We start from the raw sequence: 57,671 nt of genomic DNA on the forward strand, positions 1-57,671 counted from the left end.
GAATTCTTAAGAAATCCCTTTGAATTTTAAAAAATCAGTCATTCCTTGACCAAGAACAAACAAGAAATACAATATAGGCGACAAAGCGGAGACGCTTACGGTTATGATACTTGTAATGGTACTTATGTTTTACTTTTTGGCGAAGTGCCATAATGTATTGTATTGAAATTCAGCTTGATAGGTATGTTATGATACTTATGATGGTTTTTTAGGCAAAAATCTTCTGTACATAAAAATGCGAGGCTGTATGCCTCGAAGCTTATATGGCAGAAAGCTCCGAGGCTTACAGCCTCGCATTCCATGCGGTGTCCCTCATCGTAGGCCGTTGACCTACGCTAGAGGCTATTAGGCCGTTGGCCTATTTTGAACTACGAGAGTTTTCTTATGCATCGAAATAAAAACTCCGCGTAACTCAGCGTTTCAATTATTTTTTTACTGAATTCTAAACGATACTGGAACAATACACCATGTTCGTACCGGAACCCCATTGTTATAACCAGGTTTCCATTTTGGCATAGAGGAAACAACCCTTATAGCTTCGCGATCCAAAAATGGATCCAGCGATCGTATAACTGAAAGATTGGTAATGCTCCCATCTTCTTCAATGATAAATTTTACGATAACTCGTGTATGGACTGCATCTACTGTTTGTTTGTATCTGGTGTTTTCGTTCAGGTATTCCATTAACTTTTTTTGTCCACCAGGGAATTCTGGTTTTACATCAATAGAATCGAAAGCGAAGACTGTATTGGAAATGATTAATGTGTCATTTCTATTAATCAAACTAATTACAGGTTCCTCTTCTTGTGCAAAGACTAACGATGATAAAGAAACGAATATCCCTGTTAGAATAATCCTGATGGATTTTTCTTTAATCATATCAACTTTCTAAAAATTATACGTCAGCCCTACCCCCAGAATCTCTTTGAACTGTACTTTCGGTCCACCAAGTGTACCATCATCGTTAACAGACTTTACATCATCATCGTATTTGAGGGTTGTATTCAGGGTTGCCGATAAGAATTTATTTATCTTCATGCTTATCATTACATCCCAGTTTACATCGATGTTTCCGAATGATTTATCGTAGGCGGTAAAAAGGTCCAGGGTAGAAATCAGTTTTACATTTTCCATAATAGTTTGTTCCATTCTGCCTTTCAGGTAAGCACCCATTTCCATTTTAAATTTGTCTCCCGGGTCAACACCGAATGCTCCCAGATCAGACAGATAGTCGTCGGTAACAAAAGTCATTTTACCAGAAATTGGAGAGAGGTAAATTGAATAGTTAGCTTGTGGACGATATTCCATACCTGTAGATATGTTTGAGTACGCCGGAGCAAAGAATTTGGAAATATAATTGGTTTTATCGGGATAGTTATACCCTTTGTAGAACTGTGTTTTAAAGTCTCCCATAATGGTATAAAACCATTTATTATTTGTGGTATACCCTAATTGGGTTGAGAAGTTAATGTTATCGTTAATTTTTCTCACACCGTTACTTTCGGTTTTTGATAAACCATATTCCAGTATCAGGTTGTTTTGCCACAACCAGTTTCCACTTTTTCTTAATAATGTTCCATTGAGGTAAGCATTTCCGGCTAATGAGTTTTCGCCACCAGCTGCCCAGTTTTTCACAGCAGTTTGCGATAGGTTGATTCCTGCTACTCCCTTCAGTACCCATGCTCCTTCCTCGTATTCGTTTTCGGTTTGTGCATAAGTAGTTATCGCGCAAAAGCAAAGTAATAATGGTATAAATACACGTCTCATATTTCTATATAAATTAATAATTAGTAATTTTTTTGTAAGTTGTATGAACCAAATGCCTAAAGTGTTGTTTTTAAATTAGTTTATTTGGTTAATAAATAGTTTTAGAATTTGCAAAAAAGAAAAATTATGAAAAATCTATTGATTGGGGCTGCCCTAGGTGCAGCTGCATTTTACTTGTTTAAAAGAAGCCAGGACGAAGGCGGACTGGACAAAATGTGTGACGAGATGAAAGACTATGCCGGTAAGGTAAAAAGAAACGTAAAAGACACTTGGGATAAAGGTGTAAACCAGGCAGAGTATGTTAAAGAACGTGCGGAAGATAAAATGCATACAGTTCAGGCTAAGGTGAAAGAAGCGATGAAATAAATTGAGAATTGAGAATTGAGAATTGAAAATTACGATGCTGCATGGTAATTCTCAATCCTCAATTCTCAATTTTTAATTTAACTAAACAGTGGATATTTGTTCATTGTTTCGTTTACGCGGCTGCGTACCTGTGCAATAACTTCTTCGTTATCAACATTAGATAGCACAGTTTCAATCATTTCGGCAATCTCTTCCATGAGATCTTCTTTGGCACCACGGGTTGTGATGGCAGGAGTACCTAAACGGATTCCGGAAGTTTGGAAAGCCGAACGGCTATCAAAAGGAACCATGTTTTTGTTTACAGTAATATCTGCAGCAACCAATGCTTTCTCGGCAACTTTACCTGTTAACTCAGGATATTTGGTACGAAGGTCTACCAGCATTGAATGATTATCGGTACCACCTGATACGATATCAAACCCACGGTTCATTAATGCTTGTGCAAGAGCAGCAGCATTTTTCTTCACTTGTTTCTGATATTCAACGTATTCTGGCTGCATACATTCGAAGAATGATACGGCTTTTGCTGCAATTACATGTTCTAACGGACCACCCTGAATACCTGGGAATACAGCCGAATCGAGTAATTGAGACATCATTTTAACTTCACCTTTAGGAGTTGTTTTACCCCATGGGTTAGGGAAGTCTTTACCTATCATAATAACACCACCGCGAGGTCCACGCAATGTTTTATGTGTAGTAGAAGTTACAATGTGAGCATATTTAACTGGGTTTTCAAGTAATCCGGCAGCAATAAGTCCCGCAGGATGAGCCATATCTACCAGCAGGATAGCACCTACTTTATCTGCAATTTCGCGCATGCGTTTGTAATCCCACTCACGAGAGTAAGCCGAACCACCACCAATAATCATTTTGGGTTTTTCGCGAAGGGCAACTTCTTCCATCTGATCGTAATCTACACGACCGGTTTCTTTTTTTACATTATATTCGCAAGGAGTATAGATTATCCCTGATGTGTTAACAAGCGAACCGTGTGAAAGATGACCACCATGAGCCAGATTTAATCCCATGAACTTATCTCCCGGATTCATAACAGCAAGAAATACAGCTGCATTTGCTTGTGCCCCCGAGTGTGGTTGAACGTTTGCCCATTCGGCCCCGAAAATTTGTTTCAAACGGTCGATAGCCAGCTGTTCGCTTTGGTCTACTACTTCACAACCACCGTAGTAACGCTTCCCGGGATATCCTTCGGCGTATTTATTAGTTAGGCAGGAGCCCATTGCCTGCATAACTTGGTCACTTACAAAGTTTTCTGATGCAATCAGTTCAATACCTTTGAGCTGACGTTGATGTTCTTTTTCGATAATGTCGAAAATTAAATCGTCTCTTTTCATTTTGTATATAGTATAAATACTTAATTTACAATTCCTTTGTTAAGCGTACAAATTTATAGAAAAAGAATGGAATTTGTAACAGAAATTAAGAAATAAATGATTTGTGAAACTCCAAGCAGAAAACAAATAGATTGGGTTACAGAATAATTCCCAACGAAAAGCTTAGAATATTATCCCGGCGCTTAAATACAATCTCTTTGTTTTGGTGCACTATATTATCATAAGTAACAGACTTTGATATATTGTGCAGGCCTTGTTCGTAACGAAAGTCGAAGAATATGTTTGAGATATTAACAGCAATTCCAATGGTTAGACTTACAGTAATGGGGTGTAGCTCTTCTTCAACATTCTTTTGATCGAAATTCTCGAAAGTAATTTTATTGTGATTGTTTGATAAGTATTTTATTTTTGGTCCTCCAAAAACAGATAGACCATAGGGTCCTTTTTTAACGATATTGTATCCATACAAAACGGGGACTTCAAAACTGTGTATTTTGGATGTGATAGTAGCATAGTCAGGTTGAATCTCGGGGTTTTGCGACCCCAGTTTGTCGAAGGTAATCTCACTTTGGCTTATCTGATAGGATATCTCTGGTTGAAGGTAGTGTTTAAGAAAGTTGAGTCGCATAAATGCCGATCCGGTATAACCTATTCTATATGTATTCTGTATATCATCGATTGTTACCCCACTGATATTAAGGTTGGACACAAGGTACATAGCCGAGTTGAATCCTGCCCGGAATCCAAAATTAACCGTTTTGTTATTGATGCGTTCAATTCTGCTTTGTTCGCTTTGAGCAAAAGCAGAATGAATGCTAACAATAATAAGAATACATATAAAAAGGGTTTGCTTCATGGTTTGTTATTTAGCTTTTTTCTTTTCGACCGACCAGCCAAATTTACCTATTTTATCGCCCAAATCAAAATAATTTCCATGAACATATACAAGTGGATTGGTTTCTGCCAGTTCCAACTTTCCGTTCTCATTCAGATAATCGGTTTCGGCACGTACGTTTACAACATCTGCAATAAACATATCGTGCGACCCAAGTGACATGATTTCTTTTACACGGCACTCAATACATAGGGGAGATTCTTCAATAAGCGGTGCACTAACAATGGTGCTTTTGCCCGGCGTGAGTTTCATCTCCTGAAATTTATTATAATCTTTTCCCGATCGAACTCCACACCAATCTGTAGCAAAGGCCATATCTTTTGTTGTGAGGTTAATAACAAACTCCATGTTTTTTTTGATGATGCCATGCGAATATCTTTCGGGCCGTACTGAAATATAACACATGGGTGGATTGGTACAAAGGGTGCCCACCCAAGCTACTGTTATAATATTGTATTCGGTTTCATCGTTTCCACAACTTACCAATACGGCAGGTAATGGGTATATAAGCGTACCAGGTTTCCAGTCTTGTTTCATAATACTAATGTGCCAATATGCTAATGTGCCAATGTGAATAATGTGCAAATATGCAAATATGCAAATGCTAATGTGAATAATGTGCAAATTATTAATTGACGCAGTTTATTGGCACATTGGCATATTATCCTATTGGCACATTATCCTATTATCCTATTATATAATTTCTATTTCCTCTCTCTTTTGTTCCTTATCACAGTAATGGCATCTGATAATACATTTCTCTTTATCAGTAACATGGAATAGGGTATGCATGGGTTCGTTGTTTGTAATACATTTAGGGTTAGCGCATTTTACTATTCCTTTTAGTGCATCCGACAACTGTACTTGCTTTTTCTCTATAACTTCGTAATTCTTAATTACGTTTAACTTTACGTTTGGGGCCACCACTGCAATACGGTTGATTTCTTCGTCGCAGAAGAATTTATCAGCAATTTTAATGATTCCCTTTTTTCCTTGTTTTTTGCTTTCCAGATTAAAACCGATTGTAATATTGCTGGTCATATTTTCCAGTCCCAGCAACGATACTACTGTGAAAAGCTTTTCCGAAGGTATATGGTCTATTACAGTACCGTTTTCTAAAGCAGCAACCTGTAATTCTTTCTTTATCTTATCCATAAAACTCATAACTCATTAATAGTAATTCCTAACACATCACACAAAATAGCTTCACGGGCGTATAAACCGTTTTGTGCCTGCTGAAAATAGTATGCTTTCGGATTATCGTCCACATCGTACGAAATTTCGTTTACACGTGGTAGCGGATGCAGTATGCGTAGGTTTTCTTTGGTTTTATCCAGCATTTTGTTTTTCAATATATATATGTTCTTAACCCGCTCGTATTCCATAAGGTCGGTAAAACGCTCTTTCTGTACGCGGGTCATATAGATAATGTCGGCATCCTGAATAATATCTTCATTGAAATCTACATGTTCAACATATTTTATTCCGTGTTCTTTGCAGTACAGTTTGTATTCTTCGGGCATTTTAAGTTCTTCGGGCGCTATGAAGTGGAAGGTAGGGTTGAAGTGCCTCATTGCCATGAGAAGCGAATGTACCGTACGACCATATTTAAGATCGCCAACCAGATGGATGTTTAGATTTTCGAGCGTACCCTGTGTTTTGTATATAGAATACAGGTCGAGCATGGTTTGCGAAGGGTGTTGGTTGGCTCCATCTCCTGCATTAACAATGGGTACCGGGGCAACTTCGCTGGCGTATCTTGCAGCCCCTTCCAGGTGATGGCGCATAACTATAACATCGGCATAACTGCTTACCATTATAATGGTATCCTTGAGGGTTTCGCCTTTAGAGGAACTGGTTGCTTTAGGATCGGTGAACCCGATAACTCTTGCTCCAAGTCGATTTGCTGCTGTTTCAAAACTAAGGCGGGTGCGGGTAGAAGGTTCAAAGAAAAGAGTGGCGATTACTTTACCTTCCAGGAGTCGGCGGTTAGGTTGTTTTTCGAATTGCTTTGCCATTTCAATCATATAGAGAATTTTCTCTTTCGAATGGTCGGCAATAGTTACTAAGCTTCGGTTATCCATGCGTACAATAATTATGAATTTTGAATTTTGAATAATGAATAGCCATGCGGCATCTCCATTTATTCAATCCGCATGGATTCTTTATTCGGAGCGTAAAGGTAGGAAGAAATTAGGAATTAAGAATTAAAAACTAAGAATTATATTATGTGGCATCGTCAATTCTTAATTCTTAATTCTTAAAACTCTGCGTAACTTGCGTAACTCTGCGGTTCAAAACTCTCAGAACAAAGATTAGAAACTAACGCCAAATGCAAAATAAGTTTTGTCTTGATTAGGATTGAATGTGAGTTTTGCAAAAGCCTGTAAACTGTACGCGTAGGTGATTTTAATTTCTTTGCTGGTTCCCAACGAGATATTAACAACATTGAATCCGCTTGAATATGCACCTTCCCAAGGAGTTAATCCTACTTCGGCAGCAAAATCAAATCCACCTAATTTAAAAGGAACAATTGCTTCGGCATAACTGGAATAAGCACGATTACCGTTTTCTTTGGTATAATCGGCACCTGCAAAATATGTATTCCAATTCAATGCAACCGGGCCAAAATCGTAGGCTACTGTTGCTTCGAATATATGAGCAGTTGAATGAGCTCCATATTTAAAGTAACGGGTTTTCTTTTCATCATCCCGGTCGAACCAGTAATCGGTAATGCCAATGCTAAATCCGCCGGTTTCATAGCCGAGTGTCAGGTCTAACTCTTTTGTATCGGAGCTTTCAAGTCCTACCGAACCCCATGCAGTAAGCGAGAATCCACTTTTGGCAACCGATATAGATGGCTGAATGCTTACTCCACCGCAATCTTCGCCACGCCAGATGTAACCACTTACAACATCGGCACCAATAGAAACATCTACCTGATTATTGTTTTCCTGTGCTTTTGCTGTATTTATTCCCAAAACGGCAATTAGCACTACTACTATCACTCTTAATTTAAAAATCTTTTTCATGTTTTTTCGTTAATATTAATTTTCAATTCTGATTTATTATTTAGCTAATCCATTTTTTTATGCGCTTCATAGCCTCTATACAATTATCTTGATTGCCAAAAGCAGTTAGCCTGATGTAGCCTTCTCCACTTGGACCGAAACCAACACCGGGAGTACCTACTACATTTGCTTCGTAAAGCAATTTATCGAAGAAACGCCATGAGCTGGTTTCTTTGGGCGTTTTTACCCATAAGTAAGGAGCATTAACTCCGCCATAAACATCTAATCCGGCATTTTCCAGTCCCTCTTTCATAATTTTGGCATTTGCCATATAATAATCAATCGTTTTCTTTATCTGTCTTTTTCCATCAGGGGTATACGTTGCTTCTGCTGCCCGTTGGGTGATATATGATGCTCCGTTGAATCTTCTGGTTTGCCGGCGGTTCCAAAGCGGATTCAATGGAATGCGTTCTCCATCTAATCTGGCAGCAGTTAATTCTTTGGGAACTACAGTATATCCGCAACGTATACCAGTAAAACCGGCAGTTTTAGAGAAACTTCGGAACTCGATAGCGCATTTCTTTGCACCTCTAATCTCATAAATAGAATGTGGTATGTTGGGCTCTTGTATGTATGCTTCGTAAGCAGCATCAAACAAAATCAGGGTGTCATTGCGAAGTGCATAATCCACCCATTGCTTCAATTGATCTTTGGTTAAGGTTGTACCAGTAGGATTGTTTGGATAACACAGATAAAGCATATCAATTCGTTTTTCGGGTATCTGAGGAACGAAATTGTTTTCGCTGGTACATGGTATATAAATTACATTGCTCCATTTTCCGTCTTCTCCCAATTCACCGGATCTGCCGTTTGTAACATTGCTGTCAATGTAAACAGGATATATGGGGTCGGTTACTCCGATAGAGTTATCGTGGCGCAAAATGTCGCCAATGTTTCCGGTGTCGCTTTTAGAACCATCGCTTACAAATATTTCACTATTGCTGAACTGAATGCCACGGGCTGCATAATCATTTTTTATAATAGCTTCAATCAAAAAATCATATCCCTGTTCCGGTCCATATCCGCGAAATGTGGAAGCATCGGCCATTTCATCAACTGCTTTGTGCATAGCTTCAATTACTACTGGTGGTAGTGGTTGGGTAACATCGCCAATTTCAAGTCTTATTAAATCGGCTTTAGGATGCGTTACTTTAAAAGTATTAATCTTCTTTGCAACATCGGGGAACAGATAACTGTCGGGTAATTTGAGAAAATGTTCGTTAACTAATGCCATTGGTTTGCTCTTTCTTTTAGTTCAATTGCGGTGCAAAAATAATGAAATAGGTTGGTTTTAATGATTGTAAGTAATGCAAAGTCTGGATTTTTTTCTACATTTACAAGCTCTTTCAGGAGTTATTGCTTTGCTGAGAAGTATTATGGAGATTAAGAAATCGAAAAAAGCCGAGCTTGAAAGCCGTAAAACCACCTGGTATGCCATGGGGTTTATTGTGGTGCTTGCTTTTGTTTTTATTATACTTGAATGGAGTGGGTATGATAATAACAAAACAACGGTGTCGTTGATGAGCGAACCGGATATTGAAATGGAATTATTACCTATTATTATTCCCGACGAACCTTTGCCGCCTCCACCTCCGCCTCCAACTGATGCGGAAGTTTTAAACATTATACTTCGAACAGATGAGCATTCGACCGAAGGAAGCGGACTGCTTGAATTATCGGATGAAGAACTTGAGCTTGAAGAACTTCTGCAAATTCGTTATATTCCTCTTATAATGGATGAGGAAGAAGATACACATGGAGATCCGAATGGATATCCAGTTGAGATTGCGCCTCAGTATCCGGGAGGATATAAAGCGTTAATGCAATTCCTGAATACCAATATCAGGTATCCGCAACGAGCCAAAGAAGAAGGAATTCAAGGCAGGGTAATCGTTCAATTTGTTATACAGAAAGATGGTTCTGTTGGCAATGTTAAACTAATCAGAGGGATTGACGCTGATTTGGATAAAGAAGCATTGCGAATCGTAAATTTAATGCCCAAATGGACTCCGGGTAGGCAAATGGGCAGGGCTGTAAAAGTAAGTTATATTTTACCTGTGATGTTTAAGCTAAAAGGAATGTTTAATTAGTATTTCAGATTGATAACTGCATACTCTGATTGGCTATTGATACGGAATTTACCACCCCAAATACCAATACCCGAGCTAACATAAATATGGCTGTTTCCTTTTTGAAGATAACCATGCGATTTTTCGTAGATGGCATCGGTTATCCATGAAATGGGCCATACCTGTCCACGATGTGTATGCCCGGATACTTGTAAATCCACTTCGTTCTTTTCTACCTCTTCCAGGTTGTATGGTTGATGATCCAGCATAATGATGGGTTTGGAACGGTCAATAGATTGCACAAGTTCGGATGTTGCTTTTCTTTCGTTCGAAGCGCGATCGTCGCGACCAACAATATAAAAACTGTTGTCTACTAAATGTGCTGAATCTTTCAACAGAACAACACCGGCTTCTTTCAGGAATTCCATACTTTCTTTATAGCCGGATATATATTCATGGTTACCCATGCAAGCATAAATTCCATATTTGGATTTAAGTTTCCGAAATGTTTCTTCCATGTGTTGTTGGCGAACAGGTAATAAACTATTATCTATTATATCACCCGCCATTAGTATAATGTCTGGGTTTTCTTTGTTAATCAGTTCTACCCAACCCTCAAACTCTTTTTTTCCTATACTGTATCCTAAATGCAAATCGCTTATTGCTACAATTTTTAAAGTCGATCCGGATGTGGTTGGCTTGTTTAAAGTGATATCTAATTCTACACGGTTTTTATTTTCATATTTAATATACCCCAATATCATTATAATAGCAACAAGCCCCGTAACAGAGAAAAATCCTGTCCAGCTTGCCGAAAGATATTGCTGTATTGGAAAGATATGTGTAACCCGTATTAAATCGACCAGCAACAACACCATCAATAAATAAATGAATATAAAGAACCAAGATGTACCGATTTTATAAATGGCTGATAAGAAAGTGAACGAAAAGCTATCTCTTGCCAGGAAAAAGAGGAATATACAACCAACCAATGCCACTGCAAGTACTATTAATGCTACTTTTCCCCACATAAGGGGCATCATTTTGCACAAGCGATAGAAAACATACACATTAGCCCCCAGAACAAAAGTGAGCATTAATAAAAAGAAGAGTTTCATGTTGATATTTGAGTTTTCGGCAAACATAAGAAAACTTTTATTAACTCTGGAGTTTTATTACTGTATATTAACTAAATGCAGCTGATAAGTGGATGTTTATTATACATTAAAATTAACTTAATACGCTAATCTTATTAAGTGCTGTTATAAATGATTGTATTAAGTTACAAAAGTTGGTATATAAACGTCACTATCTTACATTTGTAATGTGTTTTTTCATAGTATTAGATTTAAGGTTTAACAAAAAAGATTGGCTGCTCGGGAGAGTGGCCTTTTTTTTATTTTGCTATCTCCACTTTGCAATTTACAAAAAAGATGTTATCTTTGCCAACCGTAAAAACCTGCAATATGGAAGCATTCTATCGCACACACTCATACCTTGTTGATCATACCAATGCACCTGTTCGCCGTGATCTTATGGATGAAATTGATTGGAACGATCGCCTCATAGGTATCAAAGGAACACGTGGTGTAGGAAAAACGACTTTTTTACTTCAATATGCTAAAGAGAAATTTGGCGTAGACCGTTCATGTTTGTTTATAAATATGAATAATTTCTATTTCTCTAATAATTCCATTGTTGATTTTGCCGGTGAGTTTGTACGAAGAGGAGGGAAAGTGCTGTTAATCGACCAGGTTTTTAAATACTCGGATTGGAGTCAGGAACTGCGCACTTGTTATGATAAATATCCTGAACTAAAAATTGTTTTCACCGGATCGTCTGTGATGAGGTTAAAGGAAGAGAACCTGGAACTACGAGACATTGTTAAGAGTTACAACCTGCGTGGCTTTTCTTTCCGCGAGTTTCTTAATCTGCAAACCGATATGAAATTCCGTGCCTACTCTCTCGATGAGATACTCCAAAATCATGAAGCCATAGCAAAAGGGATATTAAGCAAGGTACAACCACTGAACTATTTTCAGGATTACCTGCATCACGGGTTTTATCCGTTTTTTCTTGAGAAACGTAATTTCTCGGAGAATCTACTGAAAACCATGAACATGATGATTGAAGTAGATATTCTGGTTCTGAAACAGATTGAGCTTAAGTACCTCTCTAAAATAAAGAAACTGTTTTATCTTTTGGCGGTGAATGGCCCCAAAGCTCCCAATGTGAGTCAGTTGGCTATAGATATTCAAACATCGCGGGCAACAGTTATGAATTATATTAAATACCTGGCCGATGCCCGTTTAATCAATATGATTTATCCTGTAGGCGAAGAGTTTCCTAAAAAGCCGGCAAAGGTAATGATGCACAACTCGAACTTAATGTACACCATATATCCTGCTATTGTTGACGAACAGGATGTGCTCGATACCTTTTTCCTGAATACAATGTATAAAGATCATAAGTTATATAAAGGAGATAAAAATTCATCGTTCCTTGTGAACAATGATATGCCTTTTAAAATTAGTGCAAATACACAACGGTTAAAAGTAAATCCGGAAGTGACATATGCTATACATCAAATGGAAATAGGAAAAGAAAACCAGATTCCTTTATGGCTATTCGGGTTTTTATATTAAAGATTTGGTGATATTATCGTCCTCCTCCGCCCTTTGGGCACCTCCTCCAAAGGAGGATAGGCTGCGCTATAGATCGTCCGCATGGTATCCTCCTTTGGAGGAGGTGCCCAAAGGGCGGAGGAGGATGTATTATTCTTAATAAAAATTTATATATAAATAAGAGAATCTTTACTTTTAAATATTTAATTATGACTAAACAGAAGAAATTCCTTACTTGTGATGGAAATCAGGCTGCGGCGCATATCTCGTATATGTTCTCCGAAGTAGCTGCTATTTATCCTATCACTCCATCTTCGACTATGGCCGAGTACGTAGACGAATGGGCAGCCAAAGGACGTAAAAACATCTTTGGCGAAACAGTTCTGGTACAAGAAATGCAATCGGAAGCGGGTGCTGCTGGTGCTCTCCACGGTTCATTACAAGCCGGAGCATTAACCACAACATATACAGCTTCTCAGGGTCTTTTATTGATGATCCCTAACATGTATAAAATTGCAGGTGAGTTATTGCCTTGTGTATTCCATGTGTCTGCACGTGCATTAGCATCGCATGCTTTATCTATCTTTGGCGACCATCAGGACGTTATGGCTACCCGCCAAACAGGTTTTGCTATGTTGGCCGAAGGATCAGTACAAGAAGTTATGGACCTTGCTGCTGTAGCGCACCTTGCTACATTGAAAGCACGCGTTCCTTTTGTGAATTTCTTTGATGGTTTCCGTACTTCACACGAAATCCAGAAGATTGAATCATTAGAAAACGAAGATCTTGCACACCTTATTGATCAGGAAGCTTTGGCCGAATTCCGTGCACGTGCACTGAATCCGGGTGCTCCTGTTGCCCGTGGTATGGCCGAAAACCCAGACGTTTACTTCCAACACAGAGAATCGTGCAACAGATATTACGATGCTGTTCCTGCTATTGTTGAAGAATACATGAACGAACTGTCGGCTATTACAGGACGTAAATATGGCTTATTCGATTATTACGGAGCCGAAGATGCCGACCGTGTAATTATTGCTATGGGTTCTGTAACCGAAGCAGCCCGCGAAGCTATCGACCACATGGTTGAACAAGGCGAAAAAGTTGGTTTGGTTGCTGTACACTTGTACCGTCCATTCTCTGCTAAACACTTCTTGGCTGCGGTGCCAAAAACAGCTAAACGTATTGCTGTTCTTGACAGAACTAAAGAACCGGGTGCAAACGGAGAACCTCTTTACTTGGATGTAAAAGACTGTTTCTATGGTGCTGCCGATACTCCTGTTGTAGTGGGTGGTCGCTATGGTCTTTCTTCAAAAGATACAACTCCTGCACAAATTATTTCGGTGTTCGAAAATCTTGCATTGCCCGAACCAAAGAATCACTTTACTATTGGTATTGTTGATGATGTTACCTTTACATCTCTTCCTCAGAAAGAAGAAATAGCTTTGGGTGGCGACGGAATGTTCGAAGCTAAATTCTATGGTTTAGGTGCTGATGGTACTGTAGGTGCCAACAAAAACTCAATCAAGATTATTGGTGACAATACCGACAAATATTGTCAGGCATACTTCTCGTACGACTCTAAGAAATCGGGTGGATTTACTTGTTCTCACCTTCGTTTTGGTGATACTCCAATCCGTTCTACTTACTTCGTAAATACTCCTAACTTCGTAGCTTGTCATGTTCAGGCTTACCTCAGAATGTACGATGTTACACGTGGTTTGAAGCAAAACGGAACATTCCTGCTGAATACAATCTGGAATGAAGAAGAATTGGCAAAGAATCTGCCTAACAAAGTAAAACGCTATCTGGCACAGAAAAACGTTACTGTTTATTATATGAACGCTACTCAAATTGCAATGGAAATTGGTTTGGGTAACCGTACAAATACTATTCTTCAATCGGCATTCTTCCGTATTACAGGTGTTATTCCTGTTGATTTGGCTATTGAACAAATGAAGAAGTTCATTGTGAAATCTTACGGAAACAAGGGTGAAGAAATTGTTAACATGAACTATGCTGCTGTTGACCGCGGTGGTGAATACAAGAAACTGAACGTTGATCCGTCATGGGCTAATCTTGCTGACGACAAAGAGGAAACTAATAACGATCCGGCATTCATTAACGAAGTAGTTCATCCTATCAATGCACAGGATGGCGACTTGTTGCCAGTATCTAAATTTGTTGGTCGCGAAGATGGTACATGGGATCAGGGAACTGCTCAATACGAAAAACGTGGTGTAGCTGCATTTGTACCCGAGTGGAATCCAGAAAACTGTATCCAATGTAACAAATGTGCTTATGTTTGTCCTCACGCTTCAATCCGTCCGTTTGTATTGAACGAAGCAGAACAAGCCGGTGCCAACTTCACTACTCTTAAAACTATTGGTAAACAATTTGATGGTACAACCTTCCGTATTCAGGTTTCTGTACTCGACTGTTTAGGTTGTGGTAACTGTGCCGATATCTGTCCGGGTAATCCTAAAAAAGGTGGCAAAGCATTAGAGATGAAATCTTTGGAATCTCAACTTGCCGAAGCTAACAACTGGGAATACTGTGTGAAGAATGTTACCAGCAAACAGCATCTTGTTGATGTGAAGAGCAATGTGAAGAACTCACAGTTTGCTACTCCATTGTTCGAGTTCTCGGGAGCTTGTTCGGGTTGTGGTGAAACTCCTTATGTGAAACTTATCACTCAGTTGTTTGGTGATCGCCAGATGGTTGCAAATGCTACCGGATGTACTTCTATCTACTCTGGTTCTGTGCCTTCAACTCCTTATACAATGAACGAAAAAGGACAAGGTCCGGCATGGGCTAACTCATTGTTCGAAGACTTCTGCGAATTTGGTTTAGGTATGGAGCTTGCCAACGAAAAGATGCGCGAGCGTATTGCTATCCTTATGAACAAGGCTATTGAATCAGAAGCTTGTCCTTCCGAAAGCAAAGAGCTGTACAAAGAATGGATTGCAAACATGTTCGATGCTGATAAAACAAAAGAACTTGCCGATAAGATTATCCCTGCTTTAGAAACTACAAAAGATAAATGCGAAATCTGCAAAGGTATCTACGATCTGAAACAGTATCTTGTTAAACGTTCACAATGGATTATCGGTGGCGACGGTGCTTCTTATGACATCGGTTACGGTGGTCTTGACCATGTAATTGCTTCGGGTAAAGATGTAAATATCCTGGTTCTTGATACCGAGGTTTACTCTAACACAGGTGGACAGTCTTCAAAAGCTACTCCGGTGGGTGCTATTGCTAAGTTTGCTGCTTCGGGTAAGAGAATCCGCAAGAAAGACCTTGGTATGATGGCAACAACTTACGGTTATGTATATGTAGCTCAGATTGCAATGGGTGCCGATCAGGCTCAAACGCTGAAAGCAATCCGCGAAGCCGAAGCATATCCGGGACCATCTTTGATCATTGCTTATGCTCCATGTATCAACCACGGTTTAAGAGCCGGTATGGGTAAATCGCAAGCTGAAGAAGAAGCTGCTGTTAAGAGCGGTTACTGGCACTTGTGGCGTTACAACCCTGCTTTGGAAGCAGAAGGTAAAAACCCATTCACCCTTGACTCGAAAGAACCGGATTGGTCACAATTCCAGAACTTCCTGAAAGGCGAAGTACGTTATACTTCTTTATTGAAACAATATCCGGCAGAAGCAGGCGAACTGTTCAAAGCTGCCGAGGAAAATGCAAAATGGAGATATAACAATTACAAACGTTTGGCTAACCAATCATGGGGAACTGATGCTGAGTAATTTAATTACTTCTATATAAATAAAAAAGCGGCTCATCGCCGCTTTTTTTTAATTTGCTATCTTATAGCTTATTTTCTTTTGCATCTTACTTTATAATTCAAAGCCAGCTCTGCGAAATTCAACTGTATCTCGGCTTGCGTATTACTAAGTTTTAGTATTTTACACTCACCAACTTCTACTCCTTCCATTGAGCATGTAATTGTTTCACCTTCGATTTCATACGTTCCTCCCAATGGTGTTTCTCCCATTGAAATGGCAAATGTTTTATCAGCATTGAAAGTTGCAGTAATACCTTCGAACGTACTTGGAGGATCAATGTATACACCACTTATTTCAACTTTGTCAATCTCCCATGTACCTGTAATCAATGACATATCGATTTTATCATCGTCGTCCGAACAAGCAGTAAACACCAATAAGCTAAAAAGAACAGGTAACAGGTAAACTAATTTTTTCATGTTTTTTATTCGTTATAATTAATAATTCGGCGCAAAAGTATGCAGAAATAATGGAAAACTGATGCATTAGTCTATCATATTTCAGAATTAATAGTGTATTCAGATTCAGCTATTGTCACTTTCAATATTTTTTTCTAAGTTTATGCCAGTTATAACAAATACCATGAAACAAATTATAGAACTAATTATTGGGCAAAACACCGACCTGATACTTGAATGGGCTAAAAAGCTGACTGATGAAGAGCGATACAAATCGATAGAGTTATTGAAATCGATAGATATTTCGAAAGATATTATCAAAGAACAACCGCCCAAAGAATACAATGCTGCATATTACGATAAGTATGGAAACGCGAATGGAACTATTACTTTTATGAAACTATGCTGTATTCGTACTGCCAAGGATCTTCTGCTCACTGCACCCGAATGGAATAAGTCTTTTTCTGTAGTTCACTCTTATTTTTGCAAACCATTGTTTGGTGTGGAAGCAATAAGTGAGTATTTTAAGCTCTTTCCACCGGATTATTTAATGCAAATAGTAACAGCCAACTCTTCAATGAGGGATTCAAATAATAATTTTCGCTTGTTGTGGAAATTGTATACAAATAACTTTATGCCCTTTGATGAAGAAATATTTGTACGGTCGTTGTTCATTATTACCATGTTCAACCGGGATACAATGAAGGATGTAGAATTTCTGAAAGCAAATCCGGAAGCCATTGACAAAGTATTGTTGCAATTCTATAAATACGAACTCCCCGTACTCGATATATCTAAATGGCAGGCGAAGGATAAATTTGTTTGTAAGAAATGTACAGAATACTGGGAAGAAGTTTTTGCCGAGTTAATCAACGAAAATGCTATAACAGATCGCAACATTATCAGGAACCTATTAACTACCTTTACCTACAACTGGAAGAAAGCACATCTTGATTGGCACATCCGTATGTTGAAACTCTTTAAACCAACAGCTGAAGAGTATATTGATAATCAAGATTACTTGTATGCTGCCTTATACTCAACAAATTCTACTGTTGTTAACTTTGTGGTAAGTATAGTGCAAACCATTTATAAAGAAGAACGGTTCGATGTGGATAGTTTTATGCAAGGTATCCCTAATCTGTTCAATAAAGAAAGAAGCGACAAAGCTATATTGACGGCTCTCGATGTATTATCGTATCATTTGGAGAAAAACAATGCTTTGCGCCAATATGCGGGTATTGTTGCCGGAGCATTGGTGCAATCAAGCGATAAAATACAAGAAAAGGCTGCTACATTGTTAGTGAAATATACTAATGAAACCGATCGTTCAATGCTGGTAGAACCATTTGCTGTATCGTTAAAACAGAAAGCACGCGAGATACTGCAAATTGATAAAGAAGAAGTAGAAAATGTTAGTATAGTATCTATTAATGAACCAATTGAATACCCACTTAACTGGGAAGATTTTTTGTTTCATGTTGGAAAAACACTCAGCTCGTTGCTACCGGTGGATATTGATGTTATGTATGAAAGCCTTATCCGGCTACAAGACCAGTTACCGGAAGATTACATTTCGCAATTGAAACCTTATTTAAAGAAACTGCAAAGATCTTCCGAGAAGGATTTGTTGTTCTATATTGCTGAGTTTTTTGATAACTGGATTGAATCCGGAAGAAAGTATACAATCAATTCGTCTTTTGGAAAAAACATGCATCCTCTTCCATTTATGCGTAACAGAAACGAATGGATATTATCGAAACTGAAACGGAAAAATAAATTGCCTTTACTGTCTTCGCCTACGCATTATCCTTTCTTTGTTCATCCGGACACATTGGTACTCCGGTTGTTTGACTACGAAAATGCAGGTGAGCAAATAGAAATGGAAGATTTGATTGTTGCCTGTAATCGAATTTTAAAGGTGGATATTTCGGAAGAAACACGGTGTATAATAAAGAAGCTAAAAGGTACATATACTGCTGCTATTCAATATCTTTTGGGTATATCGGGTACAATAGAGCCCGATAATGATACATTATATTTGTGGGGGCAGATTACCCGTACCGCTTCTCCTAATGCTGTTTTTAATGAGTACACTAAAACCGAATTAAAGAACTATCCCGCAATAATGAAACCGTTTTTGCCAACCTATCAGGTTGAACGCTATTATTCGGATTGTAAAGAGTATCATTGGGATTATTTATTACTGGAAGATAACTGGAATGGTTCGCATCGCAAAACGTATAAAAAAGATTCATATCCTTACTTATGTTTCTATACCGCCTATAATGGATTCCACTATTATTCAACAACCGGATTTCTTTACTGGTTAAGTCTTGTACCTCACTATTGTGAACCGGTTCTTTTACATTATATCCCCGATACAGCTTCGGATAATGAGGTGATCGATTTTGCATACTGTCTTCATCCTTTGCAGTTCCTGATCGAAAATCAGATTCCGGTTTATCATGGCGGATGGATATACATTGCCCTGTGCCTGATTTTTGAAAAGAAAGTATCCCGTGATTTAGCTGCCGAGTATATCAATGTTGCTTTTCAACTGGGCTTTATGGATACCGAGTATCTTGCAGATTGTATTGCTACCCTGATAATGAATAACTTTGCTCCAGTAAACAGGCTTGTAGAGTATTTAGATTTGGTAGTTCCCCGGCAAATTAAGGAGTTTCAATTATTGATTACCCGTAAGTGTATAGAAAAGGGACGTAAAGATGCGTTACCAACCAACTATAAAAAGTTAGTGGCGTATTATAATGAAATATGTAATTATCTGGAAATTAAACCATAAAAATTAGTACCTATGAAACAATTGTTAATTACTGCCATTCTTGGCTTGATCTTTACCACATCTTTGTTTGCACAGGGCGGACAGGTTTTTGAAACCCGAACTGTGAAAAGTAATATTCTTAAAATGGAACGTAAATACTCTATTTATCTTCCACCGGGATATGATACTAGTGATCAAAGTTATCCGGTGTTGTATCTGCTTCATGGAGCAGGCGACGATCATACCGGATGGGTGCAATTTGGTCAGGTGCAGCAGATTGCCGATAAAGCAATTGAGGAAGGAAAAGCTGCCCGAATGATTGTTGTAATGCCCGATGCCAATACTGGTGTTCGTGGCTATTTCAATGCTATTGACGGAAAGTTTGATTATGAAGATTTCTTCTTCAATGAATTGATACCTCATGTTGAATCAACCTATCGTGTACGTACCGATAGACGCTATCGGGCTATAGCAGGACTATCTATGGGTGGCGGTGGAACAATATTCTACAGTTTGCACCAACCGGATATGTTTGCTGCCGCTGCGCCACTAAGTGCTGCTACTGGTAATTGGGATATACAACAGCTTAAAGAAAGAATCAATAAATCTAATCCGGGTATATCCGATGATAAGATTATGGTATACTACAATCGCCTTAGTATAGAAGAAATTATAAAGAATGCTTCGGAAGAGGAATTGAAGAAGATAAAGAGCATTCGTTGGTACATTAGTTGTGGCGACGATGATTTTCTTTATGAAGGTAACAGCCGGATGCACATCCTTTTCCATAAAAATAATATTCCGCACGAATACCGTGTGAAAGATGGTGCACATACCTGGACTTACTGGCGCATGGAATTACCGTTGGTTATGGAGTTTATATCGAAATCCTTTATGCAATACTAAGTTAAATAACCAAATCCCAAATGAGTTTTATCATCAGTAGGGTTAACACAAGTATTAAAATCGGCCGGACTATTTTCTGGCCGTTTTTAATGGCTAGTCCGCTACCAATATAATGCCCGGCAATGGCACACAGAGCCGCAGGGATACCTACAACAAATAGTATTTTCCCTTCAATAAGAAATACTGCCAGCGATGCAAGGTTTGAAGTGAGGTTTACCAGTTTGGCATTCCCCATACTGGTAAGTAGGTCGAAACCCAGAACGGAAGTATAGGCCAGGATAAGAAAAGTACCTGTTCCTGGCCCGAAAAAGCCATCGTAGCCACCAATCACAAATCCGATAACGGAAGATAAAAAAATGATCCGTCCTTTCGATAAATGTTTAGGAGTGACAGCCGTTAGATTCTTCTTCTTAAAAATGATCATGGCTATTATCGGAACCCCTGCTATCAGAATGTACTGCAAGATCTTTGCTTCCATATAAACAGCAATCTTTGCACCGATGGCTGAACTGATAAGGGCAAAGATAACCGAAGGGATAGCGCTTGTTAGGTTGTAGCTTTTGTTTTTTACAAAACGCATAGTGCTGAATAAAGTGCCTATGCAGCTACTGAACTTGTTTGTACCCAATGCAAAATGGGGCGTTAAGCCTGCAACATTATAAGCCGGAAGCGAAATCAATCCACCACCTCCGGCAATGCTGTCGATAAGTCCGCTGATAAATATCAACGGACAAAGAATAATCAGTTGTTCGAAGTAATCCATTCCATGTAATGGTTCTGATCTTTAGATTCTATCCATCAGAATCTTTTTGGCTATTTCACCATTCACATTTCCATTTTCTCCGAAAGCAACCTTGCGTTCATTGAAACGACGTTCTATTTCTTCAATAGTTTCCATGCCGATACCCTCTTCGCTTAAACGGGTAGTAAGGCCAAGTGAACGGAAGAATTCGTCTGTTTTGGCAATTGTTTTATCAATACGTTGGTCACGGGTTCCTTCGGTAATGCCCCATACACGTTCGCCATACTGAATGATTTTGTCACCCTTGCTCTCGCGTAGGATATTCATTGTTCCCGGAAGAACAATCGCCAATGTATGACCATGCGAAAGACCATGCAAAGCAGTCAGTTCGTGTCCAATCATGTGAGTAGCCCAGTCTTGAGGCACTCCACCCAAAGCAACGAAACCATTAAGGCCCATTGTTGCAGAGAGCATAAATTCGGCCATCAGGTCATAGTTGTGTTTGTCCTTTTTAATCAAGGGAGCAATTTCAACTACTGTTTGCAAAATACCTTCTGCCCAACGATCCATCAGGCGTGATACAGCAGGAACGGTTAGGTATTGCTCCATCACATGCACAAAGGTATCAGTAAGCCCGTTGGCAATCTGGTTATCGGGAAGTGTGAAAGTAGTCTCCGGATCAAGGATAGAGAATACGGGGAAATTAGAATAAAAAGCAAACTTTTCTTTAGTTGCCATATTAGAGATTACTGCACCCTGATTCATTTCCGATCCTGTTGCAGGCAAGGTAAGAACAGTTGCAAGCGGAATGGTATTCATTTCTTTACCAGCCAGCACCAAATCCCACGCATCACCATTATATAATATACCGGCAGAAATAAGTTTGGTTCCGTCGATCACCGAACCTCCGCCTACAGCAACAAGAAAGTCTATTTTCTCTTCTTTTCCCAATGCAATAGCTTTGCGAAGAGTTTCGATGGTAGGATTGGCCTCTATACCCCAGAACTCTACAGTATAAAAATCCTTCAGTGCCTCTACAACTTGGTTGTAAACGTTATTTTTTTTCACACTACCACCACCAAAGGTTACCATTATGCGCTTTCCGGTTGGTATTTCGTTAGCTAATTCTGCTATCATACCTTTGCCCATAATGAGCTTTACCGGATTTTGGAAAATAAAATTATTCATAATTAGTTGTTATTAATAGGTTGAAAAACATCAGAATGTTATCTGTTTGGTTGTAATTGGATACGAAGGTACAAATTGTTTTCTTAAAAGTTTAATTTGGGTTGCTTAATAAATGGGTTTAGTAAGAGTTAGTAAATAGTAACAAATTGTTCAATACAAAGTTTGCACAAATGCAACTTATACGTTACCTTTGTGAAATGGGAAAAGTAAGGACTATTATTACCTATAAAGACTATTTTGAAGACTTTCTTAGTTGCCAGCGTCCAAAGGTAGTGAGTAAGATATTACAAATATTACGTATCATTGAGCAAGTGGAACGAGTGCCTGCCAATCATTTGAAGTATGTAGAAGATACGGATGGATTATTTGAGATACGTGTTAAATTTGGCAGTGACATATTTCGTATATTTTGCTTTTTTGAAGCAGGCAAGCTTGTCGTATTATTAAGTGGGTTTCAAAAGAAAAGCCAAAAGACGCCACCAGAAGAGATTAAAAGGGCCATAAGGCTAATGGAGGAATATTATAAAGAAAAGGAGGAACAGAAATGAATACAAAAACATTATCTGAGTTAGAAGATAAATACATTGGAAAAGTTGGTTCGCCAGAACGTGATATTTATGAGGCTGAATTATCTGATTTGATGATTGGCTTTCAAATAAGAAATGCTAGATTAAGTTTAGATATCACTCAGGAACAATTAGCCGAACGTATTAACAAAAAGCGTGCATTTATTTCACGTATTGAAAACGATGGAAGCAATCTTACAATAAAGACACTGCGCGATATTGTTGAGCGTGGACTTGGTGGTAAGCTAAATATCGAAGTAGAACTTTAAATCCGAAAAATTGAACAGTGACTGCATGATGCCTGTCAGATTTACGGATAGAAAACAAAAAAAATGCCATTAAGAAAATTAATCATCCTTAGCGTTCTTGTGTTGACTTCATGTACTTATGGGCAAACAGAAAAAACGCAAATAAAAGCCCAGGCAGATAAACAAAATAAAATTCCGCCAGAAGAAAGATATGACCACATTGAAACGTTCTTCTACCAAGACCTGAAGGTGGTAACTAAAAACGCAAAATGGGGATTTATCGACAGGGCCGGAAATGAATCCATTCCATTGAAATATGACTATGCCTGGTCCTTTCGCTCAAACAGGGAGTATGCTAGAGTACAATTAGATGGAGAAATATTTTTCATTAACAAGATAGGAGAAAAGCTAGACACTGATAGTATCTATGCACTTGAATGGCAGGAACGTTTGGATGAATTTAATAGCAATCCTCCTGTTTCGGCAAAAGAAGTTGCTAGAATAGCTCCCATCATCAAAAAATGGACTGATTTTTACAAACTTGATTTTGCAAAGGCACGGCTTATAGAACATAACGATAATGCTTGTATAAAGTGTCCCTCCTCCATAGATACAGATGGGATAAATTACCGGGAGTTTGAAAAAGAACTTGATACAAACAAGCGTATAGATGTCGATTATTCACCAAACAAACAATGGTATGTAGATTTGGGGATAATGTACGAAGAAATAGAAGGAAAAAGATATTTTATAGGTTGGGACGATTGCCAGTCGGTATATCTTATTGATCGCAAACGAAAACACCAAAATATGATTATGTGGAATGGAGCTTCAGGATTAGCTGAAGGAGTATTTTGGAAATCAAATGATTTGTTTGCTGTTGTAGGCTATGATCATGATTGTCGATTTATAAATGTATTTGATATTGCTAATGAGACAATAAGCTACTATCAAATAATTCTTAAAGAAGACAATGCTGGTGGATATATGAACGGGATTTATCTGAAAGAGAAAGGAATTATTACAGAAAACGATACCGAATACGATATATATATAAATTAATAATATTTTAATGGTACCTAAAAATAAAAACTCTGTAAATGAAGTATTTACAGAGTTTTTATTTGATTTCTTAATTAAAAAGTGGAGCTGGAGGGAGTCGAACCCTCGTCCAAACGAGGAAACCATAAGCTTTCTACATGCTTATCTTTGCCTAAATTTTCGAGTATAAGCAGAACCAAAGCCATCAACTTATACCTTATCCTCTAAAGTTTCATTTACAATGCGAGGCTATTGCAAACTATCTCCGATATTACTGCACCACTGAACCGGAATGCTTCGAAGCCACAGCTTCCGAGTGATGTTTCGTTCCAGTACCTAGTACCGGAATAAAGCGTTATCTACTATGATTCGATTACGCAGCGAAAGCGTATTGTTTTTCGCCAGATAAAATTTTAGTAACTGAGATTAAAGTGCAAATCACTGACGCACTGCATGCTTACATACCATTTCTACCCGCTGTCAAATCCAGTCAACCCCAGATTATATAACTTGATAAGAAACTTTGTTGCAAAGATAAGGATAATCTTCATAAATTAGAAAGTATTTTTCATAATTTTGCCTCATGAAAACATTAGTCACCACTCTTAATGCAAAATACATACATACTTCTCTTGCTCTACGCTGGTTGTATGTTGCCAATAAAGACAATTGCGATATCCGTTTTTGCGAATATAGCCTCAAAGAGAAAAACGAAACCATTGTTAAAGATATTTCAGACTCCGGTTGTGACATATTAGGTTTGAGCGTTTATATCTGGAATGTAAACCGGATGGCAGAAATAATTCCTCAACTCAAAATAAACAACCCCGAACTCATTATAATACTGGGCGGTCCGGAAGTAACCTATGAACCTGCACATTTCCTGAACAAATGGCCCGTTGATTATGTAATCAGTGGCGAAGGCGAATTTGTGTTGGGGCAACTTATTCATGCTATTGAAACAAACAAAGAGGTTCAGATTCCGGGTGTATCTACCCGTAGTGAGATAAGCAAAACTATTGCCAAAGCCGATTTGGATAAACTTGTAGAATTACCTTCTCCATACATGCTTGACGAAGATAAAGAAAGTATAATAAATCGTTTGGTTTATTTTGAAACATCGCGTGGTTGCCCCTACCAATGTCAGTATTGTCTTTCTTCGCTCGAAAAAGGAGTTCGTTATTTTCCGCAAGAATATATATTCGAAAATCTGTCTTACCTGATAAACTCGGGTGCACGACAAATAAAGTTTCTTGATAGAACTTTTAACTTGAATAAAGAACATACACGCTCGGTTTTTGACTTTCTGATTGCTAACCATCGGCCTAACCTAAGCTGCCAGTTTGAGATTTATGCCGACCTGATGACAGATGATAGTATAGATTATCTGAATTCCAATTTGCCACCAAACTTTTTCCGTTTCGAAATAGGTATTCAATCAACTTATGAACCGACCAACATTGCTGTAAAAAGAAAACAGGATTTTCCGTTGCTTGCTGATAATATTAAAAAGTTAATGCAAGGCAGAAAAGTGGTATTGCATCTTGATCTCATAGCCGGATTGCCTTACGAAAGTTTCCAGCGGTTTACCCATTCTTTTAATGAAGTATTTGCTTTAAAGGCTAAAGAGGTACAACTGGGATTTCTCAAAATGCTTCGGGGAACCCGTTTGCGTAATGAGGCAGATAATTACGGATATGTTTATTCCGAAGATGCTCCTTATGAAATTAAGTATAATAATGATATTTCTGCCGATGATTTACATCGCATTCATGAAGCTGAACATGCTTTGGAGCGTTACTGGAATAGCGGTCGTTTTGTATCAACCATGAATGAAGTGTTCGATAAATATTATTCAGGCCGTTTCTTTGAGTTCTTCGATGAGTTAGCTCAATTTTACTCGCAACAGCATATCCCACAAATCGGATATCAACTGGAAGATCTCTTTTTGTGTCTTCATCAGTTTTTGTTATCTCGTGGGATAGATTTGTTTCCGTTGCTTCGTGCTGATTATTATGCAAACTATGCAATGCGACCTCCTGGCTTTTGGCTTAAGAACCTTGATAAGGATACGCGTAAGAAATTGTTATATACGATTGGACAAGACAAAGAGTTTTTGAAGAAACACGGGCTGACCCGCAAACAAATAGAAAAGCAAACAGCCATTGATCCCGAGGGGGATAACAACTATTTGCTTACTGTATTTTTGGATAAGAAAACCCGAATGTCAATACTATATGAATTGACTGTCGGTTTATGAGTTATTATTTCTTAAGTCTTTAACTCTTACCGCTTTGCCTTCACTTTGTGGTAACGAACCTTTTTTTACCAGTTTTACTTTCGGGGTAATTAGTATCTCGTCTCTTAACTGGCGGGTTATATCTTTTCTCAGATTTTCAAGCTCGATATAATTATCGGTCGACAGGTCACTTAACTCAACTTCAACTACCATTTCATCCTGCGAATCGCGGGTGGTAAGTGTTATCAGGTAATTGCTGCCTAGAGCCGGGAATTGTACCAGGATTTTTTCAACCTGCATCGGGAATATGTTTACTCCCTTGATGATAAACATATCATCACTGCGGCCTTTGATGCGGTCGATGCGCAAATGGGTACGGCCACACGGGCATTTACCCGGAATAATACGGGTTAAGTCGCGGGTACGGTATCTGATAAGCGGCATCATTTCGCGGTCGAGGGTTGTTAATACCAGTTCGCCGATTTCGCCATCGGGTACGGGATTGCCTGTTTCGGGATTAATAATTTCTACATAGAAACAATCTTCCCAGAAGTGCATACCATTTTGTTCAGTACATTCGAAGGCTACACCAGGACCGTTCATCTCGGACATACCGAAACTGTTGTATGCCTTTACATTAAGCATTTTCTCAATTTTCTTGCGTTGCTCATCGGTATGGGGTTCGGCACCAATTATGAGAGTGGTAAGGCTGGTATCTTTAGGATCAATACCTTCTTCCTGAAATACCTCTGCCAAACGTATAGCATAGCTGGGAATAGCATGCAATGCAGTAGTTTTGAAATCGGTAATAAACTTAATCTGGCGTTTACTGTTACCGGCTGCGGCTGGAACAGTAAGGGCCTTCAACCTTTCTGCACCATATTGAAAACCTAAACCTCCGGTAAACATACCATAACCGGAACTGTTTTGAAAAACATCGGTTGAACGCAAACCTACCATGTACAAACAGCGGGCAACAAGATTGGCCCATGAGTCGAGATCGTGCTGGGAGTGAACAATTACCGTAGGATTTCCTGTTGTTCCACTCGATGAGTGAAGACGAACGGCATCTTTTAAATCACCTGCCACAAGTCCGAAGGGATAGCTATCACGCATTTGGGCTTTGGTGGTAAATGGTAGTTTACGAATATCATCCAACGATTGAATTGTATCGGCCGAAATATTATGTTCCCGGAACACTTCTTTATAAAAAGGAGAATTACCTGCTATAGTAATTGTTTTCTTTATACGTTCAAGTTGTAGCTTCTGTAAGTTTTCCGGGCTAATGGTTTCTATTTCTTCTTCCCAATATTTCATTTTAGTTACGAGTTACGAGTTACAAGTTGCGAGTTACAATACCGCATGGCACTCGTAACTCGTAACTTGTAACTAATTAGATTATTCTTTCTGCTATTTCCTTTCCAGCCTCAAGTGCTTTGAGATTCATTTCAACAATGGCGTCTCCTTTACGACCGAAAATATCGCGGATACTATCTTGTATTTTGCTGTAATCAATACCCAGAAATGGGGTAGTGGCTCCCAATAACACAATGTTAGCTACTCGTGCCGAACCAATTTCTTTGGCTACTTTGTCTACATTGAGTACTACTTTATTAGGTAGCTTATCAATCTCGGCCATTATTGCATCCACTTCGGGATAATTGGGGATATTTATAAAAGGAGTATCGTTAGTAACCAGCCAACCGTTAGGCGATAGGTAAGGCAGATAGCGCAAACCTTCCATAGGCTCAAGCGAGATTATCAGATCACATTGTGAAGAGGGTATTAAATCCGAAGAAATAGGACGGTCACTGATTCTCAGGTTAGATTGAACATCTCCACCCCGTTGACTCATTCCGTGAACTTCGGCTTGTTTCATGTAAAGGCCGTCTTTTAATGCAGCTTGCCCGATAACGGTAGCTATGGACAGAATTCCTTGTCCGCCAACGCCCGAAAGTATTATGTCTTTTTTCATATTATTGGTAGTTAGTAGTAGCTAGTAGATAGTAGTTAGTAGATAGTAGCTAGTAGTTAGTAAATACGCATGACTACTAACTACTAGCTACTAACTACTAATTACTTTTTATGTTTTCTCTTTAAAGTCTGAATACACTCACGTCGGGGGATAAGAACAGACACACCTTTGTAGTTCAATTCTTCCCTTATGATCTGTGCCATTTCTTCGTGATTCTTTTTCAAAGGAATCATAACACGGATATGGGCAGGGTCTACACCGATACCTGCACAAATAGCTTCTATGCGTCCGGTTCCGGCAGAATCCTGTCCGCCTGTCATAGCAGTAGTTTCGTTGTCGGAGATTACAATAGTAACATTGGTGTTTTCGTTTACACAATCCAGCAATCCGGTCATTCCTGAGTGCGTGAAGGTTGAGTCACCAATAACAGCAACCGAAGGATAAAGTCCACCGTCGGCAGCTCCTTTGGCCATGGTGATAGATGCCCCCATATCAACACAACTGTTAATTGCATTGAAAGGTGCGTTGGCGCCCAATGTATAGCAACCTATATCGCTAAACACTTTGTGGCTTGGATATTCTTCTTTCAGAACCTGCGTTAATACAGAATAAACATCCCGGTGGCCACAACCGTCGCATAAAGCCGGCGGACGCATTTCTACTATCTCGGGAATGGCAAACGTTGATTTGTTTTCTTTACCCAATGCCTGTGCCACATTATCCGGATTAAGTTCACCATCGTGCGATAGTGTACCATCTAAACGGCCTTTTACCTTAATGCCTATTCCCAAATATCCTTTAATAAGTCTTTCTACAAAAGGTTGACCATCTTCCAGAACAAGAATTTCTTCGCATTCTTCTATCAACTTGGACAGTTGTTTTTTAGGTAACGGGTATTGACCTATTTTAAGTACAGGATATTCGCATCCGTCGGGATAGTTTTCCATCAGGTAGTTAAAACCAATACCACAGGCAACGATACCAAGTTTTTTGTTGGCACCATCAATGTATTTGTTGTAAGGAGATTCTTCGGAAGCTTTTACAAACTCTTCTTGTTTTTTGAGAAGCGCTTTGTATCTGCGGCGGGCAATACCCGGCAGAAGTATAAATTGTTTAGGATCGTTGCTGAACGATAATTCGTTTTGCGGTTGTTGCGCTTTTGTTTCAACTCCCGAACGCGAATGAGCCAGGCGAGTAACAATGCGGATTAAAACAGGCTCTCCACATTTTTCCGAGAATTCGAATCCATTATATACCATGTCGTATGCTTCCTGCTGATTGCTGGGCTCGTACATAGGTATCAGGGTAAAGTCTCCATAAAAGCGCGAATCCTGTTCGTTTTGCGATGAGTGCATGCTAGGATCGTCGGCAGCTAAAACCATTAAACCACCATTAACACCTGTCATTCCTGCATTCACAAAACAGTCGGCTGCAACGTTCATTCCTACATGTTTCATACAAACCAGTGAACGTTTTCCAACGAAGCTCATTCCGAGTGCAGCTTCCATTGCAGTTTTTTCGTTGGTGCACCAACGCGAATGGATATTAGTATCGGCAGTTTTTGCCTGAATATACTCGGTTATTTCTGTAGATGGTGTGCCCGGATAAGCATATACGCCCGATAGGCCTGCATCTAGTGCAGCCTGAGCGATGGCTTCATCACCAAGTAGGAGTTGTTTGCTCATAATTATAGTAGTTAGTAGTTAGTAGCTAGTAGTTAGTAATTTACAGCTGGTAGTTATAACTACTGGCTATTAGTTACTAACTACTAGCTACTAAATTAAATTGAAGTGCAAATATACACTTTTACTATCATTTAGTGATAATTTTACCTAAAAATCTTACGTTGGTTAAGTGCTTGCTGATATTTGCGTGCGTTTCTCATGTGTTCGGCAAGTGTAGTAGCAAAGTTATGTGAGCCACTGAAATCCTCTTTGGCACACATATATAAATAATTGTGTCTTCCCGGATCCAATACACTGTCAATGGCTTTAATGCTTGGTATGCGGATAGGTCCGGGAGGTAAACCGGCATATTTATAGGTGTTGTAAGGCGAATCTATTTCAAGATCCCTGTTTGTAACCCTTCTTATTTCAAAATCTCCCAAAGCAAATTTAACAGTAGGATCGGCTTGAAGAGGCATGCCGCGCATCACCCTGTTCAGGTACAATCCTGCAACAGTTGGCTTTTCGGCAGAATCATTTGTTTCTTCGTCTACAATAGAGGCAACGGTACATATTTGTTCAATGGTCATATTGAGGGCGTTTGCCTTGGCTATTCTGTCTTTGTTCCAGAAATGTTCATGTTCGCGTTGCATTCTTTCCAGTAAATCATCAGCACTTATATTCCAATATACTTCGTATGTATTAGGGATAAACAGGCAATATAGACTTTCTTTATCGTATCCCAGTTTGGAAATATATTCGGAATCGTAAAGGCGGGATGCAATTTCGGCAGAATCAATCATTAATTGGTTAGAGATGGCACGTGCCATTTTATCCCAGGTACGTACAGAAGGCACAGTGACATTTACAGGCGATTGCAGCCCTCCGCTTAAACGATTAAATACAGTACGGGCGTTGTCATTGCGGTTTATTGCATATCGGCCGGTACGTACATTCATCTTTTTGTATTTAACCAGTAACCGGAATCCGGTTAAATCGTCAGCATTCCCAACTTTTTGTAGCTTGGTATAAACAGAGTCCATCGTGTCGTCTCTGTCAATGTATAAATAGGCGGTTTTTGTTGGATGGAACTGGGGCGATAGCAAGTAATACCAGCCGGTGCCGGCAATAGCACCCACAACTATTAAACCTATAATAAAAATCGTAATAAATATCTTTTTTTTCTTTGCCATAAATTCTGTTTTATAAATATTGAATCTTGAGTAGCTTTAACTCCTATAATTCCCAATAACCAATGTTAACCTCTGCTTCAATAGCAGCTTCTATGCTATCGGGCAATTGATGAAAGAAATCGAGCCCGGTAACAACTTCTACACTATCTACCGGAACTGCGTAATTCCTTAAATCGTCTACCGATTTTTTATTTTTAAATAAAAAGCCTATGGCTTGTGGAGGCGATACATAAGGCGAGAGGATAACTTTAAAAAAGCCATCGGGTACACTTACTTTGTTTGTGCCGATTTTGCGACATGTATCATGAATAATCGGGCCACATATAATAATAATTGCACTATCGGATACAGCCCAATTGCGGGCGCGATTTTCGAGTACATTCCAACTTTGGTGATTTAAATCGGGGTGCTGCGGACAGATGTTACTTAAATAGAAGCATTCGTTCATGGCTTGTTTGCTCCATTTCATATCTCCGGCTGGGGCCATGTGCCCTCTGTCGTATCCCGATCTGGAGTAATCCGAGGTGTGAGCCGAGGCACCATTAACCTGAGGGTCATAAACAAATTGGTTAGTACGTTTATGCTCGCCTCTTGTTTTATCTGCAGTAAGTTCATACGATACCCAATATGGTTGGCGGTGTTTCTCGGAATAGCTTACGGTAAATCCGGTATGTTGAATGATTTGCTCATCGTGGCGAGCTACCGAATGTGGAATGTGAAGGTCTTTGATTGTCCTTATGTCCGGATTTGTTTCAGGCGTATAGGCCGATCGTTCCAAGTATAGAAGTGAACAGCTAGCAGCAATCAGAAGGATTATTATAATAATTCCCTTGATTAGTTTGCTGCCGATGCTTTGTTTCTTGTTTTTCCTGTATTTCTTTTTCTGTGTTTTCTTGGTTGTGCGCATGCTCTAATCATTTATAGCATACAAAGGTAGAAAAAAGATTTATTCGTTAGTGCTTCTTCTCAGAGTAATAACTGTAATTTCGGGCCATGCACCAAACCTGAAAGGGAACCCAACATGTCCAACACCTATATTAACATAGAGGCCTCTGTCTCCTTCGTGGTACATGCCATTCCATTCTTTGTAAAAACGCGATGAGGGCGACCAGCCGAAAAGTTCCACTTGTAACGCATGTGTATGTCCGGCAAGCATGAGGTCGATGGATGATTCGGGCAATACCTCTCTGCACCAATGTGTTGGGTTATGGCTTAACAGAACCTGAAACATGCCTTCGGTTCCTTTTATAGCTTTGGGCAAATCGGCATATTTCGAAAAAGGAGGTTCACCATCGTTTTCTACACCAAGAAGTGCAATGCTATCGTTACCTCTGTGCAGAATTGTATTTTCGTTGTTTAACAACACCCATCCCATATCTGCTTGTCTACGTTTCAGGTCGATAAGATTCTCAACTCTTTCTTCTTTGGTATCCCAAGGATAGTAGGGACCGAAATCGTGATTACCCAAAACCGAATAAACTCCATCGGGGGCATCTAAACGGGCAAGGATATGTTCAAGACCATTAAGCTCAACTGCCCGTTGATTAACCAAATCGCCTGTGAATACAATAATATCCGGCTTTTGTTTGTTGGTAAGTTCAACAAATTGTTGTACCGGGTTTGGCTTTCCACTCCAGCTACCTATATGAATATCCGATAACAAAGCAATTTTATATCCATCGAATGCAGGTGGTACATAAGCCGAAGTAAAATCCACATGCTTTACCACAAAGCGATTTTTTCCATATATGGCCCCATAAAGAATGGCACCGGCATCGGCAATTGTAAGAATTGTTGCTATCCAAAGAAAAGGTGTTTTCGACCATCCGGCAAGGTGAATAAAAGGCCATCCAATAATCATTATCAGCGAGAAAACAACTTTGGGCATTACAAAGAAAAGAAAGATAACCGAGAATGTACCGGGCAGGTGGCTTCCTATCATCTCTTTACTAGTAAGAAATGTAAAATAGATAAGGCCGGCAAGTAATAAAGTGGTAGGTACCCAATATAGTATACGTAAAAGTACATTATCTGTTTCTTTAACAATAAAAGAGCGATATATAAATAAATCGGGTAAAAGTAAAATTAATAAGAATATAATAAAGAAACGTTGTGCCATAGTGTTTTTTAATTTTTGACCTAATAAAGCCTTTTCCAAAGTTAATCAGAAAAGGCTTTAGTTTTGTTGTTAGAGGTATGTAAACAATCAAAATTTATGATTAGTTTTCAAAATTTACTTCTTTTAACTCGTCCAGGTTCTTACGTATATTCTTTAAGCGCCTGAATGTTATCTTATTAATAATAAGGAAGTATATAATAAATGCTATTGTCCAGATACCATATACAAAGTAGGGAAACCACCCGTTAATAGTCCAGGGTTGTAATACAATAATAGAGCTTAATGCAAATCCAAAAATAATCATTGCGCCCACTACTCTTTCTACAGTCATCCAGTAGTTATACTTGTTTATTCGTTTAACCACTGTGGTTAATGGCATGTTATAAATATCGGTTTTATAAAGATACCTTAATGTATAAATGTTCCAAGGTATTACAATTGCTATGAGTAACACCAAAACTCCAATAAACAAATCGCCCAGAACAAGAAAATATTTTTCCTTCGACAGTAAAATATATGCAAATAATATTACAGTTATACCTAATATTATCAGGTTATAGTTTACCAATCCTTTCTGTGCCTTATGGGCGCTCGTTTTTTTCGTTTGAATAATTTTCAGTAGCTCTTCATCTTTAATAAATTGTTTAGACTGCAACTTCTCATCTATCGTTTGCCACGACTTCTTTAAATCATCCAGTTCCATATTTAAGTTTTTAAGTTTTTAAGTTTCTGAGTTTTTTAAACTCAAAAACTATCATTTTCTCATTTTCCGGAGTTTATCCTTTATGCGACTTATTTTAGTTGCCACATTGGTAACTGTAAGCCCGGTTATTTCCGAGATTTCTTCGTAATTTTTTTCTTCGAGATACAATAAAATGATTGATTTATCCAGTTGCCCCAATTGATTTATAAGTGCGTATAATTCACGAAGCATTGCTTGCAGATCGTCCTCCTCTTCCGATATTCTGTTTTCTTCGGCAGAGATCATAACGATTTCGGGTACATTCTTCTCTTTGCGCAAGAAGGTGATGCAAGTGTTTAAAGCAATTCTATATATCCAGGTCGATATTTTACTCTCGCCCCGGAACTTTGTAAATGCTTTCCATATATTGAGAACTACTTCCTGATAAAGATCATTTAATGGAGCGTTCTTTGTAGCGTATAAGTAACATACCTTGTATATTACCCTTTCGTACTCCTTGATTACCAGAAGGAACTCTCGTTCTACATTTGCAGTCATCTTCTATTTTAAATTGGCTTTTATGATATATGTCGTATGGGTGATTTGATAAATCACACTGGGATATATTTTTTTATGTAACGTTCCAAATACACTTGCTCGTTTGGTACTACCTACAGCCTCACATTTTTATGTACAGAAGATTTTTGCCTAAAAAACCATCATAAGTATCATAACACACCTATCAAACTGAATTTCAATATAATACATTATGGCACTTCGCCAAAAAGTAAAACATAAGTACCATTGCAAGTATCATAACCATTCACTCAAATTTCACACTTACCACCTATAACCATCTCATGCACAAACTGTTAGATTGTATTCTGCTGGACCTTGCATAAATCAGGTTGTTTCTATAACTAGCTACTTCATATCTTTTGATTTATTTTAGTTATTTATTCGGTTTTTGTTTCTCTGTACAATGCCTTTTGTTTCTCTATACAAAACTAACTGTTTTACAGTAGGAAACCAACTGTTTCACGGTAGGAAACCAACTGTTTTCTATATAGGAAACTACTTGTTTTCTATGTATGAAACTACTTGTTTTCTATGTAGGAAACTACTTGTTTCATTGGTAGAAAACAAAATGAAACTACTTGTTTTTTGAACTTAAGTTATAATGAAACTATTTTTGTCTATGATACTATGAATGGTACTTATGTTTTACTTTTTGGCGAAGTGCCATAATGTATTTTGCTGAAACATAGGCAAATAAATATGTTATGAGACTTATGATGCTTTTTTTGCGATAAATCTTCTGTGCGCTTTTGCAAAAAAGCATACGAAATTGAACAGAAGTATTGGAACCTAGATTCCTAGCCTGAATTATTCATATTCCATAAATTTGGTTCAAGTCAGATTGGTGTTGAATAAAAACACGGGGCACAGAAACACGGAGCTTATCGAAAATGCCCGTAGGGCATTCATATCAATAGAAAGGCAATGATAATACTCTTCACAACCCGGTACGGGTTGCATGGTANATACGATGCAACCCGTACCGGGTTGAAGATTAAAACTTATTATTATTCTATTGATATGAATGCCCTACGGGCATTTTCGATAAGCTCCGTGTTTCTGTGACTCGTGTTTTAATTTTAGTTCAACTCAGCCTCTAACTGAACCAAACGAGTATGAATAATGTAGGTGATTCAACAAATTAAAAATAATTTCTGGTAGCTGTTTCAATATTCACGTAGCTTCACTAGTATTACTACTACTTCTTCTTCTTCTTCTGAGTTTTCATGAAAAGGATTTTGAGTATATACTCGGTCTTTTGTTTCTTTTTCGCAAAGCCCCAACCATTTGAATAAAATTCGATCTTTACTGATCTGTTTTATTTCAGCGATTGGTTCGTCATAGTCGAACTCAATATCGCTATAGGCCAGATCCCCAGCTCCATCAGTATTTAAAAATTTGTAATAGATGGTATCGTTGTCGGTGTGTGATCTTTGCAAATTAATTACAAATTGATTAAAAGCTATTTCTATACTTGGATACTCAACGTCGGAAATTATCAAATTGGGTTCACTTACTCCTTCTTCTGTATTCCACAATCCTAATAAGTCATTTTCGCTTGTGTGCATTTGAAATTGTTTACTGATTGTTTCACAGTCATATTCATCATCTAAATAGTTCAGATATCTATACTGCAAAAATCTTGAATCCCAATAAACAAAAAAGGCTGACTTCTCCGGTATTACAATATCGAGGACTTCTATTCCACAATTTTCGCCAGTATGGATAACGGAGAAAAGCATTCCTGAGTGCTTAAAAATTACACTTCGATCGTCCTGATCACTTCCAAAGCTTAAGTCCTTATATATTCCGGTTTTATAAACAAAGGTAGGCTCTACATACTCTTTGTAGCTATTAAAAATAACTAGTTGTAAAAGCCCATTGTGTTTTACAATCAATCCAACATCCTCTTTCTGATCACGATTGAAATCGCCAAAACAAATAGGGTAATAGGTTTTTAAATCAACATACTCATCCAATAGTTTCAAATCGTCTGTAGTTAACAATTTAAAATCCTCATGAGAATTGATATAATCTAAAATTCCTTGAGGCAGTTTTTGTTGCACTCCATAGCATGAAGTTGCAAATAAAACAGTGAACACAAAAAATAATTTATTCATTTTATATATCTCGTTGGCGTCTATGCACAACTAAAATGCAATATTCGCAAAATTTCTTCATATCTGCAAACCTTTAAAATAAACCACGATGATATACGCCAAGATAACGAAAGAGAAAATCTCGCAGGATATAACGAATCTTATACAACGAATCAAAGTGAAATACCAGTTATTTTCGTAAATTTGCATCCATAATTTTTTAGATGCAAAGTAAAATTTCAAAATATTTATCCCAACCTGCTCCAGTCAACGAAAGACCTTGGCTATCAGTGCTACTATGTGTAGGTATCGTTATTTTTATTTTAGCCATATTTGAACCTTTTAACTTCAAACTTAACTCATTAGGTCAAGTATGGGTACTGGTTGGTTTTGCTGTGCTAACAATGTTTGTAACCACTATTGCGTTTGTTCTGTTTCCTAAGATATTCAAGCGATTCTACAATCCTGACAAATGGACTATCGGCAAAAGTTTATTGAACAACGTATTCTTTTTAATAATAATGGGTATCGGCGTTGTTTGTTACGATTACTTTATCGTAATGAAACAATTGCCGGAATACTTTCCGATGGGCTTTTTAGTCGATTTGTTTGCAGCCTTAACCATTGGCATTGTTCCCCTAAGTATAATAACTATCATTACTCAAAATAGTGCACTAAAACGTAATTTGAATAGTTCAAAGGAAATAAATCAGATTCTTTCCGAAAGAATAAAGACCTCAACAAAAGAAGATGACCTTATTTCATTAAACGGCTCTACAAAAGAATCTATCAGCATAAAACCGGAAGATATATTGTACATAGAATCCGAAGGAAATTATGTAAACGTGCATTACAGACAGGGAGATAAGGCTACTTATAAACAACTTCGCTCCACGATTAAGCAAATGGAAGAATCTTTGAAAAATTACTCCATGTTTATTCGTTGTCATCGTGCTTTTATAGTCAATATCAACCATATTTCGAGCACACAAGGAAATGCACAGGGCTATCAATTAACCCTTTCTAATGTTCATCAGGAAATACCTGTGTCTCGCACTTACCTGAAAAATCTAAAGGACGCTTTGCACTAAATTTCATGTTCGACAGGTTTGTCATTTGTCCCAAAAGGATGTGATAAAATACAATTTTGTGCATTTTATCACAGAAACCCTTTGTGTATCCCTGTTATTTTGAACCGCGTCATTTGAGGTTTATGTTTGCATAAAATTCAAACAGAAGAATCAAATGAAAACAAAAATCATTTTAGCAGCATTGGTTATTATTCCTTTTTACAGTTATGCTCAAATCACTCAAAAAATATCGGGAAAAGTCATTAGTACGGTTGACGGATACAATGTAGTATTGCTTTCGCCTAAAGATACGTCCATTTATAAAGGCGATTTTTTCATGGAACCGGAATTTTCGATTGAAACCAATCAAATTCCCACTTTGATGAAAATAACATCTTTCGGATTCAGGGATACCACCTTCTTAGTCGGGTCGGCTATGGATAGATTACCGGATATTCGGCTTACATCCATAAACTATATGCTGGATGAAGTGATTGTTAAGGCAATACAACCCATGTTCAGTATGCGTAATGACCGTATGACGCTGAATGTGGCGGGTACGGCTTTGAGCGAATCAGGGTCGGCAGTGGATGTTCTGCAAAAAGTAGCACGGGTAAAAGTTGATGAATCCGGAATCTCTGTTTTAGGTGTTGGCAATGCTCTTATTTTGATCGATGGACGAGAATTACCAAGTAATCAGGCTCTCGAAATGCTGTCTTCTTCCGAGATTCAGAAAGTCGATATTATAACCAACCCTTCTTCTAAATATGATGCGAAAGGTAAAGCTGTGATTGAAATTCGTACTAAAAAAGCACGGAATCAAGGAATCGGAGCCGAAGTTACGGGGCGAATGAGCAAAGGAGAATATTGGAACCCCTATATCGGCACGGAAATCACAGCCAAAATGCCGAAATTATCATTGTATGCTTTTTACGCTTTTTCTCCGACAAAAAAACTAAATACGGAATCTTACACAAGGGATTACACAAAAGAAATTCCACCTTCTTACGGGCTTATAGATATGGAAAGTTTGAACAAAACGAAAGAAAATCACAGGATACGTTTATCGGGAGATTATGTGTTTTCCGACAAGCACAAGGCAGGGTTACAATTTAGCGGACAGTTTTTAGGCGGGAATAATTCAAAAAACGAACTTAGCCGTATTTATGGCTCTACAAGTACAAATGTAGCTCCTATTTCCGAAATAGTAACCACGCAACAAACATTTTTCAATCGAAATTATTTGACTGGAACGGCTTATTATACTTACCAATCATCCTCCACAGGAATGAGTTTGACAAACGTATTTGATAAATCCCATTATGATACGGAATTAAGTGCACAAATACAAGAAACGGGAAGCTCTGGTACAGTTTTTAAGCAGAATAACGTCAAAACCAACATTGACATTACTTCATTTAAAACAGATGTAGTAATACCCTTATCTAAGGGGTATAAGATGGAAACAGGGTTGAAATATACCAATGTTCATAATCAAAGTAACACTAATTTTTCTTCACAAGAGATTGTCATTCAGGATGTAAACTACAACTACAAAGAAAATATCGGGGCATTGTACTTTATTCTTTCCAAACAATTCGGGAAACTGAATTCCGAATTAGGGGCACGGGTTGAAGTTTCAGATAATTATGCAACTACCGATATAATTGTTCAGAACACAACCGAGTGGAACATTTTTCCCAGCCTGAATCTGAATTACAGTATCGCCAAAAATTGGGATGCAAGTTTCTCGTATGCCATGAAAATAACCCGTCCTACATTTCAGGATTTGAATCCTGCCATTGAGTATATTGATTCCCTTACTTATTTTCAGGGAAATCCTACACTTGTACCAGAAACTCGCCATGTGCTGACATTTAAGTTAACCTATCTCAAAATGGCATCATTAGGACTCAGCTATACCCGAAAAAACAATCTTTTAGCGTGGTTTATTGAACAAGACCCTTTTACTCCTGCCATATCCAAAGTCACTCAAAAAAATATAGATAAATCAGACGTGCTTTCCATTGATGCCGTATTGCCTTACCGTAATAATTGGGTAAGTTGCTATTTGTCAACAGGTTTAATTTATACGATAAGCAATGACAATGGTTCCGGTGTTTCAAACCTCAAACAACCGATGTGGTATGCCTATTCCGGTTTTGATTTTAGCCTGCCTCACGGCTTCAAACTAAGTACAAACATCCGTTATTTTACCAAAGGAGTGGAGAATATCTTTTATTTCGACCCTGTTTTTCGGATGGATGCAAGTGTAAGAAAATCATTCCTGAAAGATAAACTAACGGCAAGTATTATGTGGAACGATATTTTTCACACGGATAACATGAACACTTATACCACTATCAACAACCGTTACATTGGATATAACTATTATTTCGACCGTTCAGTCCTGAGTTTTTCCCTTACTTATCGTTTCAGTGCTCAAAAAAGTAAATATCAATCACGTTCTGCTATTAGTACGGAGAGTCAACGAATCAAGAATTTGGATTGATAAACCACGATGATTTATCACCCAGACACTTTTAACTAACAAATAAAAGATAAAACATGCGGTTGTTTAATTAATTACTTTACCTTTGTACCCAATTGAGTTTGAATTTTATAGTATAGTTCTTCTTTTAGATAACATTTTAAGTCGTTTCTCCTCTTATTATTCCCGCTCAATCATACTAATATTTATTTTAATAAAAAACTTAATGAACATTTACATTTCAGGTTTAAGTTATGGTATTAACGATGCCGACTTGAACGATTTATTTGCAGAGTATGGAGAAATAACTTCGGCAAAAGTTATAAAAGACAGAGAAACTGGAAGATCGAGAGGATTTGCTTTTGTTGAAATGACAAACGATGCAGAAGGACAAAAAGCAATTGACGAACTCAATGGCGTTGAATTTGATGGTAAAGTTATAGCTGTAAGCGTAGCTCGCGAAAGAACAGAACGTCCCTCTTTTGGTGGTGGACGCGACAGAGGTAATGGCGGTGGCGGTTACAGACGCTATTAATAAGATTGAAAATCAGAAACAGAAGGCCAAGGCCTTCTGTTTTTGTACTATAGAATATACTTTTTATGACATTTGAAGAATTAAATATAATCCCATCTATTTTAAAAGCAATTAAAGAAAAGGGATACATAAACCCAACACAAATACAAGAAGAAGCAATCCCGGTAGTGTTAGCTAAAAAAGATGTATTGGGATGTGCGCAAACAGGAACAGGAAAAACAGCATCGTATGCCATACCTGTTATACAATTATTGCAGTTAGAAACAGCTGCTGAAAAAAGAAACGGAATAAAAGCACTCATACTGGCACCAACCCGTGAACTGGCTTTGCAAATAAGCGAGTGCATTGATGATTATGCAAAATATACCCGGATTAAACATGGGGTAATATTTGGTGGAGTAAAGCAACAACCTCAAAACGAAATGTTGCGCAGGGGAGTTGATATACTGGTAGCTACACCAGGACGTTTGTTGGATATGATGAATCAGGGATGTATAAAACTAAATCAAATCCGTTATCTGGTACTCGATGAGGCAGATAGAATGTTGGATATGGGTTTTATACACGATATTAAAAAAATATTATCAAAGTTACCTGTAAACAGGCAAACCTTGTTGTTCTCGGCAACTATGCCGGGTGCTATTTTATCGCTTACAAAATCAATACTGAAGAAACCGGTAAACATAAATGTTACCCCACAGTATTCGCCAGTTGAAACGATAGAGCAATTGGTTTATTTTGTGGAGAAGAAAGATAAAAACAGTCTTCTGATTTCAATACTGCAAAAGGCAGAAAATCAGTCGGTATTGGTTTTCTCGCGCACCAAGCATAATGCAAATAAAATAGTTCGTAAGCTGGGCATTGCAGGAATTGCCAGTGAGGCTTTGCATGGAAATAAAAGCCAGACTTCCCGACAAAACGCCTTGTCTAATTTCAAATCGGGCAAAACGCGGGTTATCGTGGCTACCGATATTGCTTCGAGGGGGATTGATATTAATGAATTGCCAATGGTGATTAATTACGATCTGCCGGATGTGGCCGAAACATATATCCATAGGGTAGGGCGCACCGGAAGAGCCGGTAATACGGGAACCGCCGTTACTTTTTGTTCGCAGGATGAACGCAAACTGGTAGAAAACATCCAGAAACTTATGGGCAAGAAAATGAATAAAAAGATGTTCCCGGCAAAACAAAAAACAGTTTAATATAATATAAGGAGTTATTTATGGCGAAATCAGTAACATTTAACAAAAGAGAAAACGAAAAGAAAAAACAACAGAAGAAAGCAGAAAAACAAAAGAAGAAAGAAGAAAGAAAGGTTACCGGTAAAGCCAGTAGCTTGGATGATATGATAGCTTATGTTGATGAGAATGGTATGATTACATCAACTCCGCCCGATCTTCAACAGAAGAAAGAAAAAGTAGATCAGGAAACAATCCAGATATCTGTTCCTAAAAGAGAAAAGGAAGAAGTACTGGTGCATAAAGGGCGAGTGGAGTATTTTAGCGCTTCAAAAGGATATGGGTTTATTAAAGACCTGGCAGGTGTTGATAAATATTTCTTCCACATCAGTAATGCCCCAGCCAATATTACCGAAGGGAATATTGTTACTTTCGATCTGGAAAAAGGAAATAAAGGGATGAATGCTGTAAACATCTCTATGGCAACCAATTAACCAGCATTATTCATACTCCTTATTAAAGCGAATTTATAAGCCCTTGGGTTACAAATAGTAAATATGCCGCATGGCTCAACCGGAACGGTTGAACCATGTGGCATAACTTACAATCTGTAACTAAATCAAAGAACATTTAGAACAACTTCTTTATATCCATCAAGAAAAAATCTTCAATACCTATACCACCATCGCCGACAATAAATGAGGATTGTGGATTAAATAGTTGCCTGAATTTATCCAATCCTTCCGTTTTTTTCTCTGCATTGCTTTTAACTTCAATAGCTACTACTGAACCCTTCTTCCGCAGAATAAAATCCACTTCATCATTGCGTTCACGCCAGTAGAATATCTCAAAACGATGGATAAATGCTTGGCTGACAAGATAAGCCCCGATACCCGACTCAAAGATATGCCCCCATGTTTTACGGTCAAGAATAGCTTGTTCAAAAGTGGATGAACTATATACCATTTTCAATGCGTTATTGTAAACCTGTAATTTGGGAATACTTGCTTTTCGTCTTGCCATATCCATACTGAATTTCTGTAGTCCGCGAAGTAATCCGCTCTCATCCAATAAATTGATATACCCTGCCAAAGTTGCCGTATTACCAGCATCTTGTAACGAACCAAGCATCTTATTCAACGAGAGCAAGCTTCCGGAGTAAGCTGCACCTAACTCGAATGTCTGACGAAGCAAAGCGGGTTTGCTTATGGGAGTATCCATCAAAATGTCTTTATTGATTGTTGCATCAATAATAGAAGATTGGATATATTGCTGAAAACGGTCATTGTCATCAATTAAAGAGGCAGCACCGGGATAACCACCGTAGAACAGATATTGGTCAAGCGAGAAACCGAAACATTCTTTCATTTCTTGATAGCTCCAGTGGCTCATGCGGATTTCTTCGAATCGTCCTGCCAATGATTCTGATAATCCCTTTTCCAATAGTACGCGACTGCTACCGAGAAGCAATACTTTGATGTTACGGTCATGGAATGTATCATCGTCCCACTCTTTTTTCACAACTTCGCTCCAGTTTGCAATTTTTTGTATCTCATCGATGACAAGGATGATGCTGTCCTGTCCTTTACTCTCTTTCAAGCTACGAACTGCTGCCCAGCAATTGGAAATCCAAGTACTGTTCGTTGCCGGAACATTGTCGGCAGAAAAGAATTGGTAAGGAGCATCCAAATCTTTTAGTACTTGCTTGACTACAGTCGATTTTCCTATTTGTCGAGCACCCATTACGACCTGAATAAACCTTCGTTGCTCTTCAAGCCTATTCTTAATTGTTTGATATTCTGCCCTTTTATACATGGTTTTACATTTTACGCAGTGGAGTGCGTATTTCTACGCAGTGCAAATATAATAAATGCATTTGGGTTATAATAACATCTCCATAATTATATGATTCAAACAAGTAGACTACCTCTACCGGAATATTGTGGCGACCGACATAATTTCAAGGTATTTTTGTTTCAAATTCTATCTGTATAAGTCCATCTAAATTTTCAAATAAACTAGGGGAATTGCCAAGAGTAAATCCTATACTGAAGTTTTTGGTAATTCTCTCCAACTCGAAAGTGTGGGTCGTCTCTGTATGTGAAATGCGACAATCTTTTCCGCTCAGCATTTTCCCTTTAAAATGAAACCAGCCAGCATAATAATGCAATCCATTTTCTTCTTGACAATAATGCATAACTTCACTTTCCTTTGTGTAATCAACACCAAGTTCGGCAAATAACAACTTTATTTCTTCGGGATATGCATTGTGTCTATTATATGTGAAATTTTTGCAATCTGCACATTCACAATCAGATGCTCCTCCATTTTTGAATTTAGTGTATGACTTTTTAGTAAATTCAAAATCAACTTCAAAAGTCCAATCTCGATATTTTACTGTTTTTAATATGATTCGTGTTTTTGTCATTGTTAAATATTACCAGCAAGAAACTTTTTCATAACCTCTACCGGCATATTGCGGCGACCAGCATAATCAATTAGTTGGTCTTCGCCTATTTTGCCGATTGAAAAGTATTTGGCTTGCGGGTGCGAAATCATTAGTCCCGATACGGAAGCGTGCGGGTGCATGGCGCCGTTTTCAGTAAGAGATATTCCAATCTCTTGCATATTCAGTAAATTATTGAGGATAAAGTTAATAGATTGGTCGGGTAGGGAAGGATATCCCACTGCCGGGCGGATACCTTGAAACTTTTCGTGTAATATTTCAGGCATGCTAAGGTTTTCATTTTTAGCATATCCCCATATTTCTTTACGTACGTATTCGTGCATTTTCTCGGTTGCAGCTTCGGCTAAACGATCGGCAAGGGTTTGTACCAGCAGGTGTTTGTACGAATCGTTTTGGTACATCTTTTCCATATCCTCGCTTACGGTCGATACAAATACACCAACTGTATCTGGTATGCCCGAAGATAATGGACGAACGAAATCACTTAGACAAAGAAACGGTTCATCGTTTTTATGTGTTTGCTGGCGCAGCAGTGGTAGGATGGTGCCGTCGAGTATCAGATTGTCGCCGTCCGAGTTTGCTTTGCACAAACGAAATGCCGATTTAACCTGAAAATCTTCATCCAGCAAGTTCAGCATTCGGTTTGCCTCTTTCAGCAATTGCATAGCTTCGGCAGCTTTGGGACGGTCTTGTTCTTCGAAAGTTGTTAACCAGGAAGCCCGGCAAACATCGCAACCGTGAATATCTGCTATGGCGGCAAAGCGCGGCTGAAATCCCCAGGCATGAAAGAAATATATCCAGTTTATATAAGGGGCGACTTCGTGTAGTTGAAAGTTGAGAGTTGAGAGTTGAGAGTTATGCATTTTCAATTCTAAAAGCAAGTTCCTGTCCGCGGTAGTGTGTATCAATATCTCCGTTTGAATATACTTTATGGCCGTTTACAAACGTTTTATCTACTTTCCATGCAAATGTATTTCCTTCCAAGGGGCTCCATCCACATTTACTCTTAATATCTTTTGTTTCTAATCTCCATTGTTCCGGGCTAACCAGCACCAAATCGGCCTGATAGCCTTCGCGAATGTATCCTCGTTTATGGATTTGGTATAGGTCGGCAGGAGCATGACACATCTTTTCTACCACTTTTTCAATGGTGAACAGTCCCTCATTAACCATATTCAACATGCTGATAAGTGAGAACTGTATCATTGGCATGCCCGATGTTGCTTTTAAAGCTCCCCCTTGTTTTTCGTTAAGCAAATGTGGTGCATGGTCGGTACCTATGGTATCAATAATTCCGGTATTAATAGCTTGTTGTAGTGCTTCCCTGTTGGTAGCTTCCTTTATTGTGGGGTTGCATTTAATCCGGGTTCCGTAGGTTTTGTAATCATCGGATGTAAATACCAGATGAGGAACACAAGCCTCGGCAGTTATCTTTTTTTGATGTAGAGGGAGATTATTAAATAGCGACAGTTCTTTTGCTGTTGAAATATGCATAATATGCAATCGGGCACCAGCTTTTTGCGCTAGTTCAACAGCCAGTTTACTCGATTCGTAACAAGCCTCTACCGATCTAATCAAAGGATGGTATATTAATGGTAAATCGTTATCTACTCCAGCTTCGGCAAGATACCTTTCTGTGTTGGCTTTAATAATATCCTGGCTTTCGCAATGAGCAGCAATCAATAAATCTGTTCCATTGAAGATGTGTTGCAAACTGTTCATTTGGTCAACAAGCATATTGCCTGTACTTGAGCCCATAAATAGTTTTACTCCACAAACTCTGTGCGGATTTAGTTGACCAAATACATTGTAGTTATTGTTAGTAGCTCCAAAATAGCAAGAGTAATTCACAGATGATTTTTCTGCCATCAACTCGAATTTCATATTCAGGCTATCCAAACTGGTAGTAACGGGGTTGGTGTTAGGCATATCCATAACCGAAGTAACTCCACCGGCTACAGCTGCCCAGCTTTCGCTTAAGATATCGCCTTTTTGTGTTAAACCGGGATCGCGAAAGTGTACGTGCTCATCAATAACTCCGGGTAGTAAATAAAGGCCGGTTGCATCAATCGTTTCATGGCACGGCGTTATTGGTTGTTGTCCTGCCGGGAGTATTTCTTTTATTACTTCGTTTTCAATTACAATTGAACCTTGAAATTGTTTCCCCTCGTTTACAATGCAAGCATTGCTTATAAGTGTGCGTATCATGCTTTTTGCGGATATTTGTGAAACCAACTTTTAATCTTCATATTGATTACTCCAAACAGTGCTTCACCAAAAATACTGGTATTCATCTTTGATGTTCCCAGTTCGCGATTGATAAATATTACTGGAACTTCGATTATTTTGAACCCACATTTGTAGGCAGTAAATTTCATTTCTATCTGAAAAGCATAACCTTTAAACTGTATATTGTCTAAATCAATGGTATTGAGTACCTGGCGGCGATAACATACAAATCCGGCAGTTGTATCTTTTACCTGGAGCCGGGTAATGAACTGAACATATTTAGATGCCAGCCACGACATAAGTACGCGCCCCATGGGCCAGTTAACCACATTCACTCCGCTTATGTAGCGCGAGCCAACAGACAGATCGCCTCCTTTTACAGCACAGGCTTCGTGTAAACGAACCAAGTCGTTGGGGTTGTGCGAGAAATCGGCATCCATCTCGAAGATAAACTCATACTTGTGCTCTAATGCCCATTTAAATCCGGCGATATAGGCAGTACCTAAACCAAGCTTTCCTTGTCTTTGAATCAAAAACAATGAGTCGGTAAATTCGGATTGTAGCTTTTTAACGGTATCAGCTGTACCGTCGGGCGATCCGTCGTCAATAATTAAAACATGAAAGTCCTTATCCAGACTAAAAACAGCACGGATAATGTTTTCTATATTTTCAATCTCATTGTAGGTTGGTATAATAACCAGACTATCAGATATCATTCTAGTTTAGGTATTAAATTACTTTTAAATCGCAAAAGTAGCACTTTTCTTCTACTTACAAATGCAAGAAATGATTTTTATTAATGAGTAATGAGTTTTGAGTAATGAGTTACCATGCGGCATCGTTACTCATTACTCAAAACTCATTACTCATTACTCCTTCGCGCCTTCGCGCCTTTTTTACCTCACTTCCTCTATCCGGAACGAGTAAGTTACTGGTCGGTTATCCGGAATCATATATATTGGTAGCGGACGTGGACCACAACTGGCATTTCCTAATCCTTGTTGCAGGCAATCGAGGTTTAAATAAACTTCGGGTTTGCGTACACTGTTCAGATTGAAATCGTGTGAAGCTATCCATGCATCTTTATCAGTAAAGTGCAGTGCGCTGAATTCCAGGTGATCTTTGGAAGTTATCTTCAGTCCTTGTTTGTTATTATCTGTAATGGTGAGCCAGCGCACATCATCCCGGTTACCCATGCTTTGCGAACGCACATAGTGTTCTTTTTCCATACCGGTAGCTGTGGTGTTATACAGACCAAAGAATGCCGACACTTTCCTGTCCCAGTAGTTTTCGTGCGGGCCGCGGCCATAATACTGAATATTTTCATAAGCCTGAGGCAACACCATTTGTAAACCCAAACGATGAACTATTTGTGCTTCTGCCGGTTTGGTGAAAGAGGCATCCACATCAATAGTACCGTCCGAATAAACAGTGTATTTAACAGTATAAGGAATATCGAAAGCACGTTGAGCAGGAATGTTGGCTTTTTCATCAACCAGAATGGTTACATATTTCTTGCTCTCGTCTACTCTATAAGCAACAAAGGTGCTGCTGAACTTTGGTTCGTAATATGTTTGGTCAACATACTTATCGTTAGTTACGCTGCGGTACCAGTTAAAGTTAAGTCCTTTACCGTTATGGAGCATTTCTTTACCAGCATAGTTTAATGAAATTATGCGGCCGGTTTTGATGTTGAATGTGGTAGCAAACCCTTTTTCACCAGTGATAATAAGATTGTCTCCTTGTGTAGCTGTAATAAGTGTAGCAAGATCCTGGGTTTTCTTCATCGCTATTGCAGGACGTTCGTTTACAGCGAATTGTTCTCTGGCTACCTCGTGTCCGGCATCTGCCCATAACGTTTTGTTCTTCAGTGAGAAACTAACATTGAGGAAGTATTCTTTGCCAGCTTCCAGATTCTTGTTGAAAGGAACAGTAAGAATCGTTTTCTGGTTGGGAGCCAGATCAATAGGATTTATGGTTCCCCTTTCCGAAACAACACCATCTTTAATAATTTCCCAGACAATGTTGAACTCATTAAGATTAGTTGCATCGTATTTGTTTTCAATTTCCAGTTTTCCACTATGAACCACCATTGGTTTGATTTTGATGTATTGGAAAACTTTTTTTGCTTCCAGCAATTTGGCAGTAACACGTCTGTCGGGGGTAGTTAAACCGTTGCAGGCAAAGTCCAGATCGTTAGGCTTATCACCAAAGTCGCCACCATAGAAGTAGTGGTTTTCCGGTTCACCAACTTTATTTATTCCTTGGTCTACCCAATCCCAAATACAACCACCAATAAGGCGTTGTGAACGTTCAATGTACTCCCAGTATTCAGCCAGATTACCCGGTGAGTTACCCATGGAGTGCGCATATTCGCAGAAGAAGTAAGGTTTATCTTCATCCATTTGGTCAATACGCATGAGGTCTTTCATATCGGGGTACATCTGTGAGCGGATGTCTGCAATTTCGTTCTTTCCTTCGTAATGGATGAAGCGGGTAGAATCCATTCCCCGTGCTTTATCTGCCATTGCGTCGAAGTTTGAACCATTACTGCCTTCGTTACCCAACGACCAGAAGATAACCGAAGGATGATTTTTATCGCGCGATATAACTCTTTCAATCCTGTCTACGTAAGCAGCCTTCCAACTCGGTTTATCGGATATACTACCGTTTCCGTGATTCTCACAGTCTGCCTCATCCATAATATACAAACCATAATAATCGTATAATGCATACATTTTAGGATCGTTGGGGTAGTGGCTGGTACGCACCATATTGATGTTATGCCTCTTCATCAACAAAATATCTTCGATCATTGACTCTACAGGTACAGCTTTACCATATTTAGGATGGATATCATGCCGGTTTACTCCCTTGAAGTAAATCTGCTCATTGTTAATGTAAACAAGTCTGTTTTTGATCTCTATTTTACGGAAACCAAATTTATTCGACATGGCTTCGAGCTCGTTTCCATTCTTATCTTTCAATGATACAATAACCGTATAAAGATTCGGTTTTTCGGCCGACCATAACATTGGATTGTCAACTGTAGTACTGGCTGTACAGGTAAATGGTTTGCCTTTCTTTACTCCCTTAACCGGGCTTTCCATGGTCTTAACAACTTTTCCGTTGGGATCCAGAAGCGTGGTTACTACCTTACCTTCCGAAGCACCTCCATAGTTTACAACAGATAAGTCGGTCAGGAATTGAGCAGAGGTGTAATCGTCTCCTTTAAATTCGGATTTCAGGAAAAAGTCGCGCACATGTAGTTTGGGTGCAGCATATACATACACATCACGGTGAATACCGCTCAGGCGGAACATGTCTTGATCTTCAATATAGCTGGCATCTGTCCAACGGTATACTTCGGCAGCAACAATGTTTTCTCCTTTCCTAACGTAGTTGGTAATATTGAATTCGGCATCGTTGTTTGCCCCTTCACTGTAACCTACTTTCTTTCCGTTTATCCAAACATAGATTCCGCTGTATACACCATTAAAATGGAGGAAGATTTCTTTTCCATCCCAATCGGCAGGTATATTAAAGGTACGACGATAGGAACCTACAGGATTGGGCTCTTTTTCGTTGGTATATCCTTTCTGCGATTGGATAAGCGGAGGATTATTTTTGTGCGGATAAGTGATATTGGTGTAGATAGGTGTTCCGTATCCCAGCATTTCCCAGTTTGAGGGTACAGGTATTTCTTTCCATCCGGAAACATTATAAGTCTCTTTGTAGAAATCAACCGGACGTTCCGACGGTTGTTTTACCCAATTGAATTTCCAGTTTCCATTGAGCGATTGATAGTAGGCAGAGTTTGGTTGTTGCCAAGGTTCATTAAAGTGCTTATCAGCTTTCAGGGCAGCCACTGTAGGATAAACGGTATAGGTGGCGTGTCCTTCTTCTTTGTTTACTGCAAAAATGGTTTCATTCTCCCACTCGGTTTTTCCCCGCACAATTATTTCTTCGGGAACTTTCAGTGAAGTTTCTTGCAATCGCCACAGTTGTGAAGAGTTGGGTAGCTGATAGAGGAGTGCACCGGCAGCTTCTTCACCATTAAACGCAAGTTGCATACCACTATTACGTTGGGTTATACGATAAGCTCCGGTTCCGGTTACTTCCAGTTTCCAATGTTGGTTACTGTTTGATCTGCTTTGACCCCATTGCAATATAGCATTGCCATTACCTTCTTGAACATTAGCGTTATCAAGACTTTTTTCACCATAAGGGTTGGTTATAAGATAATGTCCGTTGTTTAGCCGGACGAGTTTCCACAACTGCCCTTTATTGTTCTTTACATCACGGGCCAGATAAATGCGCGCGTCATCGTTCTGACTTCCTTTGTTATCTACTACCAGCCCTGAAGGACTTACAATTTTGTACAGTACATCTGTATTCAGGTCTTGTGCAATGGCACGGGTGCATAGAAGCACCAATGCCATTACTGAAAAATACCTAAAGAAAACTAGTTTTTGCATGTTACTAAATTAGTTGAATAATATATAAATGTGATATCTTAATATCCACGTACCATCACCTCGGCCAAACTGGTATGAGGCGGATTATTACTTTCGGCAAAGATAACTTTTAAGTAGCGCCCCCGGGTATGATTTACAGGGAAATTTTGTTCGTTATCTCGTTCTTCCAACTGAAAATCACCAGCTTTCACAAAGTCTGTGTTATTTTCACTCAGCCAGAACTCTCCTGCACGCAGACTGTTGTTACCTTGACGACGGATAAGATTTACCTGAGCAATGGTATAAGACTGTTGCATGTCAATAGTTACGTGATGTGGCATCTCATCAGTTCCACCATCCCATTTGGAATGCCAGAAAGTGTTTATGTCGTTATCAATCATGTGGATGGCTTTCCCGTTTTTGCCATTGTCTTCGCCTGTGGCTTCTTCGGTACTGAAACCGGCAATGGCCCAGTTGCTCCGACTGATAAGGGGTATTGAACTATCAAGTGTAATAATACTTATAGCCTTGTTCTTGTTAATGGTGATAGATGAGGTTGCAATTTTGATAGGCAGAGTGTAGGTGCCCTCTATTTGGGGTAACTCTTTTAACTGAGTAACGTCAAAGTTGATATCTATCACCCGGTTTACATCTTTTACTTCACTCCCGAAAGAAACTTCGGAAGTACTAATTGTGTAGCATGTGGCCGGTATAAGGCTGTAGTTAGTACCGTTTTCGGTGTTGTATTCGTTCAGCTCTGCCTCGGTAAATACGGCTATTTTAACTGTAGCATCCGATTTGAGTGCTCCTGACTTATAAATACCCAGATTGTATGTATAGGCATCTTCCATTTCATAAAGACTGATGTTTTGCACACCATCATTTATAATATATACCATGCTGGGGCTTAGATTAGCCTCTTTCCCATCATTCTCGCAGGAGGCCAACGACAAACTGAATATGAGAATAATTGCTGAGAGTATATTGTATTTCTTCATCATTAAATCGTTTTTAAAGTTACCACCAAGGATTTTGTACCATTGATGTATTGCGGTCCATTTCATATTGTGAAATAGGAAACAGATACATCTTCTTTGTAAATACCCTGTCTTCAAATTTAGTTCTTTCATAGAAATCGGTGGATTCAAATCCATCTCCTGCATGAATATTCATGCCATAGTGTGGGCCATTATCACCATACATTCTTTTTTCAGCCGGTCTGTTGGTATCAGTTTTATCCGAGAGCCATCGTCGGCGGGTGGTAAAATAGCGGTCGCCTTCAAAACATAGTTCTACTTGTCGTTCACGTATAATGTATTCAAGTTGCTTATCCTTGTTACCTTTTATCCCAGGATTAGTATCGAATATGCTGGGTAATCCGGCTCGTTCGCGAATCATATCCCAGTATTTCTTGATATCGGCATGTACGGGATCATATTCGTTGAGTGCTTCGATATAATTCAGATAAATTTCGGCAAGACGTATATACGTATGTTGACGCCATGGACCATATTGTTCACGGAATGGATTACTATTAGGATTTATGAACTTATTTATCAGATATCCTGTTGTTGAGTGATCGGATGCTCCTGCACCGGAAACTCCGTTTTTGTATAATTCTGCTCGTCCCCAACCGTCTTTATTTTTGTTGCTCGAATAGTTATCCCGGTCGTCTGCTGCCACCTGTGGTATTGGGCGTCCATTATATAATACGCTTGCGTAAAATCTGGCTTCCCTGTTGGTGTACATGTTCCAATCTCCTTTTCTGTTACCCCATGAGTTTCCGGTTTGTATCTCTTTTATTTCATCATTTACCCAGTTAGGATGTGCATCTTCAGCAAATCCTTCTTCCTTATAACCACTTTGATTGTCTTCAATGGTTCTTCCGTTTATCATAAAGAAAGCATCTACCTGACGTTGTGTTACCCCAAGTCCGTTCCATCCACCAGGACGTGGTGTGGCATGTTTTTCAAATCCATGCACATTGATCCTTGCTGTAGCCCATAGTACTTCACTATTCCATTTTTGTAAATGAAGATCGCGTACAGATTTATATGGATTGAATACTGCATCACCATTATCACTGTTGCGATATAATTTAACGTCTATCGAGGAATTGGTTTCGGCTGCATCAATAAGGGCTTTGGAGGCAGCAGCAGCTTTTTTCCATTTATCTTCACTATATTGTGTGTTAACTAAAGAGGTACCATCAAGATTTTTAAATGATGCATATTCGGAGTTTCCATTCCATTGAGGACTGGCAGCCATAAGTAGAACCTGAGATTTTACAGCTTTACATGCTATCTTATCGGCTTTACCTAACCATTTGGTATCTGTTTTCCATGTCCATGGTAAATCGGTTTCGGCTTCATCAAGCATTTCGCAAATATAATCCACACATTCTTCATAAGGTGTACGCGGATATGAATTCCAGTCACTGTTTAAATCAGTCTCTTCTTTAATTAGAACAAATGGGCCGTATTGGCGAAGCAATAACCAGTAATAATATCCCCGTAAAAATTTTACTTCCGCCTTATATTGTGTTTTCAATACGGCTGACAATTCTGTACAACGATCTACATTGTTCTCGAAAACAAAAGATGCCCTGATTGCTTTATAATATTCACCCCATGGATCATAAAGTACATTAGTTGGGTTCCAGTTACCCACATTAATATTTGCTGTATGATAGCGTTCCCATACCAAATCGGCTTCATCGGAAGCTCCTACCCAGGGAGCTATGTCCCAAATAGTATGGTCTTCGGGCAGTTTAGAGTACACACTGTACAAATATGCTTCGGTTTCTTTCTGGTTCTTCCATACCATATCCATTGTTTTCTGGTCATCGGGCATCTTATTAAGATAGTCTGCACATGATGTTAATAATAGTGCGGAACCTACTGCACTGTATATAATTGTTCTTATTTTCATACTATTTTATATTAGAAGTTAACTCTCAAACCAACATTCATTTTACGTGGTAATGGATATGCATCACCTCTTCCTTTACCAGTTTCAGGATCCCACATTTTAAACTTGGAAAAGAGTGCCATGTTGGTTCCATGAAAATAAATTCTCAATCCTGTAATGTGTAAGGGTCTTAGCAACTTGCGTGGAACTGTATAACCAATTTCCACATCAGCTAAACGAAGAAAACTGCCATCATAAAGCCATTTGGTTGAACTGCGGTAATTGTTTTCCGTACCACCAATACTCAATCTGGGATAGAAGGCATCTTGTCTGGGATCTTCAACAGTCCAGCGGTCAAGTGCTTCTACAAACAGGTTACCACGGTCGCCTCCTTCCTGAAAAGGAACAAAACCCTCACCTCCCAGCATGTAGGATACACGGGTTTGTCCTCTGAAAAACAACCCTACATCGAATCCTTTATAGCCAAGTTGTACACCGAATCCATATAAAAGTTCGGGAATATTGGAATGTCCGATAGCTACCTCATCGTAGGAGTTGATTACACCATCTCCGTTTACATCCAGGTATTTGATATCCCCAGGACGAACATTGCCGAATTGTTGTTGTGGACTATTAGCTATTTCTGCCTCATCTTTGAAATATCCTAAGGCAATCAGCCCAAAATTTTGATCCAGTTTCTTTCCGGTGCGGTTCTGGTACTCATACAACCATGCAGGTTCGTCCTGCTCTAGTATTTTATTGCGGGTATAAGTTGCATTGGCATATAGGCGTGTAAATAATTTGCCAAAAGTATGACTCATTTCCAAAGTACCATCCAAACCTTGATTCCTCATTTCGCCCAAGTTAGCAAATGGTTTATCGTTAATACCTACAATGCTGGGTAATGAGCCACGTTGAACAAGAATACTGCTTCTTTTTTCATGAAAATAATCCAATTCCAGTGAGAATGTTCCATCAAAGAATTCAGCCTGAAATCCAATATTAGATTTTAAACCCTTTTCCCATGTAAGATTGCTTACTCCAAACTGGTTTTCGCCTGTTCCTCCGTATCCTGTCTCATCCCAGCCGAATTTGTAATCACCTAATCCTTTATCTACTATTGTAAGATAGCTGTAGCGGCGCCCTCCCGGTAAAGCTTCGGCACCCACAAGCCCAACAGAACCTTTAAGCTTTAACATGTTGATAGTTCTGGAAATGTTGCTGTTCTGCCAGAAGTTTTCATTGGATATCAGATAACCTACTGCACCAGCAGGAAATATTCCAAAACGTTGTCCTTTAGGAAAGTTTTCAGAACCATTGTAACCCAGATTAAACTCTGCAAAATAACGGTCGTATAGTGCATAGGTGGTACGGAAAGCTATTCCTTGTTTGCGGTAGGGTAACGATTCTATGGCAGAACCTGCATTCCCATTTCTGAAATCCCTTTGGTAGTACATTGCCATAGCCCCTACGCGATGAATGTCTCCGAAAATTCGATCGTAATTTACCTGAAGCTTTAATTCCATTGCTCTGTTGCTACTAAGGGATCTGCCGTAACCAAGGTATTCATCTCCAATATGGGTTTGAACAAGTTCCAGTTCTCCATTCTCATCGCGTCCGTTTGCCAGGTAATAAGAGTCTTTCTTTTTTCGTTCTATAAAAGTTTGACTATAAGCATCAAAAGAGTATGCTATGTTTGCTTTCAAGCCTTTCAATATAAAACCAAAATCTTGGGTTAAGCGCACTTGTCCTGTAATCTGGTTACGGAATTCAGTGGTAAAACCAGAACCCATTAAACGCTCTACAGGATTTTCTGTTGTAACAGAGTTGCTACCTGCCCATACATATTTAGTGCTTCCATCCCTGTTTGTTCCATAAGGATAATTAATGGGCATATTCACCGGATTGGCTACATAAGCTTTTCCAAACAAATCGCCGGTAGAGGTTCCAGGGTAATGAGAATCAATCAGGTAGCCCCCTAATTCAATATCAAGATTAGTTGTTTTTGAAAGAGAAACATCTATGTTGGTACGAAAATTATAGCGATTGAGTGAAATGTTTGACTTATAAGCATTTTGTGAATTGTTCCTGAAGTTGCCGTTTTCGGTTAATACTCCTACCGAAACAAAATAACGTGCTACTTGCCCACCACCATGAACATTAAGAGAAATGATGCTATTGTCGGAGTGATCTTTGAATATTTCATCGAGCCAGTTTACGTTGGGATATAAATAAGGGTCTGTTCCATCCATCGTTTTTTGAATGCGGTCTTCCGAATATATTTCTTTTCCTGCTGCTTCGTTATAAAGGCGCATGTAGCCAACACCATCCAACAATCTGGGTACACGGGTAAGTTTACTGATTCCATATTCCATTTTCAGTTCAATACTGGGTTTGGTGGCAGCTTCTCCTTTACGTGTAGTAACAAGCACTACTCCATTGGCCGCCCTTACTCCATATACAGCCGTGGCAGAAGCATCTTTTAATATAGATACGCTTTCTACTTCTTCAGGATCCAGGTTATCCATAGAGCGCTCTACCCCGTCGACCAAAACCAGAGGTGATCTATTTGCTCCGAATGTAGAAATACCACGAATCCAGAAATCAGAATTGTCATATCCGGGCTCACCCGATCGTTGTACTGCAACAATCCCTGCAAGTCGACCACCCAGTGCATTTGTAAGTGAACGGGCTGGAGTTTTGAGCTCGGCAACTCTTACTGAAGATATGGCTCCTACCACGCTTGCCTTGCGTTGAGTACCCATACCTACAATTACAATTTCGTCTAACGCAGTTACATCTTCTTCCATTACCACATCAACACTTAAAGAAGCAGGAACTTTCTTCTCTATGTTGCTGAAACCCATAAAGCTGAATACGAGCGTTTCACCCTGATTGGCATTAATTACATAGTAACCGTCCAGATTCGTGATTACATTCCTGTCGGTTCCTTTTACATTAACTACTACACCGATAAGATTTTGCCCTTGGGTATCAATTACTTTACCTTTAACCTGTTGTACAGGCTGCGCTTGCTTAACAGCCTGTATTTCTTTATTCTTCATCAAGGTAATGTAATTACCAGATAGTTTATAGGTAATGGAAGTTTTGGATAAAGCCTCTTCCAGAATTTTACTCACTGGTTCATTTCTTGCAGTTACTTTTACTTTGGTAGTAAGAGAAACCTCATTTTTACTATAGATAAACAGATATTCTGTTTGTTTTTCGATTTCACTGATTAACTGTTCCAGTGATATTTCATTACTGGTGTTAAGGGTAACTTTTGCTGCCTGCGAGAAACCGTTGACAGCATATAGCTGTGCTGAAATCAATAAAGGTATAAACATTGATAACTTCATAAGATACCTTAGTTTGTTCTTTTTCAGTACTAGATAAAGATACAAAGCATAATTTTTCATATATTTGCTTGTAGTTTTGGTGTTAATACTAGATTTTTTAAATTAACCGTAGAGATGAAGGTATTTGGCACCTTTCGTAAAGGGGGAATGTTGGAGCATTCTCCCTTTTATCTTCTCTGAAATGGAAAAGAATTTTGTTATCCGCTCATGATATAAATGTATTAAAGGATTAGTTTTAGAAAATCAATAAATTATATAGGTATTATTTGTGGATTTTTTATATTTGAATGGGTATAATGATTGCATTGCAGTTAGAATGAATTCCACATCATCGTTCTCTCTGAATTTACCGGATAAAGTGTTTCCTAACATATAGTTGTTTGTTATATCAAAATCAACTCCATACCACATACTTATCTTGTTCAGTAACTTTCTGAGGGTTGCTTCTTCGAACTTATATAAGCCACTTTGCAAATAGTAGATGTCGGCCAGATCGGCTTCTGATTTTACTAGTTTATCATCAACCAGGGCAACTCCCTCATGTGGCTTTAATTCTACTTTCTCCTCTTGATTATATATTATAACTGATCCTTCGAGC

At 38.7% G+C, this 57,671-nt stretch carries 47 protein-coding genes and 1 other RNA gene (1 of these 48 running past the window's edge); 15 read left to right on the top strand and 33 right to left on the bottom strand.

Annotated features, from left to right (window positions below; genetic code table 11):
• Positions 1-432: 432 nt before the first annotated feature.
• Together D0T85_RS18270 and D0T85_RS18275 are read right to left on the bottom strand one after the other, a co-directional pair.
• A complete protein-coding gene (locus tag D0T85_RS18270; RefSeq protein ID WP_163214968.1) occupies positions 433-879 on the bottom strand; it encodes an energy transducer TonB in 447 nt (148 codons plus the stop codon).
• A gap of 9 nt (positions 880-888) precedes the next feature.
• A complete protein-coding gene (locus tag D0T85_RS18275; protein WP_163214969.1) occupies positions 889-1,767 on the bottom strand; it encodes a DUF3078 domain-containing protein in 879 nt (292 codons plus the stop codon).
• Positions 1,768-1,893: 126 nt separating this feature from the next.
• Between D0T85_RS18275 and D0T85_RS18280 the strand changes: the two genes are divergently transcribed.
• The gene (locus D0T85_RS18280; RefSeq protein WP_163214970.1) at positions 1,894-2,133 is read left to right on the top strand and encodes a hypothetical protein; all 240 of its coding nucleotides are present in this window, start codon (positions 1,894-1,896) and stop codon (positions 2,131-2,133) included.
• A 77-nt stretch (positions 2,134-2,210) separates the two neighbouring features.
• Here the strand turns inward: D0T85_RS18280 and glyA are convergent, their stop codons facing one another.
• The 7 genes from glyA to D0T85_RS18315 all read right to left on the bottom strand — a co-directional run bounded on the left by glyA (position 2,211) and on the right by D0T85_RS18315 (position 8,688).
• Positions 2,211-3,488, bottom strand: a complete 1,278-nt coding sequence (gene glyA / locus D0T85_RS18285) for a serine hydroxymethyltransferase (RefSeq protein WP_163214971.1) — start codon at positions 3,486-3,488, stop codon at positions 2,211-2,213.
• A gap of 136 nt (positions 3,489-3,624) precedes the next feature.
• Positions 3,625-4,344 (bottom strand): porin family protein, encoded by a 720-nt coding sequence (locus D0T85_RS18290; protein ID WP_163214972.1) that lies wholly within the window; start codon positions 4,342-4,344, stop codon positions 3,625-3,627.
• Positions 4,345-4,350: 6 nt separating this feature from the next.
• A complete protein-coding gene (locus D0T85_RS18295; RefSeq protein WP_163214973.1) occupies positions 4,351-4,920 on the bottom strand; it encodes a flavin reductase family protein in 570 nt (189 codons plus the stop codon).
• 156 nt (positions 4,921-5,076) lie between these two features.
• Positions 5,077-5,538 carry an aspartate carbamoyltransferase regulatory subunit gene (gene pyrI, locus D0T85_RS18300; protein ID WP_163214974.1) on the bottom strand — a complete coding sequence of 154 codons (462 nt, stop codon included), beginning with the start codon at positions 5,536-5,538 and terminating at the stop codon, positions 5,077-5,079.
• A gap of 5 nt (positions 5,539-5,543) precedes the next feature.
• On the bottom strand, positions 5,544-6,467 hold the full coding sequence (gene pyrB / locus D0T85_RS18305) for an aspartate carbamoyltransferase (RefSeq protein WP_163214975.1): 924 nt from the start codon (positions 6,465-6,467) through the stop codon (positions 5,544-5,546).
• Positions 6,468-6,698: 231 nt separating this feature from the next.
• Positions 6,699-7,415 carry a hypothetical protein gene (locus D0T85_RS18310; protein WP_163214976.1) on the bottom strand — a complete coding sequence of 239 codons (717 nt, stop codon included), beginning with the start codon at positions 7,413-7,415 and terminating at the stop codon, positions 6,699-6,701.
• A gap of 40 nt (positions 7,416-7,455) precedes the next feature.
• Complete coding sequence (locus D0T85_RS18315) at positions 7,456-8,688, bottom strand: LL-diaminopimelate aminotransferase (RefSeq protein ID WP_163214977.1); 1,233 nt, start codon at positions 8,686-8,688, stop codon at positions 7,456-7,458.
• Between the two features lie 142 nt (positions 8,689-8,830).
• On the opposite strand from D0T85_RS18315, the gene D0T85_RS18320 reads away from it, so the two are divergent.
• Positions 8,831-9,544 carry an energy transducer TonB gene (locus tag D0T85_RS18320; RefSeq protein ID WP_163214978.1) on the top strand — a complete coding sequence of 238 codons (714 nt, stop codon included), beginning with the start codon at positions 8,831-8,833 and terminating at the stop codon, positions 9,542-9,544.
• Here the strand turns inward: D0T85_RS18320 and D0T85_RS18325 are convergent.
• Positions 9,541-10,668: a metallophosphoesterase gene (locus tag D0T85_RS18325; protein WP_239060763.1), complete on the bottom strand. Its 1,128-nt coding sequence runs from the start codon at positions 10,666-10,668 to the stop codon at positions 9,541-9,543. The genes D0T85_RS18320 and D0T85_RS18325 overlap by 4 nt on opposite strands.
• A 321-nt stretch (positions 10,669-10,989) precedes the next feature.
• On the opposite strand from D0T85_RS18325, the gene D0T85_RS18330 reads away from it, so the two are divergent.
• Together D0T85_RS18330 and nifJ are read left to right on the top strand one after the other, a co-directional pair.
• Complete coding sequence (locus D0T85_RS18330) at positions 10,990-12,168, top strand: ATP-binding protein (RefSeq protein WP_163214979.1); 1,179 nt, start codon at positions 10,990-10,992, stop codon at positions 12,166-12,168.
• Positions 12,169-12,356: 188 nt separating this feature from the next.
• Positions 12,357-15,911, top strand: a complete 3,555-nt coding sequence (nifJ, locus tag D0T85_RS18335) for a pyruvate:ferredoxin (flavodoxin) oxidoreductase (protein ID WP_163214980.1) — start codon at positions 12,357-12,359, stop codon at positions 15,909-15,911.
• Between the two features lie 68 nt (positions 15,912-15,979).
• Here nifJ and D0T85_RS18340 read toward each other — a convergent pair whose 3' ends face one another.
• Positions 15,980-16,369 carry a lipocalin family protein gene (locus D0T85_RS18340; protein ID WP_163214981.1) on the bottom strand — a complete coding sequence of 130 codons (390 nt, stop codon included), beginning with the start codon at positions 16,367-16,369 and terminating at the stop codon, positions 15,980-15,982.
• 163 nt (positions 16,370-16,532) lie between these two features.
• On the opposite strand from D0T85_RS18340, the gene D0T85_RS18345 reads away from it, so the two are divergent.
• A complete protein-coding gene (locus D0T85_RS18345; protein ID WP_163214982.1) occupies positions 16,533-19,154 on the top strand; it encodes a DUF6493 family protein in 2,622 nt (873 codons plus the stop codon).
• A 12-nt stretch (positions 19,155-19,166) separates the two neighbouring features.
• Positions 19,167-20,039 carry an esterase family protein gene (locus D0T85_RS18350; RefSeq protein WP_163214983.1) on the top strand — a complete coding sequence of 291 codons (873 nt, stop codon included), beginning with the start codon at positions 19,167-19,169 and terminating at the stop codon, positions 20,037-20,039.
• Position 20,040: 1 nt separating this feature from the next.
• On the opposite strand, the gene D0T85_RS18355 is transcribed toward D0T85_RS18350, so the two are convergent.
• Both D0T85_RS18355 and D0T85_RS18360 read right to left on the bottom strand, forming a co-directional pair.
• The gene (locus tag D0T85_RS18355) at positions 20,041-20,802 is read right to left on the bottom strand and encodes a TSUP family transporter (RefSeq protein WP_163214984.1); all 762 of its coding nucleotides are present in this window, start codon (positions 20,800-20,802) and stop codon (positions 20,041-20,043) included.
• A gap of 21 nt (positions 20,803-20,823) precedes the next feature.
• On the bottom strand, positions 20,824-21,969 hold the full coding sequence (locus D0T85_RS18360; RefSeq protein WP_163214985.1) for an iron-containing alcohol dehydrogenase: 1,146 nt from the start codon (positions 21,967-21,969) through the stop codon (positions 20,824-20,826).
• A 170-nt stretch (positions 21,970-22,139) separates the two neighbouring features.
• Here D0T85_RS18360 and D0T85_RS18365 point away from each other — a divergent pair, with 170 nt between their 5' ends.
• The 3 genes from D0T85_RS18365 to D0T85_RS18375 all read left to right on the top strand — a co-directional run bounded on the left by D0T85_RS18365 (position 22,140) and on the right by D0T85_RS18375 (position 23,845).
• A complete protein-coding gene (locus D0T85_RS18365) occupies positions 22,140-22,517 on the top strand; it encodes a type II toxin-antitoxin system RelE/ParE family toxin (protein WP_370460005.1) in 378 nt (125 codons plus the stop codon).
• A complete protein-coding gene (locus tag D0T85_RS18370) occupies positions 22,514-22,804 on the top strand; it encodes a helix-turn-helix domain-containing protein (protein WP_163214986.1) in 291 nt (96 codons plus the stop codon). Before D0T85_RS18365 ends, D0T85_RS18370 begins: the two co-directional genes overlap by 4 nt.
• Positions 22,805-22,867: 63 nt before the next feature.
• Positions 22,868-23,845 (top strand): WG repeat-containing protein, encoded by a 978-nt coding sequence (locus D0T85_RS18375; RefSeq protein ID WP_163214987.1) that lies wholly within the window; start codon positions 22,868-22,870, stop codon positions 23,843-23,845.
• A 79-nt stretch (positions 23,846-23,924) separates the two neighbouring features.
• Here the strand turns inward: D0T85_RS18375 and ssrA are convergent.
• Positions 23,925-24,322: a transfer-messenger RNA gene (gene ssrA / locus D0T85_RS18380) on the bottom strand.
• 85 nt (positions 24,323-24,407) lie between these two features.
• On the opposite strand from ssrA, the gene D0T85_RS18385 reads away from it, so the two are divergent.
• The gene (locus D0T85_RS18385) at positions 24,408-26,084 is read left to right on the top strand and encodes a B12-binding domain-containing radical SAM protein (protein WP_163214988.1); all 1,677 of its coding nucleotides are present in this window, start codon (positions 24,408-24,410) and stop codon (positions 26,082-26,084) included.
• On the opposite strand, the gene D0T85_RS18390 is transcribed toward D0T85_RS18385, so the two are convergent.
• The 9 genes from D0T85_RS18390 to D0T85_RS18430 all read right to left on the bottom strand — a co-directional run bounded on the left by D0T85_RS18390 (position 26,079) and on the right by D0T85_RS18430 (position 36,395).
• Entirely contained in the window at positions 26,079-27,380 is a 1,302-nt protein-coding gene (locus D0T85_RS18390; RefSeq protein WP_163214989.1) for a phenylacetate--CoA ligase family protein, read from the bottom strand. The genes D0T85_RS18385 and D0T85_RS18390 overlap by 6 nt on opposite strands.
• Positions 27,381-27,456: 76 nt before the next feature.
• A complete protein-coding gene (locus D0T85_RS18395; RefSeq protein ID WP_163214990.1) occupies positions 27,457-28,038 on the bottom strand; it encodes an indolepyruvate oxidoreductase subunit beta in 582 nt (193 codons plus the stop codon).
• A gap of 101 nt (positions 28,039-28,139) precedes the next feature.
• On the bottom strand, positions 28,140-29,723 hold the full coding sequence (locus D0T85_RS18400; protein WP_163214991.1) for a thiamine pyrophosphate-dependent enzyme: 1,584 nt from the start codon (positions 29,721-29,723) through the stop codon (positions 28,140-28,142).
• A gap of 143 nt (positions 29,724-29,866) precedes the next feature.
• Entirely contained in the window at positions 29,867-30,895 is a 1,029-nt protein-coding gene (gene mltG, locus D0T85_RS18405; protein WP_163214992.1) for an endolytic transglycosylase MltG, read from the bottom strand.
• A 43-nt stretch (positions 30,896-30,938) separates the two neighbouring features.
• Complete coding sequence (locus D0T85_RS18410) at positions 30,939-31,802, bottom strand: DNA/RNA non-specific endonuclease (protein WP_163214993.1); 864 nt, start codon at positions 31,800-31,802, stop codon at positions 30,939-30,941.
• 39 nt (positions 31,803-31,841) lie between these two features.
• The gene (locus D0T85_RS18415; protein WP_163214994.1) at positions 31,842-33,014 is read right to left on the bottom strand and encodes a metallophosphoesterase; all 1,173 of its coding nucleotides are present in this window, start codon (positions 33,012-33,014) and stop codon (positions 31,842-31,844) included.
• A gap of 100 nt (positions 33,015-33,114) precedes the next feature.
• A complete protein-coding gene (locus D0T85_RS18420; protein WP_163214995.1) occupies positions 33,115-33,717 on the bottom strand; it encodes a hypothetical protein in 603 nt (200 codons plus the stop codon).
• 51 nt (positions 33,718-33,768) lie between these two features.
• The gene (locus D0T85_RS18425; protein ID WP_163214996.1) at positions 33,769-34,254 is read right to left on the bottom strand and encodes an RNA polymerase sigma factor; all 486 of its coding nucleotides are present in this window, start codon (positions 34,252-34,254) and stop codon (positions 33,769-33,771) included.
• Between the two features lie 1,187 nt (positions 34,255-35,441).
• On the bottom strand, positions 35,442-36,395 hold the full coding sequence (locus D0T85_RS18430; RefSeq protein WP_163214997.1) for a hypothetical protein: 954 nt from the start codon (positions 36,393-36,395) through the stop codon (positions 35,442-35,444).
• Positions 36,396-36,598: 203 nt separating this feature from the next.
• Here D0T85_RS18430 and D0T85_RS18435 point away from each other — a divergent pair, with 203 nt between their 5' ends.
• The 5 genes from D0T85_RS18435 to D0T85_RS18455 all read left to right on the top strand — a co-directional run bounded on the left by D0T85_RS18435 (position 36,599) and on the right by D0T85_RS18455 (position 42,145).
• Positions 36,599-37,465: a LytTR family DNA-binding domain-containing protein gene (locus D0T85_RS18435; protein WP_163214998.1), complete on the top strand. Its 867-nt coding sequence runs from the start codon at positions 36,599-36,601 to the stop codon at positions 37,463-37,465.
• 154 nt (positions 37,466-37,619) lie between these two features.
• Positions 37,620-39,956, top strand: a complete 2,337-nt coding sequence (locus D0T85_RS18440) for an outer membrane beta-barrel family protein (protein ID WP_163214999.1) — start codon at positions 37,620-37,622, stop codon at positions 39,954-39,956.
• A gap of 205 nt (positions 39,957-40,161) precedes the next feature.
• A complete protein-coding gene (locus tag D0T85_RS18445; protein WP_163215000.1) occupies positions 40,162-40,470 on the top strand; it encodes an RNA-binding protein in 309 nt (102 codons plus the stop codon).
• Positions 40,471-40,535: 65 nt separating this feature from the next.
• Entirely contained in the window at positions 40,536-41,675 is a 1,140-nt protein-coding gene (locus tag D0T85_RS18450) for a DEAD/DEAH box helicase (RefSeq protein ID WP_163215001.1), read from the top strand.
• A gap of 20 nt (positions 41,676-41,695) precedes the next feature.
• Complete coding sequence (locus D0T85_RS18455; protein ID WP_163215002.1) at positions 41,696-42,145, top strand: cold shock domain-containing protein; 450 nt, start codon at positions 41,696-41,698, stop codon at positions 42,143-42,145.
• 136 nt (positions 42,146-42,281) lie between these two features.
• On the opposite strand, the gene D0T85_RS18460 is transcribed toward D0T85_RS18455, so the two are convergent.
• The 10 genes from D0T85_RS18460 to D0T85_RS18505 form a co-directional block, all read right to left on the bottom strand.
• On the bottom strand, positions 42,282-43,466 hold the full coding sequence (locus D0T85_RS18460; protein WP_163215003.1) for an ATP-binding protein: 1,185 nt from the start codon (positions 43,464-43,466) through the stop codon (positions 42,282-42,284).
• 145 nt (positions 43,467-43,611) lie between these two features.
• Positions 43,612-44,079, bottom strand: a complete 468-nt coding sequence (locus D0T85_RS18465) for a hypothetical protein (RefSeq protein ID WP_163215004.1) — start codon at positions 44,077-44,079, stop codon at positions 43,612-43,614.
• A gap of 2 nt (positions 44,080-44,081) precedes the next feature.
• Positions 44,082-44,981, bottom strand: coding sequence for a vitamin B12 dependent-methionine synthase activation domain-containing protein (locus D0T85_RS18470; protein ID WP_163215005.1), 900 nt, complete (start codon positions 44,979-44,981; stop codon positions 44,082-44,084).
• Positions 44,974-46,326: a dihydroorotase gene (locus D0T85_RS18475; RefSeq protein WP_163215006.1), complete on the bottom strand. Its 1,353-nt coding sequence runs from the start codon at positions 46,324-46,326 to the stop codon at positions 44,974-44,976. The genes D0T85_RS18470 and D0T85_RS18475 overlap by 8 nt, the downstream gene beginning before the upstream one ends.
• The gene (locus tag D0T85_RS18480) at positions 46,323-47,063 is read right to left on the bottom strand and encodes a polyprenol monophosphomannose synthase (protein WP_163215007.1); all 741 of its coding nucleotides are present in this window, start codon (positions 47,061-47,063) and stop codon (positions 46,323-46,325) included. The genes D0T85_RS18475 and D0T85_RS18480 overlap by 4 nt, the downstream gene beginning before the upstream one ends.
• Before the next feature lie 180 nt (positions 47,064-47,243).
• A complete protein-coding gene (locus tag D0T85_RS18485) occupies positions 47,244-50,825 on the bottom strand; it encodes a glycoside hydrolase family 2 TIM barrel-domain containing protein (protein WP_163215008.1) in 3,582 nt (1,193 codons plus the stop codon).
• Positions 50,826-50,863: 38 nt separating this feature from the next.
• The gene (locus tag D0T85_RS18490) at positions 50,864-51,868 is read right to left on the bottom strand and encodes a BT_3987 domain-containing protein (RefSeq protein ID WP_163215009.1); all 1,005 of its coding nucleotides are present in this window, start codon (positions 51,866-51,868) and stop codon (positions 50,864-50,866) included.
• Positions 51,822-53,735, bottom strand: a complete 1,914-nt coding sequence (locus tag D0T85_RS18495; protein ID WP_163215010.1) for a RagB/SusD family nutrient uptake outer membrane protein — start codon at positions 53,733-53,735, stop codon at positions 51,822-51,824. Before D0T85_RS18495 ends, D0T85_RS18490 begins: the two co-directional genes overlap by 47 nt.
• A gap of 11 nt (positions 53,736-53,746) precedes the next feature.
• Positions 53,747-57,073, bottom strand: coding sequence for a TonB-dependent receptor (locus D0T85_RS18500; protein WP_163215011.1), 3,327 nt, complete (start codon positions 57,071-57,073; stop codon positions 53,747-53,749).
• Positions 57,074-57,316: 243 nt separating this feature from the next.
• On the bottom strand, positions 57,317-57,671 hold the end of the coding sequence (locus tag D0T85_RS18505) for a FecR family protein (protein WP_163215012.1). 602 nt of this gene lie beyond the right edge of the window; only the last 355 of its 957 coding nucleotides appear in the window; its start codon lies off the right edge, out of view; its stop codon occupies positions 57,317-57,319.

This window comes from Bacteroides sp. 519 (genome assembly GCF_010500955.1).
Classification (GTDB): domain Bacteria; phylum Bacteroidota; class Bacteroidia; order Bacteroidales; family Bacteroidaceae; genus Bacteroides.

Coding starts and splice junctions, on each gene's coding strand:
- D0T85_RS18270 (WP_163214968.1), bottom strand. CDS start 879: ATGATTAAAGAAAAATCCATCAGGATTATTCTAACAGGGATATTCGTT.
- D0T85_RS18275 (WP_163214969.1), bottom strand. CDS start 1,767: ATGAGACGTGTATTTATACCATTATTACTTTGCTTTTGCGCGATAACT.
- D0T85_RS18280 (WP_163214970.1), top strand. CDS start 1,894: ATGAAAAATCTATTGATTGGGGCTGCCCTAGGTGCAGCTGCATTTTAC.
- glyA (WP_163214971.1), bottom strand. CDS start 3,488: ATGAAAAGAGACGATTTAATTTTCGACATTATCGAAAAAGAACATCAA.
- D0T85_RS18290 (WP_163214972.1), bottom strand. CDS start 4,344: ATGAAGCAAACCCTTTTTATATGTATTCTTATTATTGTTAGCATTCAT.
- D0T85_RS18295 (WP_163214973.1), bottom strand. CDS start 4,920: ATGAAACAAGACTGGAAACCTGGTACGCTTATATACCCATTACCTGCC.
- pyrI (WP_163214974.1), bottom strand. CDS start 5,538: ATGGATAAGATAAAGAAAGAATTACAGGTTGCTGCTTTAGAAAACGGT.
- pyrB (WP_163214975.1), bottom strand. CDS start 6,467: ATGGATAACCGAAGCTTAGTAACTATTGCCGACCATTCGAAAGAGAAA.
- D0T85_RS18310 (WP_163214976.1), bottom strand. CDS start 7,415: ATGAAAAAGATTTTTAAATTAAGAGTGATAGTAGTAGTGCTAATTGCC.
- D0T85_RS18315 (WP_163214977.1), bottom strand. CDS start 8,688: ATGGCATTAGTTAACGAACATTTTCTCAAATTACCCGACAGTTATCTG.
- D0T85_RS18320 (WP_163214978.1), top strand. CDS start 8,831: ATGGAGATTAAGAAATCGAAAAAAGCCGAGCTTGAAAGCCGTAAAACC.
- D0T85_RS18325 (WP_239060763.1), bottom strand. CDS start 10,668: ATGTTTGCCGAAAACTCAAATATCAACATGAAACTCTTCTTTTTATTA.
- D0T85_RS18330 (WP_163214979.1), top strand. CDS start 10,990: ATGGAAGCATTCTATCGCACACACTCATACCTTGTTGATCATACCAAT.
- nifJ (WP_163214980.1), top strand. CDS start 12,357: ATGACTAAACAGAAGAAATTCCTTACTTGTGATGGAAATCAGGCTGCG.
- D0T85_RS18340 (WP_163214981.1), bottom strand. CDS start 16,369: ATGAAAAAATTAGTTTACCTGTTACCTGTTCTTTTTAGCTTATTGGTG.
- D0T85_RS18345 (WP_163214982.1), top strand. CDS start 16,533: ATGAAACAAATTATAGAACTAATTATTGGGCAAAACACCGACCTGATA.
- D0T85_RS18350 (WP_163214983.1), top strand. CDS start 19,167: ATGAAACAATTGTTAATTACTGCCATTCTTGGCTTGATCTTTACCACA.
- D0T85_RS18355 (WP_163214984.1), bottom strand. CDS start 20,802: ATGGATTACTTCGAACAACTGATTATTCTTTGTCCGTTGATATTTATC.
- D0T85_RS18360 (WP_163214985.1), bottom strand. CDS start 21,969: ATGAATAATTTTATTTTCCAAAATCCGGTAAAGCTCATTATGGGCAAA.
- D0T85_RS18365 (WP_370460005.1), top strand. CDS start 22,140: ATGCAACTTATACGTTACCTTTGTGAAATGGGAAAAGTAAGGACTATT.
- D0T85_RS18370 (WP_163214986.1), top strand. CDS start 22,514: ATGAATACAAAAACATTATCTGAGTTAGAAGATAAATACATTGGAAAA.
- D0T85_RS18375 (WP_163214987.1), top strand. CDS start 22,868: ATGCCATTAAGAAAATTAATCATCCTTAGCGTTCTTGTGTTGACTTCA.
- D0T85_RS18385 (WP_163214988.1), top strand. CDS start 24,408: ATGAAAACATTAGTCACCACTCTTAATGCAAAATACATACATACTTCT.
- D0T85_RS18390 (WP_163214989.1), bottom strand. CDS start 27,380: ATGAAATATTGGGAAGAAGAAATAGAAACCATTAGCCCGGAAAACTTA.
- D0T85_RS18395 (WP_163214990.1), bottom strand. CDS start 28,038: ATGAAAAAAGACATAATACTTTCGGGCGTTGGCGGACAAGGAATTCTG.
- D0T85_RS18400 (WP_163214991.1), bottom strand. CDS start 29,723: ATGAGCAAACAACTCCTACTTGGTGATGAAGCCATCGCTCAGGCTGCA.
- mltG (WP_163214992.1), bottom strand. CDS start 30,895: ATGGCAAAGAAAAAAAAGATATTTATTACGATTTTTATTATAGGTTTA.
- D0T85_RS18410 (WP_163214993.1), bottom strand. CDS start 31,802: ATGCGCACAACCAAGAAAACACAGAAAAAGAAATACAGGAAAAACAAG.
- D0T85_RS18415 (WP_163214994.1), bottom strand. CDS start 33,014: ATGGCACAACGTTTCTTTATTATATTCTTATTAATTTTACTTTTACCC.
- D0T85_RS18420 (WP_163214995.1), bottom strand. CDS start 33,717: ATGGAACTGGATGATTTAAAGAAGTCGTGGCAAACGATAGATGAGAAG.
- D0T85_RS18425 (WP_163214996.1), bottom strand. CDS start 34,254: ATGACTGCAAATGTAGAACGAGAGTTCCTTCTGGTAATCAAGGAGTAC.
- D0T85_RS18430 (WP_163214997.1), bottom strand. CDS start 36,395: ATGAATAAATTATTTTTTGTGTTCACTGTTTTATTTGCAACTTCATGC.
- D0T85_RS18435 (WP_163214998.1), top strand. CDS start 36,599: ATGCAAAGTAAAATTTCAAAATATTTATCCCAACCTGCTCCAGTCAAC.
- D0T85_RS18440 (WP_163214999.1), top strand. CDS start 37,620: ATGAAAACAAAAATCATTTTAGCAGCATTGGTTATTATTCCTTTTTAC.
- D0T85_RS18445 (WP_163215000.1), top strand. CDS start 40,162: ATGAACATTTACATTTCAGGTTTAAGTTATGGTATTAACGATGCCGAC.
- D0T85_RS18450 (WP_163215001.1), top strand. CDS start 40,536: ATGACATTTGAAGAATTAAATATAATCCCATCTATTTTAAAAGCAATT.
- D0T85_RS18455 (WP_163215002.1), top strand. CDS start 41,696: ATGGCGAAATCAGTAACATTTAACAAAAGAGAAAACGAAAAGAAAAAA.
- D0T85_RS18460 (WP_163215003.1), bottom strand. CDS start 43,466: ATGTATAAAAGGGCAGAATATCAAACAATTAAGAATAGGCTTGAAGAG.
- D0T85_RS18465 (WP_163215004.1), bottom strand. CDS start 44,079: ATGACAAAAACACGAATCATATTAAAAACAGTAAAATATCGAGATTGG.
- D0T85_RS18470 (WP_163215005.1), bottom strand. CDS start 44,981: ATGCATAACTCTCAACTCTCAACTCTCAACTTTCAACTACACGAAGTC.
- D0T85_RS18475 (WP_163215006.1), bottom strand. CDS start 46,326: ATGATACGCACACTTATAAGCAATGCTTGCATTGTAAACGAGGGGAAA.
- D0T85_RS18480 (WP_163215007.1), bottom strand. CDS start 47,063: ATGATATCTGATAGTCTGGTTATTATACCAACCTACAATGAGATTGAA.
- D0T85_RS18485 (WP_163215008.1), bottom strand. CDS start 50,825: ATGCAAAAACTAGTTTTCTTTAGGTATTTTTCAGTAATGGCATTGGTG.
- D0T85_RS18490 (WP_163215009.1), bottom strand. CDS start 51,868: ATGAAATGGACCGCAATACATCAATGGTACAAAATCCTTGGTGGTAAC.
- D0T85_RS18495 (WP_163215010.1), bottom strand. CDS start 53,735: ATGAAAATAAGAACAATTATATACAGTGCAGTAGGTTCCGCACTATTA.
- D0T85_RS18500 (WP_163215011.1), bottom strand. CDS start 57,073: ATGAAGTTATCAATGTTTATACCTTTATTGATTTCAGCACAGCTATAT.